We start from the raw sequence: 56,909 nt of genomic DNA on the forward strand, positions 1-56,909 counted from the left end.
GCGTGGTCTCATGGGGGCCGGATCGGCTCGACGTGTTCGTGATCGGCACCGACCGGGCGCTGTATCACAAATGGTGGAACGGCTCGGCCTGGGGTCCGTCGCTCACCGGCTATGAGCGTATGGGCGGTATCTGCCTGGGGCAGCCGGAAGTGGTGGCCTGGGGCCCGAACCGGCTCGACGTGTTCGTGATCGGCACCGACCGGGCGCTGTATCACAAATGGTGGAACGGTTCGGCGTGGGGTCCTTCGCTCACCGGCTATGAACGCCTGGGCGGTGTGTGCATGTCCGCGCCGCGGGTGGTGTCCTGGGGTCCGGACCGGCTCGACGTATTCGTGACCGGCACCGACGGCGCGCTCTATCACAAATGGTGGGACGGCTCGGCCTGGGGTCCGTCGCTCACCGGCTTTGAACGCATGGGCGGCATCTGCGTGGGAGAGCCCGAGGCGGTTGCCTGGGGTCCGAACCGGCTCGATGTGTTCGTGGTCGGCACCGACAGCGCGCTGTACCACAAATGGTGGAACGGCTCGGCTTGGGGTCCGTCGCTCACCGGCTACGAGAATATGGGCGGCGTCTGCACGTCCAGGCCCCGTGTCACGGCGTGGGGCCCGAACCGGCTCGATGTGTTCGTGACGGGCACCGACAGCGCGCTGTATCACAAATGGTGGAACGGCTCGGCCTGGGGTCCGTCGCTCACCGGCTATGAGAACATGGGCGGCGTCGTCTCCGCCTTCCGCACCGATGAAGCCGAACTCCGGCGGCACGCCGCATAACGATACGCGGCGCGCCGTCGACTTTCCGAACAGGGTTCAGCGCTGTAGCCGCGCCAGCAGGCTCGACGTGTCCCAGCGCTTGCCGCCCATCTTCTCGACTTCCGAATAGAACTGATCGACCAGCGCGGTCACCGGCAGGCTGGCGCCGTTGCGGCGCGATTCAGCGAGACAGATCGACAGATCCTTGCGCATCCATTCCACCGCGAAACCGAAATCGAACTTCCCGTCATTCATGGTCTTGTAGCGGTTCTCCATCTGCCAGGATTGCGCGGCGCCCTTCGAGATGGTGTCGATCACGGCCTGGACATCGAGCCCGGCCTTCTTGGCAAAATGAATGCCTTCCGAAAGGCCCTGGACCAGCCCGGCGATGCAGATCTGGTTGACCATCTTGGTCAGTTGTCCCGAGCCGGCGGGCCCGAGCAGCTTGCACATCCGCGCATAGGCCGCGATCACGGGCTCGGCGCCGGCATAGGCGTCGGCGGTACCGCCGCACATCACCGTCAACACGCCGTTTTCCGCGCCGGCCTGGCCGCCGGACACCGGGGCGTCGATGAACTTGAAGCCCGCCTTGGTGGCGGCGGCATCGAGTTCGCGCGCGACTTCAGCTGAAGCGGTGGTGTGATCGACGAAGGTGGCGCCCTTTTTCACGCCCGCGAACGCGCCATCCGCGCCGATCGTGACGGCGCGCAGGTCGTTGTCATTGCCGACGCAGCACATCACGAAATCCTGGCCCTCGGCGGCGGCCTTGGGCGTTGCAGCCGTCTTGCCGCCGAATTTCTCGGCCCATGCCTTGGCCTTGGCCGGCGTCCGGTTGAAGACCGTCACCTCATGGCCGCCCTTGGCCACCAGATGTCCTGCCATGGGGAAACCCATGACGCCGAGACCGAGAAAAGCGACTTTAGCCATGTGAGCAACCTTGGGGTTTTGCCGGCATTGGATGCGCCGGACGGTGTTCTGGAAAGCGGGGGGAGGCCGGTTCGTCCTGGAACAGACCCCCCGGGGATGAGGAAGGCGCACAATAAACCCTGCTGCATGGAGGGCAACTGCCTCCGTTTGGCGCGTCGGCCGGGATTTGTGCTAGGAATGGTGTTCCAAACAATGGCCTTCGAACCAGGGCCGCAAAAAAAGGGAGTGTATCGCATGGGCATGAGCGTGGGCCTGCTTGATCATTTCAACATCCGGACCCGGAAGCTCGACGACACGGTCCGGTTCTACGAGGATATTCTGGGCCTCGAAAAGGGTCCCCGGCCGGACTTTGCCTTCCCCGGAGCCTGGATGTACAGCGAGGGCAAGGCAGTGGTGCATCTGGTCGATATTTCCAGGACCGACGAGGCCCAAAAGCCCGATTCCGGTGTGGTCCATCACGTCGCCTTCGTCAGCCGCGGCTTTTCCGACATGCAGCAGCGGCTGGAAACCAAGGGGTTCAAATACGACTCCCGGCAGGTTCCGGGCGGCGAACTCTGGCAGATCTTCGTCGATGACCCCAACGGCGTCATGATCGAATTGAACTATGAGGCCGCCAAGGAGGAGGGCGTCGCAGCAGCCCCCGCCGAGACCCGGGAAGATATCGGGGCGAGGTAGCCTTTTGAGCCGGACCGCTCTATGGGTCGCATCCAAAGCAAATTAGGAGATGCGCCGTGAGTGTCACGCAGCAAGAGGTTCTCGATGTGCTGGGCAAGGTGAAGTCGCCTGATGGCGTCGCCTTGACCCACGCCAATGTGCTGTCGGCAGTCACCGTGAACGACGGCAAGGTGTTCTTCTCGATCAATGTCGATGCCGCGCAAGCCCGCGCCTGGGAAAGCGTCCGGGCTGCGGCCGAGGCCGCGGTACGCGCCATTCCCGGCGTCACCACCGCCATGATCGCGCTGACCGCCGAACGCAAACCCGGCTCCCCGGCGGCAGCGCCTCCGCCGGCTCCGCATCGCCATTCGCACGGCGTGCAGCCGGTCTCGGCGCATCGCCCGCCGCAGAGCCCCGCCTCGCCGATGTCGAAGCAGTCGGAGATACCGGGCATTGCCGCCGTGATCGCGGTGGCCTCCGGCAAGGGTGGCGTCGGAAAATCCACCACGGCGCTTAATCTGGCTCTGGGCCTGCGCGATCTCGGTTTGCGGGTCGGTCTGCTCGATGCCGATATCTATGGGCCATCGGTGCCGCGGCTGACCGGCATTCACGAGAAGCCGCAGCTGGACGACAACAGGAAGATGATTCCGATTCAGCGTTTCGGCCTCGCCATCATGTCGATCGGTTTTCTGGTCGAGGAGGAAACCGCGATGATCTGGCGCGGGCCGATGGTGATGTCGGCGATCACCCAGATGCTGCGCGACGTCGCCTGGGGAACCCTCGATATTCTCGTGGTCGACATGCCGCCCGGCACCGGCGACGCGCAGCTCACGCTGGCGCAGAATGTGCCGCTGCGCGGCGCGGTCATCATCTCGACGCCGCAGGATCTTTCGCTGATCGATGCGCGGCGGGGGCTGGCGATGTTCAAGAAGGTCAACGTGCCGGTGCTCGGCATCGTCGAGAACATGAGCTATTTCCAGTGTCCGGAATGCGGCACGCGATCCGACATTTTCGGGCACGGCGGCGCACGGCTCGAGGCGGAACGGCTCGGCGTGCCGTTCCTGGGCGAAATCCCGCTGCACATGTCGATTCGCGCCACCTCGGATTCGGGAACTCCTGTCGTGGACAGCGAGCCGGACGGGCCGCATGCGGCGATCTATCGGGCGATCGGGGCCAAGGTCCGCGACCAGCTCCAGGGCGTTATCGCCGCCGCCTGAGCCTGATTTTCACGAAATATGCGACTTTCGTTTATTCAGTGCTGTCATGACGTTGTCGTGTTTTCCGAACGCAATTTTCCGTGTTAAAGCGCCCCCGCCGGAGCGCCTTCGGCGTACGCAGATACCGCGTCGCCGAACATGCCGCTCCAGGAAATCCGGGAAGAAATTGCCCCAACAAGGAGATGCCCTAATGAAGCGTCGTGATTTTTTGAAAGTTTCCGCGGCCGGTGCCGCCGCTGCCGCCGTGGCTTCACCGGCGATCGCGCAATCCTCGCCCGAGATCAAGTGGCGTATGACCTCGAGCTTCCCGAAATCGCTCGATACGATTTACGGCGGCGCGGATCATTTTGTGAAACAGGTTGCGGAAATGACCGACAACAAGTTTCAGATTCAGCTGTTCGCGGCAGGCGAGGTCGTTCCGGGCCTGCAGGCGCTGGACGCGACCTCCAACGGCACCGTCGAGATGAGCCATACGGTCTCGTATTATTACGTCGGCAAGGATCCGACCTTTTCGATCTTCGCCTCCGTGCCGTTCGGCCTCAATGCGCGCCAGCAGAACTCCTGGCTCTCCCAGGGCGGCGGCAACGAGCTCGCCAACGAACTTTTCAAGAAGCATAACGTGATCGGTTTTCCCTGCGGCAATACCGGCACCCAGATGGGTGGCTGGTTCCGCAAAGAGATCAAGACCGTCGCGGATCTCTCCGGCCTGAAGATGCGGATCGGCGGCATCGCCGGTCAAGTGCTGCAGAAGGTCGGCGTGGTGCCGCAGCAGATTGCGGGCGGCGATATCTATCCCGCGCTCGAAAAGGGCACCATCGACGCCGCCGAATGGGTCGGGCCGTATGACGACGAGAAGCTCGGATTTCAGAAGGTCGCGAAGTATTACTACTATCCCGGCTTCTGGGAAGGCGGTCCGACCGTTCACGCCTTCTGCAATCTGGAGAAGTGGAATTCGCTGCCGAAGAGCTATCAGGCCGTGATCGCCAATGCGACCGCGAACGCCAACAGCTGGATGGCGGCGCGTTATGACATGCAGAACCCCGCGGCATTGAAGCGGCTGGTGGCCAGCGGCACCCAGCTTCGACCGTTCACCAACGAGGTGCTGGAAGCCTGCCTGAAGGCCACCAACGAATTGTGGGCCGAACTGTCCGGAAAGAATGCCGATTTCAAGAAGTCGATCGATGCGATGCAGGCTTACCGGTCCGATCAGTATCTGTGGTGGCAGGTCGCCGAGTATACCTATGACAGCTTCATGATCCGCTCGCGCACCCGCGGCTGAGGTCCAGAGGACCAGGAACAAGCCTTAAGTCGTAGAAACCAGCCCGGCCTTCGCAAGAAGGCCGGGCTTTTTTTCATCTGCAAGCCAGTTCGGCATGGAAATCCGGAACCGGATGTTCCATGCTGGTTCCAGCCTCGACAAGAAGGCAACGGACACACAATCAGAGAGGAATTAATCAATGAAGCGACGAGACTTTATCAAGGTCACCGGGGCTGGCGTCGTGGGTGCCGCCGCCATGGCCGCGCCGGCTATTGCGCAATCGACGCCGGAAATCAAATGGCGGATGGCGGCGAGCTGGCCGAAATCGCTCGACACGCTGTTCGGCGGCGCGGAGATGATGTGCAAGATGGTGGCTGAGGCCACCGACAACAAATTCCAGATCCAGCTTTTTGCTGCCGGCGAAATCGTTCCCGGACTGCAAGTGCTCGACGCCGTGCAGAACGGTACCGTCGAATGCGGTCACACCGCGTCGTATTATTACTTCGGCAAGGATCCGACCTTCACCTTCGGCTCGGCGGTGCCTTTCGGTCCCAACCAGCGCATCAATCAGGCCTGGTACATGCAGGGCGGCGGCAAGGAGCTGTTGAACGATTTCTACAAGGGCTTCAACGTCCACTCGCTGCTCGCCGGCAATACCGGCTGCCAGATGGGCGGCTGGTTTCGCAAGGAAATCAAGACCGTCGACGATCTCAAGGGCCTCAAATTCCGCATCGGCGGTTTTGCCGGACGTGTGCTGCAGAAACTGGGCGCAGTGCCGCAGCAGATCGCCGGCGGCGACATCTATCCCGCGCTGGAAAAGGGCACCATCGACGGTGCCGAATGGGTCGGGCCCTATGACGACGAGAAGCTCGGCTTCTACAAGGTCGCGCCGAACTACTACTTCCCCGGCTGGTGGGAAGGTGGTCCGATGCTGCTGGCCTACGTCAATCTCGACAAGTGGAATGCGCTGCCGAAGCATTATCAGAGCGTTCTCGAGCAGGCCGGCCACTATGCCAACAGCTGGATGATGGCGAAGTACGATCAGGGCAATCCGGCGGCGCTGCGCCGCTTGCTCGCGGGCGGTACCAAGCTGCAGCCATTCCCGCCGGCCGTCATGGAAGCCTGCCTCAAGGCTGCGAGGGAATTGCACGCTGAAACGGCCGCGGCCAATCCGAACTTCAAGAAGGTGCTGGAATCGCTGACCGCCTTCACGAGCAACGGCTATCAGTGGTTCCAGGTCGCGGAAATCGGTTACGACAACTTCATGGCGCGTCACTCCAGGGGCTGATCTGCGAGCAGATCGGCCGCTGACCATCAGACGACGAAAAACCCCGGAGCTTTCGCTCCGGGGTTTTTGCTTGCACCGTGGCTACTGCTTCGAGGGTGGGCCGAAGTCCAGCGGAGGGGGTTCGAATTGCGGAACCTCGATCTGGATGGTGTTTGGATCGATCGTCGATGCGACCCCCTTGTAGTGCATCACCATCTGGGGGAACAGAATCACCAGCCCGACCATGATGCACTGAATCACCACGAACGGCACCGCGCCCCAGTAGATCTGGCCCGTGGTGACGGGATCCATGCGCTTGCCGGTGACCCGGTCGATATAGGATTCCTTCGGCGCAACCGAGCGCAGGTAGAACAGCGCAAACCCGAACGGCGGATGCATGAACGAGGTCTGCATGTTGACGCCGAGGATCACGCCGAACCAGATCAGGTCGATTCCGAGTTTTTCGGCGGCCGGCCCCAGCAGCGGGATGATGATGAAAGCCAGTTCGAAGAAATCCAGGAAGAACGCCAGAACGAACACCAGCGCATTGACGAAGACGAGAAAGCCGACCTGCCCGCCGGGCAGCGAGGTCAGCAGGTGCTCTACCCAGACATGGCCGCTCACGCCGTAGAAAGTCAGCGAGAAAACGCGGGCCCCGATCAGGATGAAGATGACGAAAGCCGACAGTTTGGCGGTCGATTCGGTCGCCTGCCGGATCAGGTCCCAGCTCAGCCGGCGCTTGGCGGCGCCGAGCAGCAGTGCGCCGGCGGCGCCCATGGCGCCGCCCTCGGTCGGCGTCGCGATGCCGATGAAGATAGTGCCGAGCACCAGGAAGATCAGGAACAGCGGCGGCACCATCACGAAAGTGGTCTGCTGTGCCATGGCCGACAGGAAACGGTATCCCGTCAACTTGTCGAGGGTCCAGTTCACGATCGCCACAAAAAACGCGAACAGGATGCCGAAGAACATGCTGAGCACGACGAAGTCCGCGCCGGTCGTCTTCGAGCCCTGCATCGCCAGCCAGGCGAAGGCGACGCTGGCGACGGTGAGCATCCCCAGCGAGACCAGCCCGCGGCTGCCGTCCTTCTCGCGAAAGCCGATCGCTTCCGCCGGTAAGCCCGGCGCCGCCTTGGGAAAGATCATCGAGACGAGAAACGCGTAAAGCGCGTAGAGGCCGGCCAGCACCAGCCCCGGAATGAACGCGCCCTCGTACATGTCGCCGACCGACTTGCCGAGTTGGTCGGCCATCACGATCAGCACCAGCGAGGGCGGAATGATCTGCGCCAGCGTGCCTGACGCCGCAATCACGCCGGATGCCACGCGCCGGTCATAGCCGTACCGCAGCATGATCGGCAGCGAGATCAGGCCCATCGAGATCACGGAAGCCGCGACGACGCCGGTGGTCGCCGCGAGCAGGGCGCCCACGAAGATGACTGCATAGGCGAGGCCGCCGCGGATGGTGCCGAACAACTGTCCGATGGTGTCGAGCAGGTCCTCGGCCATGCCGGATCGCTCGAGTATCAGTCCCATGAAGGTAAAGAAGGGAATCGCCAGCAGCGTGTCGTTGCTCATCACGCCATATACGCGTTCGGGCAGCGCCTGCAGGAAGTCCGGCCGGAACTCGCCGAGTTCGATGCCGACGAAAGCGAAGATCAGGCCCACCGCGCCGAGAGAGAAAGCCGCCGGATAACCCAGCAGCAGGAACACGACCAATGACACGAACATGATCGGCGCCATATTGGCGATAACAAAAGCTGACATCTAGATTCCCCTGCGACCCTGTTCTGCGGTCAGCGTTTTTCGATCGCTTCGATGAGATGCTCGACCTCGGCCTCGAGGGCGTGCACCTGGGTTGCATGCGGATCCGGGATCAAACCGCGCATCACGGCTATTCGCTTGATCAGTTCGGATATGCCCTGCACCAGCAGCAGGGTGAATCCGACGATGATCAGCGACTTGGCGGGCCATTGCGGCAATCCGCCTGCGTTGCTCGATTGCTCGTTGACCTCGACCGAGCGCATGAAGAACGGGCCGCCCGTAATGATCATGACGATGCACAGCGGAATCAGAAAGAAAGCATGACCGACGACGTCGACCCAGTCCCGCAGCTTTTTCTTCATCATGTTGCTGATGATGTCGATCCGGATGTGCTCGTTATCGAGCAGTGTCCACGGCGCGCAGAACAGGAACACGATGCTGAACAGCAGCCACTGAAGCTCGAGCCAGGAATTCGACGAGACGTCGAAGGTTTTTCGGATGATCGCGTTGACGGTGGCGACGACCACCGCCACCAGGATCAGCCATGCCAGGCGCTTGCCCACCCATTTGGTGAACGCATCGATTCCCCGGCTAAATTTCAAGAGCGATTGCAACGAAATCCCCTCCCAGTTGCGCCTCTGCCCGTCTTTCCCGCGCCCGTCAGACGCGGCGGCTTATCCTGCCCGGCCAGCATGAAGCGATCATACCATTCCAGCGCGCGGAGCCGCCGTCAATTGAAGTTTGTTGATATTGAAGGGGAATATTCGCCCGCGGTACCACCGTGCCCAGGCCGCAGGCAGCGCCGCCGGTAGTTTTCGTTTTGCCCTCCGGGGGACCGCTACTGGGGCTTTCCAAACGTTTTGAAATCCGGTGGTGGCAATTCATCCATTTCCGGAATTACGATCCTGACCTTGCTGATGTCCTCGGCGCTGATCGGCTTGTCGAGGAGTGCCGTCACGGTCCACGGGAATGCGATCACCAGCACAACCATGATGATCTGTAATCCGATCCAGGGCACGGCGCCCCAGTAGATATCCGAGCTCTTGACCGACCTGGGCGCCACCCCGCGCAGGTAGAACAGCGCGAAGCCGAACGGCGGATGCAGGAACGAGGTCTGCATGTTGACGCAGAGCATGACGCCGAACCAGATCAGCGCCGCGTCCGCCCCGACCACCGGCGTCAGAACCTTCTGCGCGATCGGCGCCACCATCGGCAGGATGATGAAGGCGATCTCGAAGAAATCGAGGAAGAACGCCAGGAAAAAGATGAAGAGGTTGATGAAGCTCAGGAAGCCCCAGACACCGCCGGGCAGCGAGGTCAGCATGTGTTCGAGCCACACCCCGCCCGAAACACCGAGGAATACGATCGAGAAACAGGTCGAGCCGATCAGGATGAACACCACCATGGTGGTCAGGCGCATGGTGCTTTCGTAGCCCTGCTTGATCAGGCTGCGCAGTTCCGGGATGCGCACGGCCTCGAGGCAAACCCAGACCACGGCGAAATAGGCGAAGACGAAGGTGAGCTTGAACAGCAGGCCCTGCGTCAGGAAAACTCCGATGATGGCGCCGATGCCCAATGCGATGACGCCGGCAATCAGGATTTTCTGGCCGGTGCTGCTGAACTCCTTGCTGTGGATTGCCGCGAGCACGATGGCGCCGATCGCACCCATGGCGCCGGCTTCGGTCGGGGTGGCGAGGCCGAGCATCATGGTGCCGAGCACCACGAAGATCAGCACGGCCGACGGGATGATGCCCATCAGGCATTTGCGCCATAGCGGCCAGCCCCGCAACGTCAGTTGGTCGCGCGGCACCGGCGGCACGTGGTCGGGCTTGATGAGGCCGAGGAAGAAGGTGTAGCCGGCGAACAGCGCGATCTGCAGAATCGACGGGCCCCATGCACCGAGATACATGTCGCCGACCGACTTGCCGAGCTGGTCGGCGAGCACGATCAGCACCAGCGACGGCGGCACCAGCTGGGTGATGGTGCCGGAAGCGGCGAGCACGCCGGTAATGTAGCGGATGTTGTACTTGTAACGGATCATCACCGGCATCGAGATCAGCGCCATCGCGATCACCTGCGCCGCCACCGTTCCGGTAATGGCGCCGAGGATGAAACCGACGATGATGACGGAATAGCCGAGGCCGCCACGGATCGGACCGAACAGCTGGCCCATCGAATCCAGCATGTCTTCGGCGAGGCCGCAGCGCTCCAGGATCGCGCCCATGAAGGTAAAGAACGGGATCGCGAGCAACAGTTCGTTGGACAGCACGCTACCGAAGATCCGGCCCGGAATGGCCTGCAGGAAAACGAAATCGAAGAAGCCGAGATAGATCGAGAGGAAGCCGAACAGGAATCCGACCGCGGCCAGCGTGAATGCCACCGGGAAGCCGATCAGCATCGCCAGAATCAGGCCGCCGAACATCAGCGGCGGCATCATTTCCAGCGTGATCATTGCATCGGTCTCTCGTATTTGGCGTCGATGGTCACGAGGTTCTGCAGCGCGGCGATGCGCTTGATGACCTCGGATACGCCCTGCAGCGCCAGCATCACGAAGCCCGCCGGAACGACGATTTTAATCGGCCAGCGCAAGAGGCCACCGGCATTGCTCGACGCCTCGCTGACGGAGTAAGCCTGCATGAAGAACGGCCAGGACAGCCAGGACAGCAACAGGCAGGCCGGGATCAGGAACACCAGCGTGCCGATCAGATCGAGCCAGAGCTGGCCGCGCTCGGAGAGCATCAGATAGAGGATTTCGACCCGCACATGTTCATTGCGCTTGAAGGTGTAGGAAGCGCCGAACATCACCAGGATCGCGAACATGTACCATTGCAGTTCGAGCCAGCCATTGGAGCTGTAGCCGAAGGCGTAGCGGATCATCGCATTGCCGGCGCTGACCACGCAGGCCGCCAGGACCAGCAGGTTGCAGACGTTGCCGATTTTTTCGTTGAGCAGGTCGATCCCGCGGCTCAGCGCCAGTAGCGGACGCATCATGTTCGTCCGGGCTTTCGCCGGTCGAGCGGATCCGGCGCTTCAGCGCTCTTCTTTTCGCCGCCGTGTGTCGCGCGCAGGGCGCCACGGCTTGTTGTTTGCTGCGACCGCAATGTCATCCCCCAACCAGCGCTCTTGCCGTCTTGACTGCGCCCTTGAGAGCGCAGCGGCCCTTTCGGCCATGCAAGCATAAAGCCGCCGCACCATTTCAGCGCGGCGCGGCAGCGTCAATTGGAAAATGGAAACCTTGCGACGGGCACGTGATCGCATGAGCCCATAATGTAACAGCGCGGTAACAGGCTGCTCTTCAGCCGCCGGTGACGCTCATATGCCGGCTGACGCTCGGGCGGTTGTGCCGGCGATCGATAATGAAGTCGTGGCCCTTGGGTTTCAGGCCGATGGCGCGGTCGATCGCGGCGGAGAGCAGGTCGTTGTCGGCGGAAGCCCGCAGCGGTTTGCGCAAATCGGAGGCATCCTCGTGGCCGAGGCAGGTATGCAGCGTTCCGGTACAGGTGATGCGCACCCGGTTGCATGCTTCGCAGAAGTTGTGGGTCATCGGCGTGATGAAGCCGAGCTTGCCGCCGGTTTCGGCGACACTGACGTAACGGGCAGGGCCGCCGGTGTCATCAGGCAGATCGGTCAGCGTGAATTGCTGGGCCAGGCGCGTGCGCAACAGCGACAGCGGTACATACTGATCGATGCGGCCTTCGCCGATGTCGCCCATCGGCATCACCTCGATCAGCGTCAGCGCCATGCCCTTGCCGTGCGCCCATTGCATCAGGTCAGGGATTTCCTCCTCGTTCAGGTTCTTCAGCGCCACCGCGTTGATCTTGACGGCGAGGCCCGCCGCGCGCGCGGCCTCGATGCCGGCCAGCACCTTGTCGAGATCGCCCCAGCGGGTGATCGCCTTGAATTTCGCGGGATCAAGGGTGTCCAGCGAGACGTTGATGCGGCGTACCCCGCAGTCGCGCAATTCGTTAGCAAAGCGCGCCAGCTGCGAGCCATTGGTGGTCAGCGTCAACTCGCCGAGCGCGCCAGAGTCGAGGTGGCGCGACAGCGACCGCACCAGCGACATCACGTTGCGCCGGACCAGCGGCTCGCCGCCGGTCAGCCGCAGTTTCTTCACGCCCTTGGCGATGAAGGCCGTGCACAGCCGGTCGAGCTCTTCCAGCGAGAGCAGATCGGCCTTGGGCAGGAATGTCATGTCTTCCGACATGCAATAAAAGCAGCGCAGATCGCAGCGATCGGTAACCGATACCCGCAAATAGCTGATGGTCCGGCCGAACGGGTCGGTCATCGCACGCGATAGTGATGCGGAAGAGCTCGGTGACGACATTCAGATGCGCCTTTTCGGTAGCAGCCGCGGAGAGGGCGCTACCCTCGCAATCTAGGCAGGTTGCGGCAGCAGTACAATCCGCACCTGTTCAGGTGCAGCCCACGCGCTTCAGCGGGGGGCTGGCGGGGGCGGGGGCGGGAACGGCGATGCCGCGGGCGCGGCCGCTGCCGGCTTCGGCTGTTTCGGCTTGGGCGGCCGCTTGCGAACCGGCTTGGGCGGCGGCCCCGCGGGCTGCAGTTCCGCGACGACCGGATTCGGATCGATCGTGGTCGAGGCCGGTGTCGAGAAATCGCCGGGGAGATTGATGACCTGCACCGGGACGGTGGCCGGCAGGAACTTGTTCAGCGTGTAGGTGACGGTGAAACCGCCATCGACCGCGGGAACCGCGACGGAGCAGGGCGTTTTGCAGCCCGGTCCCACCGACGTCTTGGCGTCGGCGCCTGACGGAATCGAATCGAGCTGGACCTGCACGGTGGGCGGCGCCGACTTGAAGGCGTCCATGGAAAACGAGGAGGGCAACGAGGAACACCCGGCCAGGCTGGCCCCGGCAACCGCAATTACGACAACACGACGCATATCGGCCACTCTATTGCGGCTGACCGCCACAATCCCCGCGCCGACCTTAGGAGCGTCAGGATATCGGCGCAACCATGCCGGGCGGAATCGTTAAGAAATGGTTAATTCTTATATTTAACAATACTATCAGTATCTTATGGTAAGTTCCGGGGCGCCGCCAGGCGTTCGACGGCGTCCGGCAAATGGCGCATGTGGCTGATCAACAGGTCCGGTTTGAGATCGGCGATCGGCACCTCGGTGAAGCCGAATTCAACGCCGATCACCGGAATCCCGGCGCGGCGGGCAACCCCGATATCCGGACCGGCATCCCCCACCATGATCGCCCCGGCGATGAGCCCGCCGGCGCGCGCCACTGTCTCGCGCAGGATCACGGGATCGGGTTTTGCAACCCCGAACGTGTCGGCGCCGCAGATCGCGGCAAACCGCGAACTCAGGCCGAGCTGGTCGAGCAGCAGCTTCGACAGCCCCTCCAGCTTGTTGGTGCAGACCGCGAAATGAAATCCGCGCGCGGACAATTCGTCGAGCGCGCTCTCGAGGCCCTCGAACGGCCGCGAGGCGTCGGCGATATGGGCGGCGTAGTAATCGATGAAATCCCGAAACATGCGGTCGATGTCCTGAACGGACATGATGCGGCCGTCCACCTCCAGGCCGCGTTCGATCATCCTGCGGGCACCCGCGCCGATCAGGTTGCGCGCGGCATGCAGCGGCACCGGCGGAACGCCCTCGCGGTCGAGCACGAAATTGAGCGCGTTGATCAGGTCGGGCGCGGTATCCACCAGCGTGCCGTCGAGATCGAATACAACAATGCGGGGAGCGGTCATGCGAAAATCGCTATCGGTCCGGGGGCGATCGTGCAAGCCCCTCGGCGGTAAAGGCGCCGGAGCCCCCATATCGCCCTGTTCCTTGCGGAAAAACGACGCTAAAGATGCCCCGCAACACCGGTTCCCGAGGGCATTGCGCGTGAATATGGACGATTTGAAGCGGCAGGCGGCGGCGCGTGCGCTCGAGCATGTGCGGGACGGCATGAAGCTCGGCCTCGGCACCGGTTCGACCGCCCGGCATTTTGTCGACCTGCTCGGCGAAAAGGTCCGCGCCGGATTGAAGGTGGTGGGCGTGCCGACCTCGGAGGCGACCCGCGTCCAGGCCGAGCAATGCGGCGTGCCCCTGACCACGCTCGACGACGTCGACCGGCTCGACCTCACCGTCGACGGCGCCGACGAGATCGATGCCGCGCTCAACCTGATCAAGGGCGGCGGCGGCGCGCTGCTGCGCGAAAAGATCGTGGCCACCGCGTCCGATCGCATGATCGTGATCGCCGACGACACCAAATGGGTCGATGTTCTCGGCCGTTTTCCGCTCCCCGTCGAGGTCATTCCGTTCGGCCTGGCCGCGACGCAGCGCGCCATGGCCGGGGCATTTGCGCAAACGGGCAATTCCGGGCACATGGTGCTGCGAAAGGGCAAGGACGGCCACGTTTTTGTCACCGATGGCGGCCACTGCATTGTCGATGCCCATCTGGGGCAAATCACCGATGCGCCGCTTCTGGCGGGGTTGCTGACCGCCATACCCGGTGTTGTCGAGCACGGGCTGTTCATCGGCCTTGCCAACCTTGCCGTTCTGGCGGGCGCCCAGGGAATTCGCGTAATTGAACGGCGCTGACGCCGCAATCTCAGGAGAGTTGGAATGAAACTTGTTTCGAAGATTTTGTCGGGCGCGAGCCTGGCCTTGAGCCTCGCTCTCGGACTGGCGGTATCAAGCGTTCCGGCCGTAGCGCAGCAGAAGCAGCCGGCGCCGGCTGCGTCGGCCGTGCCGCTCAAGCAGGGCTCGCCGGCCGCGTTGGCCGCCGCCAAGGAAATCCTGGCGCTGAAGAACGCCGGCGCGATGTACGCCAGCGCCGTTCCCAATCTCGTCGAGCAGACCAAGAACGTGCTGCTGCAAAACAACCTGAACTACCAGAAAGACCTCAACGAGGTCGCCGTGATCGTCGCCCAGAAGCTCGCCGGCCGCGAGAAGGAAATCGGCGACGGCATGGCCAACATCTACACCAACGAGTTTTCCGAGCAGGAATTGAAGGATCTCGTCACCTTCTACAAGTCGCCGCTCGGCCAGAAGCTGTTGGCGGCCGAGCCCCGCGCCATTCAGTTCAGCATGTCCTACATGAACGGCTGGGCGCAGAATTTCTCGGAAGTCGTCAACGGCGAATTCCGCACCGAGATGCGCAAGCGCGGCAAGCAGATCTGAATCTTCCCTTCTCCCCTTGTGGGAGAAGGTGGCGGCCGCAGGCCGCCGGATGAGGGGTTCTCTCCGCGGACAATCGGTTCGCTGAAGCAACCCCTCACCCAAGTGAGTTTGTTGCTGACGCCGGCGATGCCCTCTCCCACAAGGGGAGAGGGCGATGCGACTGGCGCCGAAATCGAGGTTGCCATGGCTGAGTTCGACGTCGATCTGTTCGTGATCGGAGGAGGGTCCGGCGGGGTGCGCGCCGCCCGGATCGCCGCCGGCCATGGCGCCAAAGTGATGATCGCCGAAGAATACCGCATGGGCGGCACCTGCGTGATTCGCGGCTGCGTGCCGAAAAAACTTCTGGTCTACGCCTCGCACATCCAGCACGAGATCGAGGACGCCGCCGGCTTCGGCTGGACCATCCCCTCCGCGACCTTCGACTGGCCGACCTTGATCGCCAACAAGGACCGCGAGATCGCCCGGCTGGAAGCGGCCTACACCACCAACGTCGAAAAATCCGGCGCCCGCGTGGTCAAGGCCCGGGCGGTATTCGAGGGCCCGAATACGCTGCGGCTCTCGACCGGCGAGACCGTCACGGCGAAATACGTGCTGATCGCCACCGGCGGCGCGCCCAATCACGGCGCCGGGATTCCCGGCATCGAGCACGTGATCTCGTCCAACGAAGTGTTTCATCTGCCGCAATTGCCGAAGCGCATCGTGATCCAGGGCGGCGGCTACATCGCGCTGGAATTCGCCTGCATCTTCGCCGGTTTTGGTTCCGACGTGACGCTGATCTATCGCGGCGACAACATCTTGCGCGGTTTCGATGAGGATGTCCGTACCCATGTCCGCGCCGAGATGGAGAAAAACGGCATCGCCATTCTCACCGGCTGCACCGTTGCCAGGGTCGACAAGCACGGCAGCGAATTCACCACCCATCTGTCCAACGGTTCCAGCATCGCCTCCGACCAGGTGATGTTCGCGATCGGCCGGCATCCCGCCGTCGCCAATCTCGGGCTGGAAACCACCGGCGTCGCCATCAATCCCAAAAACGGCGGCATCGCCGTCGACAGTTTTTCCAAAACCTCGGTGCCGTCGATCTACGCCATCGGCGACGTCACCCATCGCACCAACCTCACGCCGGTTGCGATCCGCGAGGGCCACGCCTTCGCCGACGCGGTGTTCGGCCAGCGCACCGTCGAGGTCGATCACAGCAATATTCCGACCGCGGTGTTTTCCCAGCCCGAGGTCGGCACCGTCGGCCTCACCGAAACCGAGGCCCGCGCCAAATTCAGCCATGTCGATATCTACAAGACCAGTTTCCGCCCGATGAAGGCGACGATGTCCGGCCGCGACACCCGCGTACTGATGAAGCTGGTGGTCGACGGCACGACGGATCGCGTCGTCGGCTGCCACATCGTCGGCGACGGCGCCGCCGAAATGGTCCAGGTGCTCGGCATCGCCGTGAGGATGAAGGCCACCAAGGCCGATTTCGACGCCACCATGGCGCTGCATCCGACCGCAGCGGAAGAACTGGTGACGATGCGGACGGTGAGCGCGAGGTATGTGCGGGAAGCGGCGGAGTAGGGGAGGGAAGAGAATTAATCCGTCACACCGCGGTACATCTGCAATGAACCGATCCCGTCGCTAACAACCTCCGCCCTACGCCACTTCACCCTTTCTCCCGCCGCCAATGCCATGCGGCTTGTTCAGAAAATAATCCCGGTTACCCAGCGCCGCTTCCGCGTACTGGTCGATCGAGACGATGATCGCCTGCACATGGTGGTAGCACCAGCCCTCGCGGCAGGCCCGGTGCCGGACCTCCGCCAGAGCCTTGATCCAGGGCGGGTTATCCGTGTTGTGGTCGTACCACTTGAGTGGTTCTGGCATCGGCGCGGCCTCTCTTGATCAGGTCTTCCAACTCCGCCCGCTTGCGCGAGAGCAGGAGCTGCGCGGTCGCGCTGTCCAGGCCGGACTGATTGAGCTTGGCGGATCGCCGAGCCCAGCTCGACGAGCTGCCCGCGCAGGGTCTGGATCTTCCACTGCAGGGGATCATCGCGCACGGCGGCCGAGCGCGCCTTTCAGGGGCTTTCGGCTGACGGCGCGGGTGTCCAACCTCAGCCGCTCATCGACGTCCATCAGCCGCTCCTCGCCGCCGAGCCGGTTCCGCTCGGCGATCAGGCCGAGCATGACCACGCGCATCGCCATCAGCTGCATCGAGGCCTCGGAACAGTCCTCGTCCGCGTTGACCTGTTGGCGGATGGTGGCCTCGGCGCTCAGCATTTCCTGGCGTAAGAACCTGATTTTTCTGCGGATTTCGTTAAGCTTGTTGTTCATTGGGGGGGCCTCGTGGGGTTGACCTCCATAGAGAACAAAATAAGAACAAACTTCAAGTTAAGATTTGCAGCCGGCCCAAAAATCTTTTGAGCATCTTTGGAGTTCCCGATGACCCGTCTACCCGACCAGATCGACGCCCCGATGACGCCCCGTCAGCTGGCGACCCTGCGCACCCTCAGCGCGGAGGCTTACCAGCCGAAACTGTTCGAGAAGAACCTGACCGCGCAGGAAGCCGAGCGGCGGATCCTGGCGCTGAAGGCGGAAATCGAGCTGGCGAATTCGTTCTAACATTGGCAGCCTTTGAACAGGGCCAATAACGCAACAGCGCCACCAGGCCCAATATTGCCTGGTGACGCTGCGCCAAATCCGGATAGTGCAATCCCCCGGTACATATCGGTCTGTGCAGGAGAGAAAAGGTTCAACGGGTGACGGACGGGCAGGACGAGGTCATGCCTGGATCCATTCCGCCGCACCGCGCCACAGCGTGTCGCGGTGTTCGGGGCGGAAGAAACCGAAATGACCGATTTTGCCGACGCCGGCATCGGCGGGCGTGACGGTGAGAATTTCCGGCTCGATCGCGGAAAACCCCGAACACAGCAGTCCGACCGCCGGCCGCGTTGCCCAGGGATCGTCGGCAAGGCACAGCGCGCGCAGCGCGCCCTTGTAGTTCTCGAAATTCGACAGGCCCGGCAGCTTGGGATCGGTGAACAGATAGCGCTCGCTCATGACCCAGCCGACCCATTGCTCGAACACGCCCTTCGGCAGGTCCTGGCCGAGGCCGCTCCAGCCCGGCGCATAACCGAGCAGTTTTGTCAGCGGCAGGCCGACGAAATTCAGCATGGCGTAGACGCGATAGCGCTCGGGCGAGGCCATCAGTTTCCAGTAGCCGGCCTGTGCCGCGATGAAGAGGGCGCGGGATATCTCGCTGTTGTTGGGGAGCAGTCCCAGCGCCTGGCCGCCGAAGGAATGGCCGACATAATTCAGCGGCAGGGTCTTGTAGCGCTCGCGCATCCAGGCCACCGCGGCGGCGGCGTCGAGCGCGGCCCAGTCCGACATCGTGGCCTTGAAGCCGACCAGCGGCTTCAGCTGGTTGTAGCCGACCATCGCCTTCTGCCTGGAATCGCCGGTGCCGCGATAGTCATAGGTCAGCACCGCGCAGCCGCGCCGCGCCAGATAGCCGGCGAACCCCTTGTAGATCCGGCGCGGCGTCGCCGTGGCCGAATTGATCAGGACGGCATGGCGCTTCGCCCCCCGCGGCAGGAACAGCGTGGCCCCCAGCTGATACCCGTCGGTCGCCGGGAAGGTGATGTCGTCGATGAAAACGTCGTCCAGCGCAGCCTCGGCCAACCCGTGTTTCCTCTTCCGCTTTCGCAAGTTCCGACACCAAATGCGAATTCAGCTTTTGCCGCAAGGGGTTGTATCGACAGGTTGAATTCCAGCCGCATGATCCGGAAAAGTGGTCCCGGTTTTCCGAAAAGATCATGCGCAAACAAAAGGATAGAGCTCGATGACTTTCCGTGAAAGTCACCGAGCTCTAGCGGTTCTTCATCAGCCTGTGTATAACCCGGCCCTTCGCTGCCTGCCATAAGTAGCGGTTTTTGTTCAGGAGTTAACGCCATGTCCGAGCGGTGGACACCCGATAGCTGGCGCGCCAAGCCAAGCCTGCAGATCCCCGAATATCCCGATGCCAAGGCATTGGCCGATGTCGAGGCGCAGCTGGCGACGTTTCCGCCGCTGGTGTTTGCCGGCGAGGCCCGCAACCTGAAAAAGCAGCTGGCGCGCGTCGCCAAAGGCGAGGCCTTCCTGCTGCAGGGCGGCGACTGTGCCGAAAGTTTTGCCGAGCACGGCGCCAACAACATCCGCGATTTCTTCCGCGTGCTGCTGCAGATGGCCGTGGTCCTGACCTATGCCGGCGCGGTGCCGGTGGTGAAGGTCGGCCGCATCGCCGGACAGTTCGCCAAACCGCGCTCCTCGCCGATGGAGAAAATCGGCGACGTCTCGCTGCCGAGCTACCGCGGCGACATCGTCAACGACATCGCGTTCACGCCGGAGGCGCGCGTCCCCGATCCGCAGCGCCAGCTGATGGCGTACCGGCAATCGGCGGCGACGCTGAACCTGCTGCGCGCCTTCGCCACCGGCGGCTTTGCCAATCTCGGTAGCGTGCATCAGTGGATGCTCGGCTTCCTGAAGGATTCGCCGCAGTCGCGCCGTTACAAGGAGCTGGCCGACCGCATCTCCGACGCGCTGAATTTCATGCGCGCCTGCGGGCTCGATTTGGAAAGCCACCCGGAGCTGCGCGCCACCGATTTCTACACCAGCCACGAGGCGCTGCTGCTCGGCTACGAGCAGGCGTTCACGCGGGTCGATTCCATGACCGGCGACTGGTACGCCACCTCGGGCCACATGATCTGGATCGGCGACCGCACCCGCCAGCTCGATCACGGCCATGTCGAATATTTCCGCGGCATCAAGAATCCGATCGGCCTGAAGTGCGGCCCGTCGCTGAAGCCGGATGAACTGCTGAAGCTGATCGACGTCCTCAATCCGGACAACGAGCCCGGGCGCCTGACCCTGATCAACCGCTTCGGCTCCGACAAGATCGCCGATCACCTGCCGGCGCTGATCCGCGCGGTGCAGCGCGAGGGCCGCTCCGTGGTGTGGTCGTGCGATCCGATGCATGGCAACACCATCGCCTCCAACTCCGGTTACAAGACCCGTCCGTTCGACCGCATCCTGTCCGAGGTAAAATCGTTCTTCACGATCCACGCGGCGGAGGGCACCCACGCCGGCGGCGTGCATCTGGAAATGACCGGGCAGGACGTCACCGAATGCGTCGGCGGCGCGCGCGCCATCAGCCATGAGGATCTCTCGGACCGCTATCACACGGTGTGCGATCCCCGGCTCAATGCCGAGCAGTCGATCGACATGGCGTTCCTGATCGCCGAACTGCTCAAGCAGGAGCGCGCCAGCAAGGCGCAGCCGATGCCGGCCGCAGCGGGGCTGTAGCATTGCTGCGGTTCTGGCGGGCCACCATCAATACGCGCAACGGCCTCGCCTTTGCCATCCGCTCCGAAGCGGCGATCCGCGAGGAACTGGTGGCGCTGGCGCTGGCGTTGCCGCTGGCGTGGCTGATCGGCGTCACCACCATGCGCAGCGTCGAGATGGTCGCCGCCGTCGTCATGGTGCTGGTGGTGGAACTGCTCAACACCGCGATCGAAAAACTCGCCGACCGGCTCACCACCGACCACGATCCGCAGATCGGCCGGGTCAAGGACATGGGCTCCGCGGCGGTCGGCGTCGCACTGGTCATGGCCGGGCTGTTCTGGCTGTTCGCCATCGCTGAGCGCATAGGCGTGATTTGAATTGAGACAGCCGGTCGCCAGTCCCGGCTTGTTTGGCTGCCTTGTCGATGCGAAACTGTGGCATTGAAGGCAAATTTGAAGGCAGCCATTTGGACTTCGTGGACGCGATCCTGTTTCAGTGCCGCAGCAATCCCGCATTGCCCGCGCTGTGTGCTCCCGGCACATCATTGAACGTCGTCAGCTATGGAAGGCTGGAGCGTTTCATCTACAACGTCGCGGCGAACGCCAAGCAACGTGGACTGAGCCGCGGCGCGACCGTAGCGCTGTATTGCGACGATCCGATTCTGCATTCCGCTTTGATCCTTGGTTTAACTTTCGCCGGCATGGCGACTTTGTCGGTTCGCAGCGCGCAGATTCCCGCCGGAGTAAGCGTGACGGCTGCCATTTCCGACCGCGCTATCGCGTTTCCGGGCGTAGCTACAGTGCTGGTAGCGGATCAAAGCTGGCTCGCGGGTGACGCGGTATCGACAATACGCCCTGAGGTCGCCTCCGACACGCCCCGACGGCTCATTCTCACTTCCGGTACGACAGGGAATGCGAAGTGCGTCGCCCTGACGAATCGCATGATCCTGGACCGCGTGGCGCTCCACAATTTTGCCTTCGGCAACGCGATGCCGATTTGCGAGCGCATCTTCTGCGATCTCGGCGTCAGCACCTCGCTCGGCTTTCTTTTTTTGATCCATTCGTTGCTGCGAGGCGGAACGCTCGTCTGGAGAGGAGCGGACGCTTCGCAGACCATGCAGGCTTTTGGTCTGTATGGTGTCCAGGCGATGATCGCTTCGCCGTCAGGACTCGCGGAATTTTTGCATTACTACGAGCAATCCCCGAAATTCGGCTCCACTTTCCGAATCGTCGTGAGTGCGGGGAGTCTGCTCTCGCCTCATCTGGCCAAGTCCGTGAGGGCGAGGCTATGTCCCAACCTCATGTCGCTTTATGGTTCGACCGAAACCAGCATGGTTGCGATAGCGCCTGCGCACATGCTGCAAAATCAGTCCAAGGCCGTCGGATACGTTTTGCCTGGGGCCACCGTTCAGATAGTCACCGCGTCGGAAGCCGTGCTGCCCGCTGGGCAGGAAGGTCGCATCCGCATTCGAACCGATTGCATGGCGTCGAACTACGTCGGGATGAACGATGGACAATCCTTCAGGGACGGCTGGTTTTACCCTGGCGACACCGGGGTTTTGACCTCCGAGGGCCTGCTGCTGATCGGCGGCCGGGAGACATCGGTGATCAATCTCGGTGGCGACAAAATCAATCCGGAAACCCTGGAAGCGGCACTGCAAGCCTGCCCCGGGGTTGCCGAAGCGGGGGTCTTCAGCGAACTGGATGAAATGGGCATCGAGCAACTGCGCATCGCGGTCGTTGCCGATGCATCGGTGAGCGATCAAGCCCTGCGCGAGTGCTGTGGGCGCTGGATACCCCCGGAGCAGGTCCCCGCGCGAATTCTGCGGGCGCCAAAACTGCCTCGCAACGCCATGGGAAAGCTCGATCGGCAGACACTGGCAAACGGTAGTTTTTGGGAGCAACACACTTCGTGAGTGTAGCATTTTTGGTACAGCAGTACCGGGCGTCTGACGCTATACTGCGCACACCTTTTTTGGGGAATGAAAATGCGCAAGATCGCCACGGGCTTGTTGTCGTCGGTGTCGTGGCTGTCGTTGGCTCTGACTGCCGGCGCGGCCGATCTTGTGACCAAGGCACCCGCCTTGGCCCCTCAGCCGATCTCGATCTGGTCCGGTCCCTATATCGGCCTCGACGTCGGCGGGTACTTTCACAAGGCTTCGTCGAGAGAGGAAGTGCCCGGCTTCGTGGGCTTCGACGGATCTCTGTCCGACACCTCCGCTTTCGTGAGCGCTCACGCGGGCTATAATTGGCAAGCCGGCCAGGCGGTCTTTGGCGTGGAAGCTGACATCAGCTCGCCGAGCCGTCGTGCGTCGGCCATTTACGGTCCTGCTTTCGCTCCCACCGCGGAAACGTTCACCACCGAAATTCGCTGGCTTTCGACGTTCCGGGGCCGCGTGGGCGTCACCTTTTCCAACCTCCTTCTGTATGTGACCGGAGGACTGGCGGTCGCCGACATTTCCAATACGCGCAGCGACCCGGTGATCCTGGGCGTGCTGGCCAAGGACCAGGGCGTTCGAACCGCGGGAGTGGTCGGCGGCGGCGTTGAGTACAAGTTCAACCGCCAGTGGTCCGCCCGCGTCGAGGGCCTGTGGATGAAGTTCCCGGACGGCACGGTGAATACCAATGATGCCTTCGGGATCCCGGGTCTCAACTATCGCACGCGCTTCACCAATGAAGTGGCGATGGTTCGCGGCGGCGTCAGCCTGAGCTGGTAAGTCATTTAGCTGACTAGCCCATTCAGAAGTGGCTCGGCGAGACGCTTCAGTATGCCCGCAGCGCCCACTTTCGGCTTCGAAAGCTCCGATAGCCGGCTGCCTGACGCCTCAAAGTCGCCGGCGTCGTTGTTTTTCCAGACGAAACCATGCAATTGCAGTTTGACCGTACGCAGTGCACCATCGCTCCATGACTGAACCTGCTATTCAATTCAAGATCACCCTGGCGCAGCTGAATCCAACGGTAGGCGACGTCGCCGGCAACGCCGTCAAGGCGCGCGCCGCCCGCGCGCAGGCCAGGGCCGACGGCGGCGATCTGCTGGTGCTGCCGGAATTGTTCATCACCGGCTATCCGCCGGAAGATCTGGTGCTGAAGCCGGCGTTCCAGGCGGCCTGCCGCGCGGCGGTCGAGGAACTGGCGCGCGAGACCGCCGACGGCGGTCCGGCGGTGCTGATCGGCACGCCCTGGGTCGAGGACGGCAAGCTCTACAATGCCTGCGCATTGCTGGATGGCGGGCGCATCGCTGCTCTCAGGTTCAAGGCCAATCTGCCGAATTACGGCGTGTTCGACGAGAAGCGCCTGTTCGCGCGCGGCCCAGCCGCGGGCCCGGTGACGATCCGCGGCATCCGGGTCGGCGTTCCCATTTGCGAGGACATCTGGCTCGAGGAGTCCGAGGACTACGAGAACGTGGTCGAATGCCTCGCCGAGACCGGCGCGGAAATCCTGGTGGTGCCGAACGGCTCGCCCTATGCCCGCGACAAGAATGATTTGCGGCTGTCGATCGCGGTCGCCCGCGTCACCGAAAGCGGGCTGCCGCTGGTCTATCTCAACCAGATCGGCGGCCAGGACGAGCTGGTATTCGACGGCGCCTCGTTCGCGCTGAATGCCGATCTCTCGGTCGCGGCGCAATTGCCGGCGTTCGTGGAGAACATCACGACCTTGCTTTGGCGCAAGACCGACGCCGGCTGGCGCTGCACAGGGCCTGTGGCGCCGATCGTCGACGGCGACAAGGGCGACTATGCCGCCTGCGTGCTCGGCCTGCGCGACTATGTCGGCAAGAACGGATTTCCCGGCGTGCTGCTCGGCGTTTCCGGCGGCATCGATTCGGCGCTGTGCGCCGCGATCGCGGTCGATGCGCTCGGTGCCGGGCGCGTGCGCGGCATCATGCTGCCGTTTCGTTTCACCGCACAGGTCTCGCTCGACGACGCGGCGAAACTCGCCGATGCCCTCGGCTTCCGTTACGAGGTGCTGCCGATCGCCGACGCCGTGAACGGCTTTGAAAAGATCCTGTCCGGCACGTTTGCCGGCCTGCCGCGCGATATCACCGAAGAGAATTTGCAGGCGCGCACCCGCGGCACGCTGCTGATGGCGATCTCCAACAAGACCGGCGCCATGGTGGTCACCACCGGCAACAAGTCGGAAATGTCGGTCGGCTACGCCACGCTCTACGGCGACATGAATGGCGGCTTCAATCCGATCAAGGACATCTACAAGACCGAGGTGTTCCGGCTCTCGTCTCTGCGCAATGTATGGAAGCCGGATGGCGCGCTCGGGCCGTCAGGCGAAGTGATACCGGTCAACATCATCACGCGGCCGCCGACGGCGGAGCTGCGCGACAACCAGACCGACCAGGATTCGCTGCCGCCCTACGACATGCTCGACGGCATTCTGGAACGGCTGGTCGAGCGCGAGCAGCCGCTGGTCGACATCATCGCCGCCGGGTTTGATCCCGCTGTCGTGACGCGGATCGACCGGCTGCTCAACATCGCCGAATACAAACGGCGGCAGGCCGCGCCGGGCGTCAAGGTGACGCAGAAGAACTTTGGCCGCGATCGCCGCTACCCCATCACCAACAAATTCCGCGACACCGGAAAGTCGCTGCCGGCACCCGACGAGACCCTGGTGTCGCGCGCAACCCGCGGATCGGCCGAAGCGTTCGAGGGGTAGCGCACAACTCCCTCATGGTGAGGAGCGCGTTCGGCAGCGCCCTTGCGCTGCCGGGCGCGCGTCTCGAACCATCTGGCACATCGCCTGCTGCCATCCTTCGAGACGCCGCGCGAAGCGCGCGCGGCTCCTCAGGATGAGGTCGGAATTCGTGAGGAGCATCGCCAACGGGTCGCGCGAATGCGCGCCCGACGGCGAGGATAAGCCGTTCAAATGCAAGTCGCCTCAGCGTGCCGGCGGTGGATTGGTCGGGATGAAGGTCGGACCGACCGAGCGGATCGGCTTGTCCTTGGCAGCACCCGCTGCATCTGCTGGCGGCGGCGCCGGTTCGGGAGCCGGGGCTGCCGGCGCAGTGGCCGTCGTCGCGCCCTTCTTGGCAGGGACTGCCTTCGGTGCGGGTGGCCGCGCCATCTTCTTCGCGCTCTCTTCGGTGACGATGATGTCACCCTGTTCGGCGGTGGCCTTGTCGTCGATGGTTTTCAGCGCGTCGGACCAGGTCTGTCCGACCGCCTTGCAGCCGCAGGCCGCATTGAATTCGGTGCGGAACTTGAACGCATTGGGCAGGGTGGAATAGGGCTGGCCGGTGATCGAGACCGCCTGGTTGATGTCCTCGCCGGGGTTGCGGTAGGCGAACAGGGTGGCTTCCGTCGCCGGGCAAAGCGCCTTGCAGCTCCGCTCGTCGTCCGGAAACCGGGCCGGGACGGTGGCGAACGAAACCGGGAAATAGGCGCCGTCGCAGGTACGGACGCAGACCGTCCGGTAGGTTCCGGATTGCGGACCGAGGTCGCCGCCGGGCGCGTTGTTGTTGTTTCCGAACAGATTGTCCAGAAAACCGCCGGGCCCGCCGCCGCGCGCGGCATTGGCGTATTGCGGTCCGCAATTGTTCTGGGCCAGCGCTGCCAGCACCGAGCGGCGCTGGTTTTCGCGTTCGGCGCCACCGAAGCCGCCGCCGCGCAACCGCTCGAGGCTGGTGGTGATCTGATCGAGATTGCCGCGCATCTGCTGGATCTGGTTGTTGACCGGACCGCATTGCGCCGACTGGCCCGAGAACAGCGAGAAGAAACCGGAGCTGTCGCAGCCCATCCGCTTGGCCTGCGAGGTGACGCGATCGAGTTCGCCCTGCTGCTTGGAAGCGGCTTCCTGATAGCGGCGGATTTGCTCTTCCTTGGCCGGATCCCCACCGCCGCCACCGCGGTCGATGGTCGCCAGTTGCGATTCCAGCCTGGGGCATACCGGGTTGACCGCCACGCCGCCCTGCGGGGGCGGCGGCCCCGGATTCATCTGTGCAAAGGCGCCAGTGCTCAGGACCACCGCGCCAAGCAGCGCGGCGCAGGCCAAGGTCCAGCGCAAGATCCAGCGGGAGGAGGGGGTATTCAACGTGTCAGCCATATCCAGCCATGATAGCAGGCCAAAAAACCTGGCCGATGCGGCCCCACATACCTGCTTCTCGGGGCAGCGTCACGTCGTTTCCGGGGCGCCGGTGTGGCGGAGGTGCCTGCAAGCCTCGACAGAACGGCGTCAGCGCTGGCAGGTGATAGCGACGTATTCGTTGCAGCCGGCATGGTTGCAATTGTCGCCGGCGGCTTTCGGAATCGAGCCTGTCACTTCATCGGGATCAACCCGCCGGTACGACACCGCCTGGGCGAAATCCCGCGACTGGCAGTAGGAGCGGGCGGCGTGGGCGCCGCATTTTTCGCCCCTGGCGAGGCACTGGTCGACGCCGTAGCCGTCGGCCTGGTTGGCGATGATGAAAACCCGGCTGTCGGCCCATGCGGCGGTCGCGGCGAGCAGGGACATACAGGTCAAAATAGCTGTCGGAAATCGCATGCTGCACCAGGGAAATGAGAGGGAGCGCCCGTAATTGTCCGGACTGGAATAAACCCAAAAGGTTAAGAATGATTAACCATGGCGGTCGGGCCGTTTGGCGGCCGAATCGGACCTTTGCAAGGCCCTTGGCAAGTGCTTGGTAAGCCCTTGACGCCGTCCCCCGGGCTGCCCCATGGTAGTTTCATGAACGGCCACCTCGCCATCTGCAGCATTTGCCGCGAGATTATGAGCTAGCGATTCGCTGGCTGAGGCCGTCTTTTCTCACACGAGATCACTGGACGCCCGGCCGCAACGGACGGGATATCCATGCAATTGCGACTCTACGATACCTTGACCAAGGAGAAGCGGCCGTTCACGCCGCTCGATCCCTCCAACGTGCGCATGTATGTCTGCGGGCCGACGGTCTACGACTTCGCCCATATCGGCAATGCGCGCCCGGTCATCGTGTTCGATGTGCTGTTCCGGCTGCTGCGGCATCTCTACGGCGAGGCGCACGTCACCTATGTTCGCAACATCACCGACGTCGACGACAAGATCAACGACCGCGCGGCGCGGGATTTTCCCGGCCTGCCGCTGAACGAGGCGATCCGAAAGGTCACGGAGCTGACCGAAAAGCAGTTTCACGACGACGTCGATGCGCTGGGTGCGCTGCGCCCGACGGTGGAGCCGCGCGCCACCGAGCACATCGCCGAGATGCGCACCATCATCGAGAAACTGGTGCAGGGCGGTTTTGCCTACGTCGCTGAAGACCATGTGCTGTTCTCGCCGCAGGCGATGAATGCCGCGAACTCGGTATTGCCGCGCTACGGCGCGCTCGCCAACCGCTCGCTGGACGAGATGATCGCCGGCGCCCGCGTCGATGTCGCGCCCTACAAGCGCGACTCTACCGACTTCGTGCTGTGGAAACCCGCCAAGCCCGGCGAGCCGTCATGGCCGTCGCCGTCTGGCATTTCCGTGCCGGGCCGGCCGGGCTGGCACATCGAGTGCTCGGCGATGGCGTGGAAGCATCTCGGCGAGCAGTTCGACATCCATGGCGGCGGCATCGATCTGGTGTTCCCGCATCACGAGAACGAACTGGCGCAAAGCGCCTGCGCGTTTCACAGCGATCGCATGGCCAATGTCTGGATGCACAACGGCTTCCTGCAGGTCGAGAGCGAGAAGATGTCGAAGAGTCTCGGCAACTTCATCACCATCCGGGAATCCCTGGCGGATTGGCCGGGCGAGGTGCTGCGCCTCAACATGCTGAAGACGCATTACCGTTCGCCGATCGACTGGACCTCGAAGGCCCTCGAAGAGAGCGCGAAGACGCTGGATGACTGGTACGAGATTGCCGCCGATGCCAGGGCCGACCGGCCGTCCGATGCCGTGATCGATGCGCTTTCCGATGACCTGAACACGCCGCAGATGATCGCGGCACTGCACGGCCTGCGCAATGTCGCGGCCTCCGGAAGCGAACGCGATCGCGGCGAGTTCGCCGCCACGCTGCGGCTGCTCGGCTTCCTGTCCGAGAGTGCTGCGGAATGGAAGGGCCGGAAGCAGCAGGCGAGCGGCGTCGACGCCAGGCAAATTGATGATCTGATTTCGAACCGCACCGCCGCCCGCGCCCGCAAGGACTTCAAGGAGTCCGATCGGATCCGCGACGAACTGGCGGCCATGGGCGTCGTGATCAAGGATTCCAGGGAAGGCACCACATGGGAGATCGCCCGATGAGCAAGCCCGACACGCCGTTTCCGAAGCACTGGCTCTATTATATCGCGCTGAAGATTTTGCTGATTGCCGGCGCGGTGGCGCTGGTCCTGAAGCTCTACGGGATGTGGTGAATATCACGATGGGACAGGCACTGCCCAAACCCGCGTTGCGGCCGTTTCTCAGCCAGGACACACCTGTGCTGGCGGCGATCTTCGTCGCCGCCATCGAGGAATTGACCGGCGACGATTACAGCGAGGCGCAGCAGCAGGCGTGGGCCAGCGCCGCCGACGACGAAGAGCAATTCGGCAAGCGGCTGGCCGGTGAACTCACGCTGATCGCCACGATCCAGAATTCGCCGGTCGGATTTGCCTCGCTGAAGGGCGCCGATCATATCGACATGCTGTTCGTTCATCCCGGTGCGGTCGGGCAGGGCGTCGCCAAAATGCTGTGCGAGGCGCTGGAAAAAATCGCCGGCGGCCGCGGCGCGAAAAGCCTGACGGTCGACGCCAGCGACAACGCGTCGGAATTTTTCCTCAAACGCGGTTACATCGGCAAGCAGCGCAACACCGTGACCGTCAACGGCGAGTGGCTGGCCAACACCACGATGCAGAAGACGCTTGGCGAGGGCGCTGCATCAGGAGTGCCCACATGAGCCGCGAACGCCTCTATCTGTTCGACACCACGCTGCGCGACGGCGCGCAGACCAACGGCGTCGATTTCACGCTGCATGACAAGCAGCTGATCGCCGGCATGCTCGACGAGCTCGGCATCGACTATGTCGAGGGCGGCTATCCCGGCGCCAATCCGACCGACACCGAATTCTTCGCCGAGAAGCCGAAGCTCGAACATGCGAGCTTCACCGCGTTCGGCATGACGCGGCGTCCCGGCCGCTCGGCCTCGAACGATCCAGGTTTGGCGGGGCTGCTGGAAGCCAAGGCGGATGCGATCTGCTTCGTCGCGAAAGCGTCGGCCTACCAGGTGCGGGTGGCGCTGGAGACCACCAACGAGGAAAATCTCGCCTCGATCCGCGACAGCGTGAAGGCGGCAAAATCCGCCGGCCGCGAGGTCATGCTCGACTGCGAGCATTTTTTCGACGGCTACAAGGAGAACGCCGAGTTCGCGCTGGCCTGCGCCAAGGCCGCTTACGATTCCGGCGCGCGCTGGGTGGTGCTGTGCGACACCAATGGCGGCACCATGCCGCATGAGGTCGAAACCATCGTGACCGAAGTGATAAAACAGATACCCGGCGATCACCTCGGCATTCACGCCCACAACGACACCGAGCAGGCGGTGGCGAATTCGCTGGCCGCGGTGCGCGCGGGCGTACGGCAGATCCAGGGCACGCTGAACGGCCTCGGCGAGCGCTGCGGCAACGCCAATCTGTGCTCGCTGATCCCGACGCTGCGGCTGAAATCCGAATTTGCCGACGCCTTCGAGATCGGCGTTTCCGCCGACAGGATGGCGACCCTGATGAAGGTGTCGCGGACGCTCGACGACATGCTCAACCGCGCGCCGAACCGCCACGCGCCGTATGTCGGCGAAAGCGCCTTCGTGACCAAGACCGGCATCCATGCTTCCGCAGTGCTGAAGGATCCGCACACCTACGAGCATGTGTTGCCTGAACTGGTCGGCAATCACCGCAAGGTGCTGGTGTCCGATCAGGCCGGCCGTTCCAACGTCATCGCCGAGCTCGATCGCGCCGGCATCGCCTACGAGAAGAGCGATCCGAAACTGGCGCGGCTGGTCGAGGAGTTGAAGGAGCGCGAAGCCGCCGGCTATGCCTACGAGTCCGCCAACGCCTCGTTCGACCTGCTGGCGCGGCGCACGCTCGGCAAGGTGGCGGAATATTTCCGGGTCGAGCAGTTCGACGTCAATGTCGAGCAGCGCTACAACGCCAACGGCCAGCGCGTCACGGTGGCGCTGGCGGTGGTCAAGGTCGACGTCGCCGGCGAACACCTGATCTCGGCCGCCGAAGGCAATGGCCCGGTCAACGCGCTCGACGTCGCGCTGCGCAAGGACCTCGGCAAATACCAGAAATACATCGAGGGCCTGAAGCTGATCGACTACCGCGTCCGTATCCTCAATGGCGGCACCGAAGCGGTGACGCGGGTGCTGATCGAGAGCGAGGACGAGGCGGGCGAGCGCTGGACCACGATCGGTGTATCGTCCAACATCATCGACGCCTCGTTCCAGGCGCTGATGGATTCGGTGGTCTACAAGCTGGTGAAATCAGGCGCGCCGGTGTGACCGTCATTGCGAGCCAACGGGTCGGCGCGAAGCGCCGCCCGATGTGCGAAGCAATCCATCTTACGGCTTGGGCGGTAAGAAAGAATGGATTGCTTCGTCGCAAGGGCTCCTCGCAATGACGGCTGAGAGATTGGAGGGGCGTCCATGATCGATCACATTTCCGTCGGCGTCAGCGACCTCGACCGATCCGCGCGATTCTATGAAGCCTTACTGAAGCCGCTCGGCCTGTCGCGGCTGGTGACACGGCCCGCGACCATCGGTTTCGGCAAGACCTATCCTGAGTTCTGGATCAATCTGCGCGCCGGGATGAAGCCGGTTGAGCCTGGCAGTGGGACCCATATCTGCTTGCGCGCGAAATCAATTCGTCAAGTCGATGTATTTCACGCCGTGGCCCTCAATGCCGGCGGCCGTTCCGACGGCGCGCCGGGGCTGCGGCCGCACGATCGCGTGAGATATTACGCGGCGTTCGTTATCGATCCCGACGGCAATCGAATCGAGGCGGTGACGTTTCCCAAAGACGATGCTGGATAGGCTCTAGAGTTTGGTTGCCAGTTCGGGCGTCATTCCCTCGGCGCCTTCAGGCGCGCGCGCGGCGGCGGCGCGCAGCCGCGGCAGGATGTCCTCGACCCGTTCGGCTTTCAGAATATCGACCTGCAAACTGGGCCGGATGAATTCGGTTTCGCGCATATGCGCGAGCAGGGCCAGCAGCGGTTCCCAGAAGCCGTCGATATTGGCGAGCAGCACTGGCTTGGTGTGGCGGCCGAGCTGTTGCCAGGTCAGTTGCTCCACCAGCTCCTCCAGCGTGCCGATGCCGCCGGGCAGCGCCACGAAGGCGTCGGAGTGCTCGAACATCAGCCGCTTGCGTTCGTGCATGTCGGGCGTGACGATCAGTTCCTGTACGCGCTTGAGCGCGTTTTCGCGGGCCGTCAGGAACTCGGGAATGATGCCGGTCACCGCGCCGCCGTGATCGAGCACGGACTTCGCCACAGCGCCCATCAGCCCGATCGAGCCACCGCCATAAACGAGGCGGATCCCGTCCTCGGCGAGGGTCTTTCCAAAGGCGATGGCGGCTTCGACGAAGCGGGGGTTTGTGCCGGGGCCGGAGCCGCAATAGACACAAACGGTTTTGATCGTGGTCATATTGGCCATGTGGCACTGCAACGTAGGGGCGTCAACCCTGGCGGATTCACAAAGGCGATTGAATCGTCCGGTAAATGGGGGAAATCGCCAAAGATTTGCTGCCCTTGAGGGTGCACGCGGCGCGCAAACTCTCTATATGACGCAGCATGTCAACGAACCGAAAATCAGGCCTGACAGCGGGTCGGCGCAGCATTTTGCCTCAGGTCTTGCTTGATGGCCCACGCTGATTCGCGCCACGGCGCCGCCGAAGCGCCGGCTTCTCCCGACAAGTCCGTCGAACAGGCTTCCCTGATGGGGACGCTGGCGCATCTGTGGCCGTATATCTGGCCCGGCGACCGCGCCGACCTGAAGACCCGCGTGGTCTGGTCGATGGTGCTGCTGCTTGCAGCGAAGCTCGCAACGCTGACGGTGCCGTTCACCTTCAAATGGGCGATCGATGCGCTGACCGGCGCCGATACCGCGCCGGTGCAGGCGTCGAACTGGACGCTGTGGCTGATCGCTTCGCCCCTGATCATGACGGCAAGCTATGGCGGCTTGCGCGTGCTGATGGCAGTGCTGACCCAGTGGCGCGACGGAATTTTCGCGCGGGTGGCGATGCATGCGGTGCGCAAGCTCGCCTATCTCACCTTCGTCCACATGCACGAACTGTCGCTGCGTTTTCACCTGGAGCGCAAGACGGGCGGGCTGACGCGGGTGCTGGAGCGCGGCCGCTCCGGCATCGAAGTCATCGTGCGGATGGTGATCCTGCAACTGGTGCCGACCATCGTCGAGGTTTCGCTGCTGATGGCGGTGCTGCTGTGGCAGTTCGACTGGCGTTACGTGCTGGTCACGCTGATCATGGTCGTGATCTACATGTATTACACCTACGTCGCGACCGAATGGCGGATCGAGATCCGCCGCAAGATGAACGAGTCCGACACCGAGGCCAACACCAAGGCGATCGACTCGCTCCTGAACTACGAGACGGTGAAGTATTTCAGCGCCGAGCAGCGCGAGGCCAGCCGCTACGACCGTTCGATGGAAGGCTACGAGCGCAACAGCGTGAAGACCTATACCTCGCTGGCGGTTCTCAATACCGGGCAGGCGATCATCTTCACCGCCGGCCTCACCGCGACCATGCTGATGTGCGCGATCGGGGTGCGCAACGGCACCAACACGGTCGGCGATTTCGTCATGGTCAACGCCATGATGATCCAGCTGTACCAGCCGCTGAATTTCATGGGCATGGTCTACCGCGAGATCAAGCAGGCGGTGATCGACATCGAGAAGATGTTCGGCGTGCTGTCGCGCAATCCCGAGATCAAGGATGTTCCCGGCGCAAAGCCGCTGATCGTGACGTCGGGCAATGTGCGTTTCGACGACGTGAGGTTTTCCTACGATCCCGACCGCCAGATTCTCAAGGGTCTCAGCTTCGAGGTGCCGGCCGGCAAGACGGTGGCGATCGTCGGCCCTTCCGGCGCCGGCAAATCGACCATCTCGCGGCTGTTGTTCCGGCTCTACGACGTCTCCGGCGGCAAGATCCTGATCGACGGTCAGGATATCAAGCAGGTTACGCAGTCGACGCTGCGGGCCTCGATCGGCATGGTGCCGCAGGACACCGTGCTGTTCAACGACACCATCCGCTACAACATTCGCTACGGCCGCTGGGACGCCAGCGATGCCGAGGTGGAGGAGGCGGCGCGGCTGGCGCAGATCGACGGTTTCATCAAGATGTCGCCGAAGGGGTATGAGACCCAGGTCGGCGAGCGCGGCCTGAAACTGTCGGGCGGCGAGAAGCAGCGCGTCGCGATCGCGCGCACGGTGCTGAAGGCGCCGCCGATCCTGGTGCTCGACGAGGCCACCTCGGCGCTCGACAGCCATACCGAGCAGGAAATCCAGGATGCGCTGGAGCGGGTGTCGCGCAACCGCACCTCGCTGGTGATCGCACACCGGCTGTCCACCATCGTGGGCGCCGACGAAATCATCGTGCTGGATCAGGGCCGCATCGCCGAACGCGGCACGCACACGCAGCTTTTGGCATCGGGCGGACTTTATGCCAGTATGTGGAACAGGCAGCGCGAAGCCCAGGAGGCGCGGGAACGCCTGGCCCAGATTGCCGACGAGAACGAAGCGCCGAACCGTACCCCGCCGCCGGTCGACGACGCGCTGGTAACGCCGGCGAAGCCTGAATTGACCGAAATCTGATCCCATCTTCCGCCAGAGAAGAGGGGCAACCGACAGTGAACCCATCGATGTCCATCGCCAACTCGATCCGCGCTCAAATTCCGCCCATCCATCCCGAGGGCTATCCCTTTATCGGCGGCTTTGCGCTGGCGAGCCTGTTCCTGTTCTGGCTGTGGACCCCGCTGGGCTGGATCGGCACGCTGCTGACGGTCTGGTGTGCGCTGTTCTTCCGCGATCCGGTGCGGGTGACGCCGGTGCGTGAGGGCATCGTGGTGTCGCCGGCGGACGGACGCGTCTCCCTGATCTCAATGGTGTTGCCGCCGGCCGAACTCGGGCTCGGCGACAAGCCGCTGCTGCGCATCTCGGTCTTCATGAGCGTGTTCAACTGCCACGTGAACCGCAGCCCGGTGACCGGGCGGATCGACCGGATCGCGTACCGGCCGGGCGCCTTCATCAACGCCGAGCTCGACAAGGCGAGCGAGGACAATGAGCGCAATTCGCTCGTGATCTCGATGCCGGACGGCGGCCGCATCGGCGTGGTCCAGATCGCGGGCCTGGTGGCGCGGCGAATTGTCTCGTTTGTCCGCGAAGGGCAGTCGCTCGGCGCCGGCGAGCGGTTCGGGTTGATCCGTTTCGGCTCGCGTCTCGACGTCTTCCTGCCGGAGGGCAGCAAAGCGCTGGTTTCCGTGGGCCAGACGGCGGTGGCGGGGGAAACCGTGCTGGCCGATCTCAGGCTCGGCGACGGTGGCCGGACCTGGCGCGCCGATTAACCATCTCGGCCCCGCGGCTGGCCTGGCTGGCCGCCACGGCGCCGCCACAATGGCGCGGCGGCCGGCGAGTTGCTATATCTCGACGATGCAGACACCCATCGATCCCAAATCCCCGGAAATGCGCCGCCGCCGGTTTCGCCCGATCCCGGTGCGGTTGCTGGTGCCTAACGTCATCACGCTGCTCGCGATCTGCGCGGGTCTGACCGCGATCCGCCTCTCCACCGAAGGGCGGATGGAGCTGGCCGTGGCGTTGATCGTGTTCGCCGCCGTGCTCGATGGCGTGGATGGCCGTGTCGCCCGCATGATCAAGGGCCAGTCGAAATTCGGCGCCGAGCTCGACAGTCTCGCCGACTTCGTCAATTTCGGCGTCGCTCCGGGCCTGATCCTGTATTCCTGGACGCTGCACGATCTGAACAATGCCGGCTGGATCGCCGCCATGGTATTCGCGATCTCCGGCGGCCTGCGGCTGGCGCGCTTCAACGCCACCATGGACGATCCGAACAAGCCGGCCTTTGCGGCGAATTTCTTCACCGGCGTTCCGGCACCCGCCGGCGCGATCCTGGTGCTGCTTCCGATCTATCTTTCATTCCTCGGCGTTCCGGTGCCGCCGGTGATGCTGACCACCGCCTACACGCTGCTGATCGCCTTCCTGATGGTGTCGCGGCTGCCGGTGTTTTCCGGCAAGACCGTGCGCCTGCGGGTGCCGCCGGCGATGGTGCTGCCGGTTTTCGTCTCGGTGATCTTCTTCGTGGCGCTGCTGATCGGTTACCCCTGGCACATTCTGTCGGTGGGGTCTGTGCTCTACCTCGCCAGCCTGCCCTGGGGCTGGAAGGCCTATCGCGGCCATGAGCGTGCCGCCGCGGCGTTGGCGGCAGCTCCGCCGGCCGATGCCGCCCCGTCCGATCCCGCCGCGCCGCCGTTCGTTCCGGTCGCCGAGCCGGCGACCGATGACCGTCCTGCCCGCTTGAACTGATCGGCCGGTCGGCCGACTTCTCCTCCAGATATCTGCCATGAGCCGCCGCCGAGTTGGGTTCGGTCCCAATCTCGGCTATAGGCAGATCAATGGGCGGCTTCACGAACGGCGGCCCTTCAAAATTGGGAGAGAAACGCCCGTGACGAAATCCGCATCCGCGCCGCTGCCCGCATCCGTCCTCGAAGCCCTGGCACGCTACGACACCCCGACCATCTGCAATGCGATGGAAATCGTCGCGCCCGAACGCCGCCTGATCGGTTACACCACCAAGCCGCTGGTCTGCCCGTTCCCCGATCTGCCGCCGATGGTCGGTTATGCGCGCACGGTGACGATCCGCTCGGTCGTGAAGTCCGGCCTGCCGGCCGATGAGGCGTCGAAACGGCGCATCGACTATTACGAATATGTCGGCACCGGCCATGGCCCGCGCATCACCGTGATCCAGGACATCGACGGCCCCGACGTCGGCTACGGCGCATTCTGGGGCGAGGTGCAGAGCAACGTGCACAAGGCGCTCGGCTGCCTCGGCGTCATCACCGACGGCTCGATCCGCGACATCCCGCAATGGGCGCCCGGCTTCCAGGCGCTGGCAGGCTCGATCGGCCCGTCGCACGCCTGGGTTCACGCCGAAAGCTTTGGCGGCGAAGTCCGCGTCGCCGGCATGACGGTGCGTTCCGACGATCTCATTCACGCCGACAGCCACGGCGCGATCGTGATCCCGCACGATATCGCAGCCTCGGTGCCGGATGCCTGCGAACTCTGCGCCCGCCGCGAAACCCCGATTCTCGAGATCGCGCGCAGCAAGGAATTTACGCTCGAAAAGCTCAAAGAGGCGCTGAAGCGCTCCGCTGAAATTCACTGACGGAGCGCGGCGTTGTCGGCATGAAGATGGACGGCAAGACGGTTCTGATCACCGGCTCGACCGACGGCGTCGGCCGCTATGTCGCCGCCAGACTCGCGGCATCCGGCGCCAAGGTCCTGATCCATGGCCGCGACAGTGCGCGGGCCGAAACCCTGATCGAGGAGATCAAGCGGGCAGGTGGCGTTGAGCCCATCTTCTATCAAGCCGATCTTTCCTCGCTTGCCGAGGTGCGGAGGCTTGCCCAAGCCGTGCTTGCCGACCACACGCGGCTGGATGTTTTCGTCAGCAATGCCGGGATCGGATCGCAGAATGAAGGCCCGGCGCGGCAAACCAGCCGGGATGGCCACGAACTGCGCTTCGCCGTCAATTATCTCTCCGGCTTTCTGCTCGCGCATCTGTTGCTGCCCCTGTTGCAGGCAAGCGCGCCGTCGCGGATCGTCAATGTCGCGTCGCTCGGCCAGCACCCGATCGATTTCGACGACGTGATGATCACCAGGGGTTACAGCGGCGGCCGCGCCTATGCCCAGAGCAAGCTCGCGCAGATCATGTTCACGATCGATCTGGCGAGGGAACTCGCGGGATCGGGCGTAACCGTGAATTCGCTGCATCCGGCGACCTACATGAACACCACCATGGTGCGCGCCGGCGGTGTGACGCCGATCTCCACCGTGGAGCAGGGTGGCGAAGCGATCCTGCATCTGGTGTCGGGCGATGATGTCGCTGACAAGAGCGGGTTGTTCTTCAACGGCATGAATGAGGCGCAACCCCATCCGCAAGCCTGTGACGAGGCCGCTCGCCAACGGTTGCGCGCGCTGAGCTTCGAACTGACGGACTTGGCCGCCGGCTGACGGCGTCGGAAGAGAGCGCAGGTGCTCCGGCCCGCCGGGTTTATGGTTAGCAAAACCTTTAGATGGCGCCGCACCGGTCTATTACGGCCTCGCGGGCGCTTAACCTTTACGCGTCTTTAATGGCCGCGCCTTAGGGTGCCTGTTGCGCGGCTCCGGATGAGCGGCGTCACCGCCCAGAACGGCCGGTCGAGTGCGTTTGCGTCGGAGTAAATGATGGATATCGCCACCCTGCTTGGCCTGATCGCCGGCGCGATCGTACTGTGTACGCTGATCCTGATGGGCGGCGACTTCCGGATGTTCTACGACATCCATGCCGTCATCATCATCTTCGGCGGCTCGTTCGCGGCGACGCTGATCCGCTTCCCGCTGTCGGCGATGCTCCATGGCTTGCCGCTCGGCGCCAAATTCGCTTTCACCCTGAGCAGCCTCTCGGCCCGCGACCTGGTCGACGAACTGGCCCGCATCGCGGAGATCGCGCGCAAGCAGGGTCCGGTCGGTCTTGAAAAGGTCGAAACCTCCGAGCCGTTCCTCGCCAAGGGAATTCGCTACGTCGCCGACGGCTACGATCTGGAATTCATCCGCGACAATCTGGAACGCGACCGCGACAATTTCCTGCTGCATTTGAACGAAGGTTCGAAGATCTATCGCGCCATCGGCGACTGCGCGCCGGCCTTCGGCATGATCGGCACGCTGCTCGGCATGGTGCAGATGTTCTCGAACATGTCGGATCCCTCGAAGCTCGGTCCCTTCATGGCGGTGGCCTTGCTGGCGACGCTTTACGGCGCGCTGGTGGCGAACCTGATCTGTCTTCCGATCGCCGACAAGCTGCACGGCAAGCTGATCGACGAGGAAACCAACCGCACGCTGATCATCGACGGCATCCTGATGATCCGCGATTCCAAGAGCCCGACGCTGGTGCGCGAAATGCTGTTGGCCTATCTGCCCGAAAAGCATCGTCACGAAGAAGGCGAACTGGTTCCCGCTTGATCAACGGCGACAAACAGGCGCGGACATAGAGCATGGCCAAGAAAAAACGTGAAGAAGCACATGGCGGTCACGGCTGGTTCGTGACCTTTGCCGATCTGATGGCCTTGCTGCTGGCATTTTTCGTCATGCTGGTCGCGTTCTCCAACCAGGACCAGAACAAGCTGAAGATCGTCGCCGGCTCGATGCGCGAGGCGTTCGGCGTGCAGACCGAGGCGCGCTATTCCGGAATCATCGAATCCGATGGGCTGCCGACCAGGGCAAAGCTGAAGAACGCCGCGCACATTCCCCCCGAGGAAGCCTCCAATACGCCGACGCCGGATGAGAAGGAAAACAGCCTCGCGCAGGGCGCCCGACTGAAAATCGACCGCGAATTCGCGCTGGCCTCGGCGTCGCTGCGCCAGGCGTTGCAGGACATGCCGGAGCTGACCGAGATTTCCAAACACATCATGTTTGAGGAAACCAAGGCGGGCCTCAACCTGGAAATCGTCGACCAGGACGGCCGCTCGATGTTCGCCGACGGTTCCAAGGCGCCATACGACCGCACCCGCCGGCTGATCCAGAAGCTTGCCGGTCCGCTCAAGGCGACGCCGCTTCGCATTCAGATTATCGGGCACACCGCGGCAGGCTTCGTGCCGTCGCGAAACGAGTATGGGGCGTTCGATTTGTCGGCGGACCGCGCCAACGCCGTGCGCCAGATCCTCGAATGGGAGGGCGTGCCGTCCTCCCACATCTTTGCCGTCTCGGGAAAGGCAGACAGCCAGCCGCTGTTCCCCGACGATCCGACGCTGTCGGCCAACCGCCGCGTGACCATCACGTTGATGCGTGAGGACCCGCCGCTGCCCCCCGGCCTGAAGCCGTAGCCGACCGCACTACTATAATACCTCATTTTGTCGTGGGGAACTCGCTTTTGCGGGCGAGTTTCGCATGCCAGCGATGCTAGGGTGGATCGGTTGACAAGCCTCCCAGGAAGGCGTCGATAGCCGGCCCGGGTCACATCAACCGACAAAGCGTTTTCAGGCATCATGACTCTCAGCGTACCAACAACCGAAGCCCATGAGGCGGCGCCGGCGACCGCCGGCTTTTGGGCCCTGACGCTGGGAAGTATCGGCGTGGTGTTCGGCGACATCGGCACTTCGCCGCTGTATGCGTTTCGCGAGGCTGTCCACGCGGCGGCGCATGGCGGGCCGGTCACGCGCGACATCGTGCTCGGCGTTCTCAGCATGATCCTGTGGTCGCTGTTTATCGTCGTCACCGTAAAATACGTGCTGCTGTTGCTGCGCGCCGACAATAATGGCGAAGGCGGCACGCTGTCGCTGATGGCGCTCGGTCAGCGAGCGATGGGCCGCCGAAGCTGGGTCTTGCTGGCGCTGGGCGTGATCGGCGCTTCGATGTTCATCGCCGATTCCATGATCACCCCGGCGATTTCGGTCTTGTCGGCGGTCGAAGGTCTCAAGCTGGCGGCGCCGGCGCTCGAACCCTACGTCGTGCCGCTGACGATTTTCATTCTCGTCGGGCTGTTCTCGGTGCAAAGCACCGGCACCGCCCGCGTAGCGGCGGCGTTCGGGCCGGTCATGATGCTCTGGTTCGTCACGCTGGCGATATTGGGCCTGCTGCATATCAGCGATGATCCCTCGGTGCTGGCGGCGATCAATCCCTACTACGCGATCCAGTTCCTGTTCAGCCACGGAACCATTGGCCTCGTGACGCTGGGGCTGGTTTTTCTCGCGGTGACCGGCGGCGAGGCGCTGTATGCGGATCTCGGGCACTTCGGACGCAAGCCGATTCAGGCCGGGTGGTTCTACTTCGTGCTGCCGGCGCTGCTGATCAACTATTTCGGTCAGGGCGCCCTGGTGCTCGCCCATCCCGCCGCGATCGAGAGCTCGTTCTACCGGATGGTACCGGAAATCATGTTGATACCGCTGGTCCTGCTGGCGACAGCGGCGACGGTGATTGCGAGCCAGGCGGTGATTACCGGAGCCTTTTCGCTGGTCCGCCAGGCGGTGCAGCTCGGCCTGCTGCCCCGCTTCGAGGTCCGATACACCTCGGAGAGCCATGCCGGGCAGATCTATCTGCCGCGCGTCAACCGGCTGTTGCTGATCGGCGTATTGATGCTGGTGCTGTTGTTCCGCAGCTCGAGTAACCTCGCCTCGGCCTATGGCATCGCCGTCTCCACCACCATGGTGGTGGATGGCATCATGGGTTTCGTCGTGATCTGGAAGTTGTGGAACTGGAAAGCGGCCACGGCGGCTGCGGTGATCGTGCCACTGATCGTCGTCGACATGACGTTCTTCACCGCCAACCTCCTGAAGCTGCTCGAAGGCGCCTGGGTGCCGCTGCTGTTCGGCCTCTTGATGGCCGGCATGGTCTGGACCTGGCGCCGCGGCGCCGCGATCCTGATCCTGAAGACGCGGCGCATCGAGGTGCCGCTCAATGATTTGATCAAGAGCCTGGAAAAGCGTCCACCCCACATCGTCAAGGGCACCGCGGTGTTTCTCACCAGCGACCCCAGTTTCGTGCCGACGGCGCTGTTGCACAATCTCAAGCACAACAAGGTGCTGCACGAGCACAATGTGATCCTGACCATCGAGACCGCGCAGACGCCGCGCGTCGACGTCGCCGAACGCGTCCGGATGGAAAAGATCAGCGACAAATTCTCCACCGTCCGGCTGCGCTTCGGTTTCATGGAATCTCCCAATGTCCCGAAGGCGCTGGTGATCGCGCGCAAGCTCGGCTGGCAGTTCGATATCATGGCGACGTCGTTCTTCGTGTCGCGGCGCTCGCTGAAGCCGTCCCCGAATTCCGGGATGCCGCAGTGGCAGGATCATTTGTTTATCGGGCTGAGCAAGTCGGCCAACGACGCCACCGATTATTTCCAGATCCCGACCGGGCGCGTGGTCGAGGTCGGAACGCAGGTGATTATCTAGAGCCATCATCCTGGTTCAGGCCACCTCAAATGGGGGCCTCAGGCGCTTGATTTTCCCGGCGCCAAAGGCGACTTTGGCGCCGAAGCGAATGCAATACGCGCAGTCAAGCTGCGCTGGGGTCGTTGGGAGGTTGTCAGTGGCGGGTCATCAGGTGCACGATTTGACGCCGGAGGAGGTATCGAGGGGCATGGCGGAGGGCCGCTATCTGCTGGTGGATGTCCGCGAGGCCAATGAGGTTGCCGTGGAAGCCTACCCCGGTGGCATCGTCGTCCCGCTTTCGACCTTCGATGCGAAGGATATTCCGGATCCCAAGGGCAAAGAGGTGGTTTTCGCCTGCCGCTCCGGCAAGCGATCGGTGACGTCCTCGCTGGCGGCGCAGGCCGCGGGCTTTGCCTATGACAAGCATCTTGCCGGAGGAATAATCGGCTGGAAGGCCGCGGGATTGCCGACCAAGAGCGGCGGCTGACATCAGCCATGATTTCGATGAACAAGGTTTTTGCGAATCTTCCCGTCACGGTGTTCGAGGCGATGTCGCAAGCCGCCCGCGACAACAACGCCATCAATCTCGGTCAGGGCTTTCCCGACCATCCCGGACCGGAGGATCTCAGGCGGGCCGCGGCGGACGCGGTCATGAACGGCTACAACCAGTATCCGTCGATGATGGGCCTGCCGGAGCTGCGGCAGGCGATCGCGGCCCATTACGGGCGCTGGCACGGCCTCGAGCTCGATCCGATGACCGAAGTGATGGTCACCTCGGGCGGTACCGAGGCGCTGACAGCGTCCATTCTGGCCGTGGTCGAGCCCGGCGACGAGGTGGTGTGCTTCCAGCCGGTCTACGACTCCTATTTGCCGATCATCCGCCAGGCCGGCGGCATCCCGCGGCTGGTGCGGCTGGAGCCGCCACATTGGCGGCTGACCGAGGAGGCGCTGCAGGGCGTCTTCAACCACAAGACCAAGGCGGTGCTGTTCAACAATCCGCTCAATCCCGCGGCGGTGGTCTATCCGCGCGAGGATCTCGAATTGCTGGCGCGGTACTGCCAGCAGTTCGACACGGTCGCGATCTGCGACGAGGTCTGGGAGCATGTGATCTTCGACGGCCGCGAACATATCCCGCTGATCACCATTCCGGGCATGCGCGAGCGCACCATCAAGGTCGGCTCCGCCGGCAAGATTTTTTCGCTGACCGGCTGGAAGATCGGTTTCGTCTGCGCCGCGCCGCCGTTGTTGCGTGTCGCCGCCAAGGTGCACCAGTTTCTCACCTTCACCACCGCGCCCAATCTGCAGGTCGCGGTCGCCTACGGCCTCGGCAAGCCGGCGGATTACTTTCTCGACATGCGCAAGGAACTGGCGCGCAGCCGCGACCGGCTGACGAAAGGCCTGGAGAGCATCGGCTTCCCGGTGCTGAAATCGCAGGGCACCTATTTTCTCACGGTCGATCTTTCACCGCTGGGGCTCAACGAGACCGACGAGGCGTTCTGCAAGCGTATCGTCACCGACTACAAGGTGGCCGCGATTCCGGTGTCGGCCTTCTATGAAGAGAATCCGGTGACGTCGGTGGTGCGGTTTTGCTTCTCCAAGAACGATGCCACGCTCGATACCGCGCTGGAACGGCTGTCGGACGCGGTGCATCGCCGTTAAGGGGAAGTTCCGGATGCGCCTCCGCAACCGTTTTCAGGTCCCGTTCGCCGCAGCGATCGCCGCGCTGGCGTTGTGCTCGCTGCCTGCGCAAGCGCAGCAGCGCACCGTCAATTTCTACAACTGGTCGAACTACATGGCGCCGGGGGTGCTGGAGGATTTTACAAGAGAAACCGGCATCAAGGTCGTCTACGATACGTTCGACGCCAACGAGACCCTGGAGACCCGGTTGCTCGCCGGAAAATCCGGTTACGACGTGGTCGTTCCCACCGGCTATTTCCTGCAGCGCCAGATCACCGCGAAGGTTTTCACCAGGCTCGACAAGTCGAAGCTGCCGAACCTCGCTTATGCCTGGCCTGTCGTGACCAACCGGCTCGCCACCTACGATCCCGACAACAGTTACGGCGCCAATTACATGTGGGGCACCACCGGCATCGGCTACAACGTCAAGATGGCGCAAAAGCTGCTCGGGCCCGATGCGAAGATCGACAGCTGGGACATCGTCTTCAAGCCGGAGAATCTTGCAAAATTCAAGGATTGCGGCATCCACATGCTGGATTCCGCCGACGATATCCTGCCGGCGGCGCTGGGCTATCTCGGGCTCGATCCCAACTCGACCAGGCAGGCCGATCTCGACAAGGCCGCGGATCTCGTCAGCAGGATCAGGCCCTATGTTCGAAAATTTCACTCATCGGAATATCTCGGCGCCATGGCCTCCGGCGAAATCTGCTTCGTGGTCGGCTGGTCCGGCGACATCATGCAGGCGCGCAGCCGCGCGGCCGAGGCCAAGAACGGTATCGAGATCGGCTATGCGATTCCGAAGGAGGGCGCGCAGATGTTCTTCGACAATCTGGCGATTCCGGCCGATGCGAAGAACGTCGCCGAGGCCTATGAGCTGATCAACTATCTCTACCGGCCCGAAGTCGCGGCCAGGAATTCCGATTTCCTGTCCTACGCCAACGGCAATCTGGCGAGCCAGAAGCTGATCGATCCGAAGATCCTGAATGACAAGAACATCTATCCGGATGAGGCGACCATCAAGAAACTGTTCGTGATCACCGCGCGCGATCCCGCGACCCAGCGCGTCATCAACCGGCTGTGGACCAGGGTGAAGACGGGGAGGTAGCGAATGATCATGATTGAACATCCGCGTATCTCGCGGTCATCAGACGTGCTCGCAGGCAAGCCGGTCATTCGCGGAACAAGACTCTCGGTCGAGTTCGTCATTGGGTTGCTGGCAGATGGTTGGACTGAAGCCGATATCCTGACCAATTATCCGGATGTTTCGCACGATGACGTCATCGCCTGTCTCGCTTATGCGCGTGACAAGCTGAGTGCTGAGTAAATTCCGTAGCCCGGATGGAGCCAACGGGCCGGCGCGAAGCGCTGGAGCGGTGGCGTAATCCGGGGCCGGTGTTGCGTTACGCTCAAGTCCCGGATTACGCCCAGCGGGCTGCGCTTCGCGCCGACCGCTGCGCTCCATGCGGGCTACGGCGACAGCGCTACCGCCACCTGCGATGCAGCCACAGCCACTGCTCGGGATGTTCGCGGATCCAGCCCTCGACTACCGAGGTGACCGCCTGCATCGTGCCCTGGATGTCGACTTTTCCGTCCGCGTCGCGCACCGGCTTTACTTCCTCGGACAGTTCGGCGCGGAAGCGGTTGCCGGGGAGGCGGATGATGCGGGTGCCGTGGATCGGGCAGTCGACCTGGCGCAGCAACCGCGCCAGCATCGGGTTGGCTTTTGTCTTGCGGCCGAAGAAAGTCACCTCGACGCCGTTGGTGAGATACTGGTCGACCAGCATGGCGACGTGCTGGCCCTTTTGCAGCGCTTCCGCGAGTTTTAGCGGCGCCTCGCGGCCCGCCGGGATCAGCGTGCCCATTTTTACCGCGCGGATTTTCTCGATGGCGCGGTCGGCGGACTGGCTGTTCGGGCGCCGGAACAGGATGGCGGCATCCAGCCCGTGCGCCACCGCGGCCAGTGCCGGCAATTCCCAATTGCCGAGATGGCTTGCGAAGATCAGCGCCGGCTTGCCGTCATTCTTGAGCTGGGCGAACAATTCGTGGGTTCGCTGCGGGATTTCGACGCGGCTTTTCTCCGGGCAATTGATGTCATAATCCCAGATGTGGTCGAGATGGGCGAATTCGGCGCCGATGCGGCCGAGATTGTCCCAGACGCCGGTCAGGATTTTCTCGATCTCGTCCGGGGATTTTTCGGGGAAGGCGGCCTTGAGATTTTCGCGGCCGATCCGGTCTTCGCGCAGCTTTGGGCCGATAAATCGCAACGCGCGGCCGAACCGGTTCGCGGTCTTGAACGGGTCGAAGAAGCGGGTGGTGCGCAACATCCCGATCGTCAACGCGCCGACGGCGGCGTCGCCGAGCGCCTTGGCCGCGTTACGGAGTCGAAGCTTGGTGCGAAGGACCAGATGGCTCATCGGAACTGGCTGGCCGGCCGCTAGATCGGTTCACGCGTCAGGATAAGCGAAGCATTCTGGCCGCCGAATCCGAACGAGTTCGACATCACGGCAGTGACGCGCGCGTCGCGGGCGACGTTCGGAACCACGTCGAAGGGAATCGCGGGATCCGGAATTTCATAGTTGATCGTCGGCGGAATCCGCTGATGTTCGAGCGTCAGCAGCGAAATGATCGCTTCGACGGCGCCAGCGGCCGAGATGGTATGGCCGATCATCGATTTGTTCGACGACACCGGAATCTGCTTGGCGCGTTCGCCGAACACGGCCGAGATCCCGACATATTCCATCTTGTCGTTTTCCGGCGTCGCGGTGCCATGCGCGTTGATGTGGTCGATCTGCTCGGTCGTCATGCCGGCATCCGCCAACGACTTTCGGACACAGCCGATGATCGGTTTGCCGTCCGGGCTGGAGCGAGTGCGGTGAAACGAGTCGGTCAATTCACCACAGCCGGCAACGACGCCGAGAATTGGCGCGCCGCGGGCGACGGCGGCCTCGTAGCTTTCGAGCACCAGCGTGCCGGCGCCTTCCGCTATGACGAAACCGTCGCGGTTCTTCGAAAACGGCTTGGAGGCGGCCTGTGGCGGATCGTTCTGGGTCGATAATGCCGACAACAGCGAAAACCTGATCAGGTTTTCCTGATTGACCGAGCCATCGGTCGCCACCACCAGTGCGGCGTCGGTTTCGCCGCGGCGAATGGCTTCGACGCCGAGCTGAATCGCGGTGGCGCCCGACGCGCAGGCGGTCGAAAGCGAAATCGGCGATCCCTTGGTGCCGAATTTCTCGGCCAGATGTCCCGCGACCGAGCCGAACATGAAGCGGTGATGATACGGCGCGAATTTCCCGCCGCCGCTGATCTTCAGGACATCGTTGACGTCGAAGTCCGGCTTGCCGACGGCGCGTCCGACTTCGATCCGTTGCGACCATTCAACCTCGACCGGTGCCACCGCGAGGAACAGCGGACCCGGAAAATCGCCCTTGCGGCCGATGCCGGACTGCGCGAGCGCTTCCTCGGTAGCGAGGTCGGCGAGCCGTTCGGTCAGGCCGGTCGACGAGGATGGCTCGACGGTGACAAAATCGACCGTTCCCGCCATCGTCGACTTCAGGCCGTCGATCGGAAAGCGCGTCACGGTCCGGATGCCGGATTCGCCCGCGGTCAGTTTCTTCCAGTTGTCGGTCTTGCCGGCGCCGAGCGACGTGACGATGCCCATGCCGGTAACGACGACGATCGGTCTGCCGAATTTGTCGCGTGGTGCTGTCATGATGTCCCCGTCGATCCCACGCCGTCTCTACTTGATGGCCTCGACCAGGGCCATGCCTTCGCCCTGCCAGTGACCGGCTCCCATGACCACAATCTGGGTCGGCGGCTTCGTCATTTCAACCTCGAGCCCGGTCGGATCGTTCGGCGGAAACAGCGCTCCGCGCGACAGCGACAACGCCGCCAGCGCGAGGCCCAGTGGAAACTGGGTCTCCATCGTGTGGCCGAACGAGGTTCCGGTGGCGCGAACCGCGCAGCCGGGGTGCCCGCCTAGAAATGCTTTTTCTTCTGACGTGACCGGTTCGACCCCGGTCGCGCCTGTGATCAAGGCGCCATTGTCTTTTGGCATCCCGAGTTTCGACCACAGCGTTTCCAGGGATTTCGTCACCGCGCCCGGCTGCTTGCGTTGCGCCAGGTCCGTGACCACGTTGCTCAGCCTGGCGTAAGGCTTGGCGCCGCGGGCCTCGGCGTGCTCCCTGGATTCGATGACCAGGAAAACGCCCGCCGAGCCCAGGGCAAAGCCGCTATGCTTGTTGCGCGCCCAAACCGGGTCGAACGTGTCCTTGAGATTGAAGTCGTCGAATTCGTAGAGGATCAGCAGATCCGTCCGCTCGCCATTATGGGCGGCACCGACCAGGGTGATGTCGCTTTGGCCGGACTGTATTCGCGCCAGCGCAATCCGCGCCGCGTCGATGCTCGCCGCTTCCTCGCCCATGAACGTGCGCGAGGTGCCGGAAACCCCGTGAACGATGGCGATGTTGCCGGCGAGCAGATTTGAGAGCTGCGTCAGGAAAAGCGTCGGGCGCAAATCATTCATCAGCCTTTCATTGAGAAAGGCGGGACTGGCATTGCTTTTTATGTAGGCATTCAGAATGGCGAGGTCGACCGGCACGTCGCGCTCGCCGCCGCCGGCCGCGACGATCATGTCCATCCGGCCGAGGATTTCCTGGTTGCCCTTGACGCCGGCGGAATCCAGCGCCAGCCCGGCGGCATAGGTGCCGATGCGCTGCCAGGCTTCCATCTGGCGCTGATCGCCCTTTTTCGGGATCTGCGCGTCGAAGCTGACCGGCGCCAGCGGGTGGACGACGTAGGGGGCGAAGCGCTTTTCATCGACGTTGATGCGGCGTGCATTGAGGGCATCCCAATGCGCGTCCAGCCCTTCGCCGAGCGACGAGATGATACCGATACCGGTGATCCAGGCTTCCTTCGGCTTGTTCATGGCGTCATGGCCTGCATCGGAAAGCCGATCTCGTTGGCCACCGCGTCCATATGGACGCGCAGGGACGGATCGGGGAAGGGGATCTGGCGGAAGGTGAGGGTGGCGCTGCACTTCAGTTCGGTGCCGACCCGCGCCTTGGCCGACGTGACGGCAAAGCCCGAGCCTTCGTGCTCGATCTTCGCTTCGATCGTCAACAGCTGGCCGGGACTGACGAAACCCCGCATCTTGGCTTCCTTCACCATCGCCAGGAACGGCATGCGCTCGAACTTCGTCACGCCGAGCAACAGCCAGCCGGAGCTCTGCGCCATCGCCTCCGTCAGCAACACGCCGGGCATGATCGGGAAGCCCGGGAAGTGTCCCTCGAAGATGGTGTGCGCTTGCGGAACCTGGGCCTCGACGATGATCGTCCTGGCCTCGAGGTCGAGTTCGACGATGCGGTCGATCAGCCTGAAATAATCAAGTTGCATGGCGGGCGATTAAGCGCCCGCGCTCTTGGCCGCGACCAGTTCGTCGATGCGGGCGGCGAGGTTCTTCAGGACGAAATACTGCTCGGTGGTCGCCTTGCCGTCGTTGACCTCCTGGGTCCATTTCTCCAGCGGCATCTTGATCCCGAACGCCTTGTCGATGGCAAACGCGATGTCGAGAAAATCGAGGCTGTCGATGCCCAGATCGTCGATGGCGTGGCTCTCCGGCGTGATCGTGTCGCGCGGGATGTCGCAGGTTTCAGCGATAATCGTGGCGATCTGATCGAATGTAGAAGACATCATTAAGCCTTTGATATATTGGAGATAAATCCGATAGCGGTACGGGATTGGGGCGCGGCGCTCCGGATTGCCTCATCCCCCAGCCGGAGTTGAGTGCCCGTATATCGGAGCGAGGCCCTGAGTTCAATGGAGGCGGGCCGGGAGGGGACCGGATTCGCGGGCCAAACGCCCGGATTTGCCTGAAAATCCATAGCGTTCTTCGGATCCGGAAAACGCGTCTGAAGCCCCGGCTCAGCTTCAACCGGAACCGACGTCGCTAGCTGCGCGGCGTCGAAATCTGGGCGCAGTCGCGCCGTCCCATCAGCACGCAATCCTGGGTCTTGCGCAGATCGGCAATGCTCACCGCCAGCCATATGCCGATCGCCGTCAGCGCGATGGTGAAGGCGAGGGCCGCGACGTTCGCCAGCATGCGATGCCGGAATTCGTCGGGTTCCTCGGGGGCTCGCTCGAAGCGCGAGAGATCCCGAGTCAGATGTTGAGTCAGATCCTGGGGCTGCTGCCGGGCCTGGTTGTCCGGCTCTCCCCGCTGGCCCGGCGGGTGCGCCAAAGTGCGCGGCCGGAATTTGAGCACGCGATGCTCGTCATCCGATGTCATGGGCTGCTGGGTTTTCACTGCTGCCAGCTCCGGGAAAGGCTGACCCCATTTAGCACGCCCGCGATGCGTCTCACAGAAAATGTTGGCGGAAGATTTCACATGGCACGGCTGCTGCAATCGACCGGCGGAACCCACAGCAGTCGTCGTGGAATGCCGGAGGACTGTCAGGGCGGCGGCACATCCTGCGGCGCACCAGAGGAAGATTTTTGCGCTGATACGTCCTTGCCGCCGAGCGTGCGATGCAGCCAGCGTTCGAGCGGGCGGCCCAGCAGGAGAAGCACCGATGCAATGGCGAGACCGGCGATGACGATCCGCCATTGCCCGACGCCGCAGGCGATGCCGGCACAGGCGGTGAGCCAGGTGCAGGCGGCACTGGTGAGCCCATGAACCCGGAAACGATGCTCGCCGCGCACGATGACGCCCGCGCCGAGAAAGCCGATACCGGTGAGAATGCCCTGGATCACCCGGCTGGTGGCGTCTGAAATTCCGGAGATGTCGCCGGCGGGCAGCGCCAGCATCACCACCATCGCCGTGGCAAGGCCGACCAGGCCAAGCGTCTTCAGGCCGATCGGTTTGCCGTGCAGATCGCGGTCAAGCCCGATCAGCCCGCCGGCCAGCGTGGCGACGCCCAAACGCAACATGATCTCGGGCCAGTCGAGCAAGGTGATGTTCTCCTCCGCATCATGCTCCAGTAAGAAGCATTATTTCGGCAGCCGTCCCATCAGATAGAACTCGTCGTTCGGGCGCATCGCGGTGACGTTCGCCATCCGGTTCGACAGCGCAAAGAACGCGGAGATCGCGGCGATATCCCAGATGTCGTCGTTGCTGAAGCCATGGCCCGCGACTGCGGCAAAATCCGCTTCCGAAACCTTGTGCGCCTCCGCACTCACCTTCATCGCGAAGTCCAGCATGGCGCGCTGGCGCGGTGTGATATCGGCCTTGCGGTAGTTGACCGCGATCTGGTCGGCGATTTGCGGGTTTTTGGCGCGGATCCGCAGGATCGCGCCATGCGCGATTACACAATACTGGCACTGGTTGGCGCTCGACGTCGCCACCACGATCATCTCGCGCTCGGCCTTGGAGAGGCCGCTGTCCTTCTCCATCAGGGCGTCGTGATAGGCAAAGAACGCCCGGAATTCATCGGGACGGTACGCCAGCGTCAGGAACACGTTCGGCACGAAGCCGGACTTCTCCTGCACGCCAAGCAGGCGCGTGCGGATATCGTCGGGCAGGGCGTCGATGGCGGGGGTCGGGAAGCGTTTTGGTGCGGGCTGGGTCATGGGAAAATTCCGGCTCACCGCGAGATGCGGGCGACGGGGACCATAATGCATGGTCGCGTCAGCGCAAGGTAGTTCGCACGAAGCTTGCCCGCCATCCGACGCGTACCAGTACGTTTGAGAATTGGATCAACACTCCATCAACGTCATTGCGAGCGAAGCGAAGCAATCCAGCTTTCTTCGTGCTCCCGGCATGGATTGCTTCGTCGCATCCGCCTTCGCCCGAAGGCGGGCTTCGGCGGACAAGAGCGCTCCTCGCAATGACGTTGATGGAATTGCGGTGACAGCGGAATTACGGTGACAGTGCACTTAATCCTGTTCTGCGATAGCGCTCGTCAGTGGCTTTCCCTACGACCGGCTTCGAGTATTGATTGAGTGCACTGTCACCGTAATACCGTAATACTCTGTCACCTTAATACTCATGGGTTTCGCAAGGGCTCAACCCATTCTGCAGGCTTCGCGCGCAAGCAAAATTTTCCGGGTCGGCCGCGGCAAAACAACCCGACGGGCAAATCACTTCTGGTTATCAGAATTCGTGTCAAGCCCCTCCGGGAAAAATATTTCTGTTTTACAGAAGTGAAAATCAGCTTATATCAATAACCATCCCGTCCCACTCAGAGGGGCGTTGCGCAACGTACCGGCGCGGGGCGGGGATGCGGTGGACGGGGATGGCGTGCTGACGAGGGCGCCTGAAGCGGACGGCGAAATCGTGGGGTCCTGACACCCTCATGCTGGTATCAAGTTCGCGCCGAGAAGCGCGGGCGACGGTGGCAAAAGTGCATAGCTCACCGGGGAGACCTCGTATAAGCCGTAAACTGCCGCGCAGGGAAAGTCGGATTGCCTCCGCTGGACCTGTATGCTCGTGTGCTCATCTACCCACTCCATTGCACACGAGACCGCGGGTGCAGCGTGCATCCGGCTTTCCCTGCGCCCTCGGATCGGAGAGGGCGTGAAGTTACCGGCAAACCTCGGGCGAACCGCGCCGCGAGATTACGAAGCTGCGTCTGGAGCAGGTCGCCGCAGCCGCGTCAGCGCAGCGGCTTCTTCAACAGCGAGAAGCGGTCGGGATCGAGTCCCATCGACGGCTGCAGCAGCGGCGCTTCCATCGTGCGCGGCTCCAGCGAGCGGGCGGCGGGACGTTCGTTGATGCCGGGGTCGTTGGGAACGTCGCGATGCGAGGTGGCGCCGCGCCAGCGTTCCAGCACCGCACCGACGAAGTGCATGTCGTGGCCGGCGGCGACCGAGGGCACCGTCGAGATGGTGGCTTCGCTGCGCGGCAATTGGTGGATCGGCACTTCCTTGAAGCGCAGACGCGTCGGCAAAGCGACGCCTTCGCCGAACGCCAGCACCTCGCGGGTGCCGAGCGAGGGCACGAACGACAACAGGTTGGCGGCGGCGTCCGAGACCGCCGAGCGCAGCAGCGCCTGGTCGCGGTCGTTGGCCAGCCGCATCGCGAACAGCGTGTTGCACTGGGAAATGATGGTGGCGTCGAGTTCGGCGGGACGTTGCGTCACGAGGCCGAGATAGACGCCGTATTTGCGGCCTTCCTTGGCGATGCGGCTGACCGCCTTGCGGGTCGGGCCGAAACCGATGTTGCGGTCGGCGGAGGCGTATCGGTGCGCCTCCTCGCACACGAACAGCAGCGGCGAGACGCCGTCGCTCCACAGCCCGAAATCGAACGCCATCCGGCACAGCACCGACACCACGCTATCGACCACTTCGGCCGGAAAACCGGCGAGCTGCATGATGGTCATCGGCCGGCCATTGGCCGGCAGCCGGAACAGGTGGCTGATCACTTCCGCCATGGTGTCGCCGCCGACATTGGCGTTGTCGAACATGAAGGCGTAGCGCGGATCGTTGCGCACGGTCTCGACCCGCGAAATCAGCTTGTGATAGATGATGCGCGACGAGCGGTTTTCCAGCTTGCCCATGCGCTCGTCGATCAGCGAGATCAGGTCGACCAGCCGGTAGGGCACCGGGGTATCGACGGTGTAGCCGATCGTCTTGGGATCGATCCGCTTCAGCCCGACCCGGTCGGCGTTCTGGTACTGGGTATAGATGCCCTTCGCCATCGGAATGACCTCGGCGAGGATGTCGAGTTCCTCGGGCACGCCGGGACGGCCGGCAAACAGCACGTCGACGATCTCTTCGAAGTTGAACAGCCAGAACGGCAGCTTCAGATTGCGCGGATTGAGCACCAGCGCGCGGTCGCCGAAGCAGCGGCCATATTCATTGTGAACGTCGAGCAGGAAGACCCGCAGGTTGGGCCGCGATTTCAGAATTTCGTTCAGCAGCAGCGATACGCCGCTGGATTTGCCGACGCCGGTGGAGCCGAGCACGGCGAAGTGCTTGGAGAGCATTTCCTCGACATCGACATAGGCGATGACGGAGGCATCCTGCTGCAGGGTGCCGACATTGATCTGATCCGACCCGGTCGGGGCATAGACCGTGCGGAGCTCCTGGTTGGTGATCAGGTCGACGGCATCCCCGATGGTCGGATAGTTGGTGACGCCGCGCTGGAACTTGGGCCGCTCCGGACCGCCGAGGATCTCGCCGAGCAGGTCGACCCCGGCGCTGGCGATGTAGGCGTCGGAGGAGGGCAGGTCCTCGCAGGTCACGTCCGTGATCATGGCGACGATGGTGGAATTGGCGCAGCGGATGCTGACGAAGCGGCCGACGGTCGCCCGCACCGCCGAGAGGCCGAGTTGGCTCGCCGCCAGCAGGCCGACCCGGGCGAGGGATCCGCGCACCGAAATCACACGTCCGAAGGATGTCACAGTGCTTGAACCTGGCATGTCATGAATTTGGACCAGGGTTCACTATGGAGGCCGGGGCTGGAGAAACGGTTAAACGCTGACAATTCGAGGTTCGCTAAATCCGCGGCATCTTGGTCAGAGTCCCGCCCTGTTGAGCCGCGCCGCGAGCCCGCAGCGGTGGATTTGGCGCGAAAATCGCGGTTTTTGCGGTGCGTCCATGGGTTCCGGCGGCGCTTGCCCGTTAACCTCTCCTTTACCAAGGCCGGAAGAGGCCACCCCGCCGACGGTCGCCACCGGCGCGGGCGGGTGGTCCTGGCGTGCCGCGACTGCAGGCCCGGTCGCCAAGGTCAGGCGTGATTGACACAGGCGACGGCAACGCTACCCTACATCCAACTTCCAGGAAGTGATTTCCGCCGCGGGGAAATCCGCTTTTCCGGACTAACAAGAAACAAGGCAGGGTGGAACGCGATGAACCGCGGCACCGGGATTTGAGCGAGTTCGCGCGGCCTTCCGCGCTGGCACCCTTCCGTATCCGAAATTACCGTTTCCAGTGGCCCGCCGACCTGCTCACCTCCTGGGCGTTCGAGATGGAGACGCTGATTCTCGGCTGGTATGTGCTGGTCGAGACCGGCTCGGTATTGCTGCTGACGGTGTTCGCGTCGCTCAGTTTTGTCGGCACCTTGATTGCCCCGGTGTTCGGCGTGGTTGGCGACCGCATCGGTCACCGCGACCTGCTCGCGATGATGCGGGCGTTTTATGCGGCGCAGGCCGCCATCCTGATGACGCTGGCGCTGACCGGCCATTTGAATCCGGTCTATGTCCTCATCATCGTGGCTGTCATGGGCCTGGTGCGGCCGTCGGACCTCGGCGTGCGCGGCGCGCTGGTCGCCACCATCATGCCGCACGATCAGCTGATCGGCGCGATCAGCATTTCCAGGACCACGATGGACACCGCGAAATTCGCCGGTGCGCTGAGCGGCGCCGGCCTGTTCGCAGCGCTCGGTATGGGGCCGGCCTATATCGCGATCGTCGGCCTTTATCTCGTCTCCACGCTGCTCGGCCTGCGCGTCGTGGCGCCCTCGAAGCCGCATCCGGCCGGCGAACCGATCGACGGCGCGCCGCTGCGTTCGACGCTGCGCGACCTGAAGGAGGGCGTCGCCTATGTCTGGACCACGCCGCGGATGCGGGCGGCGATCTGGGTCGCCTTCCTCGTCAACCTCACCGCCTATCCATTGTCCAACGGCTTGCTGCCCTATGTCGCGCGCGACATCTACGGCACCGACCAGACCGGGCTTGGCTATCTGGCGGCCAGCTTTGCGCTCGGCTCGCTGGTCGGCTCCATTGCGCTCAGCCTGATCGGCGGCATCCGGGTGGCGCGGCTGATGATCGGCTCCACCATGGCGTGGTTCGCGACCCTGCTGGTGTTTGCGCAAATGCAGAGCATGCCGGCCGCGATCGTTTGCCTGATGCTGGCGGGCTTCATGCAGAGTCTTGCGATGATTTCGGTCGCCGTCATCCTGATGCGCGCGGCGAGCGAGCATCTTCGCGGCCGCGTGATGGGCGTACGCATGCTCGCGATCTACAGCCTGCCGCTCGGCCTCCTGGCCGCCGGCAGCCTGATCGGCGAGATCGGATTTGCCGCGACCGCCTCGCTCTACGCCGCCGCGGGGCTGGCGTTGATGCTGGCGATCGTGCTGCACTGGCGCGCGGATCTGTGGAACGTGAATGCGCCGGCGAATGCAAGGTAGGCGGCGAACCGGAGGCTGACTGAGATGACCATGCGCCTGCGCATCTTGCTCGGCGACCATCCCGGCACGTTAGCGCTGAAGGATGGATCGCTCAAATCGGATCTCGTCAGCTTCGATTTCGCGCAATACTCGCCGACCAACAAGGGCTTCAAGCCGATGGTGCGCGAGCAGGCTTTCGACGTCGCGGAAATGGCGATCGTCACCTATCTGATGGCGAGGAGTTTCGGCAAGCCGATGGTGCTGCTGCCGCATGTGGTGGTGGCGCGGCATCAATACGCGCACGCGGTCTACCGCGCCGATCTCGGCAATCTGAAACCGCGCGATCTCGAGGGCAGGCGGGTCGGCATCCGCTCCTTCACCACCACGACCGGCGCGTGGCTACGCGGCATTCTCGCCAATGAGCACGGCGTCAATCTCGACGCGGTTCGCTGGGTGACGTTCGAAGACGCGCATGTCGCGGAGTATGTGGACAGGACGGAGCGCGCGCCCGCGGGCAAGCAGATTGTCCAGATGCTGCTCGACGGCGAACTCGATGCGGTGCTCGGCGAGAAGGTGGAGAGACCGGGTCTGAAGCCGTTGTTTCCGGACGTCGCGGCGGAAGAAGAATCCTGGTTCGCCAAATACGGCGTGCTGCCGATCAACCACATGGTGGTGGTCAGCCAGCAGCTTGCCGATCGTCATCCTGACGAGGTGCGGGAAGTGTTCCGCCTGCTGCGCGAGAGCGCTGCGCGTGCACCGGCAGCCGCGGTGCCGCAGTTCAGCGCTGACGAGATGCGCCGCTCGCTGGAGAAGATCATTGGCTATGCCGCGCAGCAGCAGCTAATCCCCCGAGCCTTCGCGGTAGAGGAGTTGTTCGACGATCTGACGGAGGGGCTTGGCACCGTCGGATGAATTGCCCGATCCGCGCCACAGATCGCGGCAGCGAGCGCCCGATCGTGCAAGAGCGGTTCGTGAAATAAGTCAAACTGCAGCGGGACTAGATCACGCGAGTCAAGGTTTCAGGAGGCGATCGGGAAAGTTGCCATCATTTCCGATGCCGAACGTGATGAGAGGGGCCGGACGCATCTATGCATGGGATTGCACGGCGCCGTCGGAACTCGCCGCAAAGCGCAGATTTCGCCTCAAAGCTCTGGTCCAGCGCGCGATGACGGCGGAGAGGCGCACATTTCACTCGGCGGCTTTCGACCTTCGCCAGCCTTCAGGTCGGACGACGAAGTAAAACGTGCAAAGGGCGTTCACGTTGGATCATGGAAGGTGCACCGGACGCCGACCGAGCCGTCCTCATCTCGCCGCCGCTCCGCGCGTGAGACATAGACGGTCCGGTAGGGATCTGCGAAAGCCTCGCGCATTCTGAGCATCCGCCCGTTGTCCGCGAGTGTCATCCAATGCCCGGGCCTAACAGGGCCGTCGGCAGCCAACGCAAGGCAATACCTGAAGTCCACGAAACGTCCTTCTATTCGTCGAGTGAAGTATTTTGTCTAAATTTACAACGACTTTGCAACGACACGGCGCCAGCCGAATCAACGACAGACTGGACGCGGCAAAAGCTTGAAGATCTCTCTTGCCAGAGATTTCGCGATGCAACATGAGTGATGCAATCGGCGGCTTCGCGTAACGATCGCGCAAAAGTTCATCCGCGCCTGGCGCGGACCGACGGTCGGGTTAGCCGTAACCTGCTGCCTTGGGTTCGCGGGAGAAATTAAGATCCGCGGGCGCCAAGGAAGTTCAGCATCGAGCGTCGCCGCCGTACGCTCCATATACATTCACAAAATTATATATTAGAATTCGATTGAAGCCGGGCTAAACCGACTCAACAAAAGGGAGAA

Annotated in this window: 55 protein-coding genes; 32 read left to right on the plus strand and 23 right to left on the minus strand. The window is 63.1% G+C overall.

Going from position 1 to position 56,909, the window contains the following annotated elements; translation table 11 throughout:
• Positions 1 to 770: hypothetical protein (locus Q7T45_RS11715; protein ID WP_304870858.1), on the plus strand; the 770-nt coding region annotated here is incomplete at its 5' end.
• 36 nt (positions 771 to 806) lie between these two features.
• Here the strand turns inward: Q7T45_RS11715 and Q7T45_RS11720 are convergent.
• Positions 807 to 1,676: an NAD(P)-dependent oxidoreductase gene (locus Q7T45_RS11720; protein WP_304741943.1), complete on the minus strand. Its 870-nt coding sequence runs from the start codon at positions 1,674 to 1,676 to the stop codon at positions 807 to 809.
• A gap of 234 nt (positions 1,677 to 1,910) precedes the next feature.
• Here Q7T45_RS11720 and Q7T45_RS11725 point away from each other — a divergent pair, with 234 nt between their 5' ends.
• The 4 genes from Q7T45_RS11725 to Q7T45_RS11740 all read left to right on the plus strand — a co-directional run bounded on the left by Q7T45_RS11725 (position 1,911) and on the right by Q7T45_RS11740 (position 6,093).
• On the plus strand, positions 1,911 to 2,351 hold the full coding sequence (locus tag Q7T45_RS11725; protein ID WP_304870859.1) for a VOC family protein: 441 nt from the start codon (positions 1,911 to 1,913) through the stop codon (positions 2,349 to 2,351).
• A gap of 56 nt (positions 2,352 to 2,407) precedes the next feature.
• Positions 2,408 to 3,547: an Mrp/NBP35 family ATP-binding protein gene (locus tag Q7T45_RS11730; protein WP_304870861.1), complete on the plus strand. Its 1,140-nt coding sequence runs from the start codon at positions 2,408 to 2,410 to the stop codon at positions 3,545 to 3,547.
• 190 nt (positions 3,548 to 3,737) lie between these two features.
• Positions 3,738 to 4,826: a TRAP transporter substrate-binding protein gene (locus tag Q7T45_RS11735; RefSeq protein ID WP_304870863.1), complete on the plus strand. Its 1,089-nt coding sequence runs from the start codon at positions 3,738 to 3,740 to the stop codon at positions 4,824 to 4,826.
• Positions 4,827 to 5,004: 178 nt separating this feature from the next.
• Positions 5,005 to 6,093: a TRAP transporter substrate-binding protein gene (locus Q7T45_RS11740; RefSeq protein ID WP_304870864.1), complete on the plus strand. Its 1,089-nt coding sequence runs from the start codon at positions 5,005 to 5,007 to the stop codon at positions 6,091 to 6,093.
• 81 nt (positions 6,094 to 6,174) lie between these two features.
• Here the strand turns inward: Q7T45_RS11740 and Q7T45_RS11745 are convergent, their stop codons facing one another.
• From Q7T45_RS11745 to Q7T45_RS11775, 7 genes are all read right to left on the minus strand, one after another.
• Positions 6,175 to 7,833, minus strand: a complete 1,659-nt coding sequence (locus Q7T45_RS11745; RefSeq protein ID WP_304870865.1) for a TRAP transporter large permease subunit — start codon at positions 7,831 to 7,833, stop codon at positions 6,175 to 6,177.
• A 29-nt stretch (positions 7,834 to 7,862) separates the two neighbouring features.
• On the minus strand, positions 7,863 to 8,444 hold the full coding sequence (locus tag Q7T45_RS11750; protein ID WP_304870866.1) for a TRAP transporter small permease subunit: 582 nt from the start codon (positions 8,442 to 8,444) through the stop codon (positions 7,863 to 7,865).
• A gap of 224 nt (positions 8,445 to 8,668) precedes the next feature.
• Positions 8,669 to 10,282, minus strand: coding sequence for a TRAP transporter large permease subunit (locus tag Q7T45_RS11755; protein WP_304870868.1), 1,614 nt, complete (start codon positions 10,280 to 10,282; stop codon positions 8,669 to 8,671).
• Complete coding sequence (locus tag Q7T45_RS11760) at positions 10,279 to 10,818, minus strand: TRAP transporter small permease subunit (protein ID WP_304870947.1); 540 nt, start codon at positions 10,816 to 10,818, stop codon at positions 10,279 to 10,281. The genes Q7T45_RS11755 and Q7T45_RS11760 overlap by 4 nt, the downstream gene beginning before the upstream one ends.
• 307 nt (positions 10,819 to 11,125) lie before the next feature.
• A complete protein-coding gene (gene moaA / locus Q7T45_RS11765) occupies positions 11,126 to 12,154 on the minus strand; it encodes a GTP 3',8-cyclase MoaA (RefSeq protein ID WP_304870870.1) in 1,029 nt (342 codons plus the stop codon).
• A 108-nt stretch (positions 12,155 to 12,262) separates the two neighbouring features.
• Positions 12,263 to 12,730: a hypothetical protein gene (locus tag Q7T45_RS11770; RefSeq protein ID WP_304870871.1), complete on the minus strand. Its 468-nt coding sequence runs from the start codon at positions 12,728 to 12,730 to the stop codon at positions 12,263 to 12,265.
• Positions 12,731 to 12,864: 134 nt separating this feature from the next.
• The gene (locus Q7T45_RS11775; protein ID WP_304870872.1) at positions 12,865 to 13,551 is read right to left on the minus strand and encodes an HAD hydrolase-like protein; all 687 of its coding nucleotides are present in this window, start codon (positions 13,549 to 13,551) and stop codon (positions 12,865 to 12,867) included.
• Positions 13,552 to 13,690: 139 nt separating this feature from the next.
• Between Q7T45_RS11775 and rpiA the strand changes: the two genes are divergently transcribed.
• The 3 genes from rpiA to gor all read left to right on the plus strand — a co-directional run bounded on the left by rpiA (position 13,691) and on the right by gor (position 16,540).
• Entirely contained in the window at positions 13,691 to 14,389 is a 699-nt protein-coding gene (rpiA, locus tag Q7T45_RS11780; protein WP_304870874.1) for a ribose-5-phosphate isomerase RpiA, read from the plus strand.
• Positions 14,390 to 14,413: 24 nt separating this feature from the next.
• Complete coding sequence (locus tag Q7T45_RS11785) at positions 14,414 to 14,971, plus strand: DUF2059 domain-containing protein (RefSeq protein ID WP_304870876.1); 558 nt, start codon at positions 14,414 to 14,416, stop codon at positions 14,969 to 14,971.
• A 183-nt stretch (positions 14,972 to 15,154) separates the two neighbouring features.
• A complete protein-coding gene (gene gor, locus Q7T45_RS11790) occupies positions 15,155 to 16,540 on the plus strand; it encodes a glutathione-disulfide reductase (RefSeq protein WP_304870878.1) in 1,386 nt (461 codons plus the stop codon).
• A gap of 75 nt (positions 16,541 to 16,615) precedes the next feature.
• On the opposite strand, the gene Q7T45_RS11795 is transcribed toward gor, so the two are convergent.
• On the minus strand, positions 16,616 to 16,843 hold the full coding sequence (locus Q7T45_RS11795) for a hypothetical protein (protein WP_304870879.1): 228 nt from the start codon (positions 16,841 to 16,843) through the stop codon (positions 16,616 to 16,618).
• Between the two features lie 162 nt (positions 16,844 to 17,005).
• On the minus strand, positions 17,006 to 17,290 hold the full coding sequence (locus Q7T45_RS11800) for a hypothetical protein (RefSeq protein ID WP_304870881.1): 285 nt from the start codon (positions 17,288 to 17,290) through the stop codon (positions 17,006 to 17,008).
• Positions 17,291 to 17,398: 108 nt separating this feature from the next.
• On the opposite strand from Q7T45_RS11800, the gene Q7T45_RS11805 reads away from it, so the two are divergent.
• Positions 17,399 to 17,578: a DUF3072 domain-containing protein gene (locus Q7T45_RS11805; RefSeq protein WP_304740485.1), complete on the plus strand. Its 180-nt coding sequence runs from the start codon at positions 17,399 to 17,401 to the stop codon at positions 17,576 to 17,578.
• Positions 17,579 to 17,737: 159 nt separating this feature from the next.
• Here Q7T45_RS11805 and Q7T45_RS11810 read toward each other — a convergent pair whose 3' ends face one another.
• A complete protein-coding gene (locus Q7T45_RS11810) occupies positions 17,738 to 18,637 on the minus strand; it encodes an alpha/beta fold hydrolase (protein WP_304870883.1) in 900 nt (299 codons plus the stop codon).
• 270 nt (positions 18,638 to 18,907) lie between these two features.
• On the opposite strand from Q7T45_RS11810, the gene Q7T45_RS11815 reads away from it, so the two are divergent.
• From Q7T45_RS11815 to Q7T45_RS11835, 5 genes are all read left to right on the plus strand, one after another.
• Positions 18,908 to 20,296, plus strand: coding sequence for a class II 3-deoxy-7-phosphoheptulonate synthase (locus Q7T45_RS11815; RefSeq protein ID WP_304870885.1), 1,389 nt, complete (start codon positions 18,908 to 18,910; stop codon positions 20,294 to 20,296).
• A 2-nt stretch (positions 20,297 to 20,298) separates the two neighbouring features.
• Positions 20,299 to 20,652 (plus strand): diacylglycerol kinase, encoded by a 354-nt coding sequence (locus tag Q7T45_RS11820; protein ID WP_304870887.1) that lies wholly within the window; start codon positions 20,299 to 20,301, stop codon positions 20,650 to 20,652.
• Positions 20,653 to 20,699: 47 nt separating this feature from the next.
• Positions 20,700 to 22,190, plus strand: coding sequence for a class I adenylate-forming enzyme family protein (locus tag Q7T45_RS11825; RefSeq protein ID WP_304870889.1), 1,491 nt, complete (start codon positions 20,700 to 20,702; stop codon positions 22,188 to 22,190).
• Positions 22,191 to 22,262: 72 nt separating this feature from the next.
• Positions 22,263 to 22,991 (plus strand): outer membrane protein, encoded by a 729-nt coding sequence (locus Q7T45_RS11830; RefSeq protein ID WP_304870891.1) that lies wholly within the window; start codon positions 22,263 to 22,265, stop codon positions 22,989 to 22,991.
• A gap of 187 nt (positions 22,992 to 23,178) precedes the next feature.
• Positions 23,179 to 24,936: an NAD+ synthase gene (locus Q7T45_RS11835; RefSeq protein ID WP_304870892.1), complete on the plus strand. Its 1,758-nt coding sequence runs from the start codon at positions 23,179 to 23,181 to the stop codon at positions 24,934 to 24,936.
• A gap of 222 nt (positions 24,937 to 25,158) precedes the next feature.
• On the opposite strand, the gene Q7T45_RS11840 is transcribed toward Q7T45_RS11835, so the two are convergent.
• Entirely contained in the window at positions 25,159 to 26,322 is a 1,164-nt protein-coding gene (locus Q7T45_RS11840; protein ID WP_304870893.1) for a DUF2865 domain-containing protein, read from the minus strand.
• Between the two features lie 129 nt (positions 26,323 to 26,451).
• Positions 26,452 to 26,760, minus strand: a complete 309-nt coding sequence (locus tag Q7T45_RS11845; protein ID WP_304870894.1) for a hypothetical protein — start codon at positions 26,758 to 26,760, stop codon at positions 26,452 to 26,454.
• Positions 26,761 to 27,066: 306 nt separating this feature from the next.
• Here Q7T45_RS11845 and cysS point away from each other — a divergent pair, with 306 nt between their 5' ends.
• The 4 genes from cysS (at position 27,067) to Q7T45_RS11865 (ending at position 31,227) form a co-directional block, all read left to right on the plus strand.
• Positions 27,067 to 28,470 (plus strand): cysteine--tRNA ligase, encoded by a 1,404-nt coding sequence (gene cysS, locus Q7T45_RS11850; RefSeq protein ID WP_304870896.1) that lies wholly within the window; start codon positions 27,067 to 27,069, stop codon positions 28,468 to 28,470.
• Positions 28,471 to 28,588: 118 nt separating this feature from the next.
• A complete protein-coding gene (locus Q7T45_RS11855) occupies positions 28,589 to 29,101 on the plus strand; it encodes a GNAT family N-acetyltransferase (RefSeq protein WP_304870898.1) in 513 nt (170 codons plus the stop codon).
• Positions 29,098 to 30,696: a citramalate synthase gene (gene cimA, locus Q7T45_RS11860; protein WP_304870900.1), complete on the plus strand. Its 1,599-nt coding sequence runs from the start codon at positions 29,098 to 29,100 to the stop codon at positions 30,694 to 30,696. Before Q7T45_RS11855 ends, cimA begins: the two co-directional genes overlap by 4 nt.
• 144 nt (positions 30,697 to 30,840) lie before the next feature.
• Positions 30,841 to 31,227 (plus strand): VOC family protein, encoded by a 387-nt coding sequence (locus Q7T45_RS11865; RefSeq protein ID WP_304870902.1) that lies wholly within the window; start codon positions 30,841 to 30,843, stop codon positions 31,225 to 31,227.
• A 3-nt stretch (positions 31,228 to 31,230) separates the two neighbouring features.
• Here Q7T45_RS11865 and Q7T45_RS11870 read toward each other — a convergent pair whose 3' ends face one another.
• Complete coding sequence (locus Q7T45_RS11870) at positions 31,231 to 31,836, minus strand: TIGR00730 family Rossman fold protein (protein ID WP_304870949.1); 606 nt, start codon at positions 31,834 to 31,836, stop codon at positions 31,231 to 31,233.
• 213 nt (positions 31,837 to 32,049) lie between these two features.
• Between Q7T45_RS11870 and Q7T45_RS11875 the strand changes: the two genes are divergently transcribed.
• The 12 genes from Q7T45_RS11875 to Q7T45_RS11930 all read left to right on the plus strand — a co-directional run bounded on the left by Q7T45_RS11875 (position 32,050) and on the right by Q7T45_RS11930 (position 44,340).
• Complete coding sequence (locus tag Q7T45_RS11875) at positions 32,050 to 34,020, plus strand: ABC transporter ATP-binding protein/permease (RefSeq protein WP_304870903.1); 1,971 nt, start codon at positions 32,050 to 32,052, stop codon at positions 34,018 to 34,020.
• A 35-nt stretch (positions 34,021 to 34,055) separates the two neighbouring features.
• Positions 34,056 to 34,769: a phosphatidylserine decarboxylase gene (locus tag Q7T45_RS11880; RefSeq protein ID WP_304870904.1), complete on the plus strand. Its 714-nt coding sequence runs from the start codon at positions 34,056 to 34,058 to the stop codon at positions 34,767 to 34,769.
• A gap of 85 nt (positions 34,770 to 34,854) precedes the next feature.
• On the plus strand, positions 34,855 to 35,742 hold the full coding sequence (pssA, locus tag Q7T45_RS11885) for a CDP-diacylglycerol--serine O-phosphatidyltransferase (protein WP_304870950.1): 888 nt from the start codon (positions 34,855 to 34,857) through the stop codon (positions 35,740 to 35,742).
• A gap of 139 nt (positions 35,743 to 35,881) precedes the next feature.
• Positions 35,882 to 36,601, plus strand: a complete 720-nt coding sequence (locus Q7T45_RS11890; RefSeq protein ID WP_304870905.1) for an RraA family protein — start codon at positions 35,882 to 35,884, stop codon at positions 36,599 to 36,601.
• Between the two features lie 20 nt (positions 36,602 to 36,621).
• Positions 36,622 to 37,449, plus strand: a complete 828-nt coding sequence (locus Q7T45_RS11895; protein WP_304870906.1) for an SDR family NAD(P)-dependent oxidoreductase — start codon at positions 36,622 to 36,624, stop codon at positions 37,447 to 37,449.
• A gap of 213 nt (positions 37,450 to 37,662) precedes the next feature.
• Positions 37,663 to 38,436 carry a motility protein A gene (locus tag Q7T45_RS11900; protein WP_304738516.1) on the plus strand — a complete coding sequence of 258 codons (774 nt, stop codon included), beginning with the start codon at positions 37,663 to 37,665 and terminating at the stop codon, positions 38,434 to 38,436.
• 32 nt (positions 38,437 to 38,468) lie between these two features.
• On the plus strand, positions 38,469 to 39,296 hold the full coding sequence (locus Q7T45_RS11905) for a flagellar motor protein MotB (protein WP_304870907.1): 828 nt from the start codon (positions 38,469 to 38,471) through the stop codon (positions 39,294 to 39,296).
• 162 nt (positions 39,297 to 39,458) lie between these two features.
• Positions 39,459 to 41,360, plus strand: coding sequence for a potassium transporter Kup (locus tag Q7T45_RS11910; RefSeq protein WP_304870909.1), 1,902 nt, complete (start codon positions 39,459 to 39,461; stop codon positions 41,358 to 41,360).
• 88 nt (positions 41,361 to 41,448) lie between these two features.
• Positions 41,449 to 41,826, plus strand: coding sequence for a rhodanese-like domain-containing protein (locus tag Q7T45_RS11915; RefSeq protein ID WP_370691258.1), 378 nt, complete (start codon positions 41,449 to 41,451; stop codon positions 41,824 to 41,826).
• A gap of 8 nt (positions 41,827 to 41,834) precedes the next feature.
• Entirely contained in the window at positions 41,835 to 42,998 is a 1,164-nt protein-coding gene (locus Q7T45_RS11920; protein WP_304870911.1) for an aminotransferase, read from the plus strand.
• A gap of 13 nt (positions 42,999 to 43,011) precedes the next feature.
• Positions 43,012 to 44,121, plus strand: a complete 1,110-nt coding sequence (locus Q7T45_RS11925) for a polyamine ABC transporter substrate-binding protein (RefSeq protein ID WP_304870912.1) — start codon at positions 43,012 to 43,014, stop codon at positions 44,119 to 44,121.
• 3 nt (positions 44,122 to 44,124) lie between these two features.
• Positions 44,125 to 44,340 (plus strand): DUF433 domain-containing protein, encoded by a 216-nt coding sequence (locus tag Q7T45_RS11930; RefSeq protein WP_304870914.1) that lies wholly within the window; start codon positions 44,125 to 44,127, stop codon positions 44,338 to 44,340.
• Between the two features lie 157 nt (positions 44,341 to 44,497).
• Here the strand turns inward: Q7T45_RS11930 and Q7T45_RS11935 are convergent, their stop codons facing one another.
• The 9 genes from Q7T45_RS11935 to Q7T45_RS11975 all read right to left on the minus strand — a co-directional run bounded on the left by Q7T45_RS11935 (position 44,498) and on the right by Q7T45_RS11975 (position 53,374).
• A complete protein-coding gene (locus Q7T45_RS11935; RefSeq protein ID WP_304870916.1) occupies positions 44,498 to 45,430 on the minus strand; it encodes a lipid A biosynthesis lauroyl acyltransferase in 933 nt (310 codons plus the stop codon).
• Between the two features lie 20 nt (positions 45,431 to 45,450).
• On the minus strand, positions 45,451 to 46,728 hold the full coding sequence (locus tag Q7T45_RS11940; RefSeq protein ID WP_304870918.1) for a beta-ketoacyl-ACP synthase: 1,278 nt from the start codon (positions 46,726 to 46,728) through the stop codon (positions 45,451 to 45,453).
• Positions 46,729 to 46,755: 27 nt separating this feature from the next.
• Positions 46,756 to 47,943 (minus strand): beta-ketoacyl-ACP synthase, encoded by a 1,188-nt coding sequence (locus tag Q7T45_RS11945; RefSeq protein ID WP_304870919.1) that lies wholly within the window; start codon positions 47,941 to 47,943, stop codon positions 46,756 to 46,758.
• The gene (locus tag Q7T45_RS11950) at positions 47,940 to 48,410 is read right to left on the minus strand and encodes a 3-hydroxyacyl-ACP dehydratase FabZ family protein (RefSeq protein WP_304870920.1); all 471 of its coding nucleotides are present in this window, start codon (positions 48,408 to 48,410) and stop codon (positions 47,940 to 47,942) included. The genes Q7T45_RS11945 and Q7T45_RS11950 overlap by 4 nt, the downstream gene beginning before the upstream one ends.
• 9 nt (positions 48,411 to 48,419) lie before the next feature.
• Positions 48,420 to 48,707 (minus strand): acyl carrier protein, encoded by a 288-nt coding sequence (locus Q7T45_RS11955; RefSeq protein WP_304738538.1) that lies wholly within the window; start codon positions 48,705 to 48,707, stop codon positions 48,420 to 48,422.
• A 256-nt stretch (positions 48,708 to 48,963) separates the two neighbouring features.
• Positions 48,964 to 49,320, minus strand: a complete 357-nt coding sequence (locus Q7T45_RS11960) for a hypothetical protein (protein ID WP_304870954.1) — start codon at positions 49,318 to 49,320, stop codon at positions 48,964 to 48,966.
• Positions 49,321 to 49,466: 146 nt separating this feature from the next.
• Entirely contained in the window at positions 49,467 to 49,964 is a 498-nt protein-coding gene (locus tag Q7T45_RS11965) for an MgtC/SapB family protein (RefSeq protein ID WP_304870922.1), read from the minus strand.
• Between the two features lie 39 nt (positions 49,965 to 50,003).
• Positions 50,004 to 50,582, minus strand: coding sequence for a peroxidase-related enzyme (locus Q7T45_RS11970; RefSeq protein ID WP_304870924.1), 579 nt, complete (start codon positions 50,580 to 50,582; stop codon positions 50,004 to 50,006).
• A gap of 1,025 nt (positions 50,583 to 51,607) precedes the next feature.
• A complete protein-coding gene (locus tag Q7T45_RS11975; protein ID WP_304870925.1) occupies positions 51,608 to 53,374 on the minus strand; it encodes an ATP-binding protein in 1,767 nt (588 codons plus the stop codon).
• Between the two features lie 449 nt (positions 53,375 to 53,823).
• Here Q7T45_RS11975 and Q7T45_RS11980 point away from each other — a divergent pair, with 449 nt between their 5' ends.
• Entirely contained in the window at positions 53,824 to 55,083 is a 1,260-nt protein-coding gene (locus tag Q7T45_RS11980) for an MFS transporter (protein ID WP_304870956.1), read from the plus strand.
• Positions 55,084 to 55,113: 30 nt separating this feature from the next.
• Positions 55,114 to 55,974, plus strand: coding sequence for an ABC transporter substrate-binding protein (locus tag Q7T45_RS11985; RefSeq protein ID WP_304870927.1), 861 nt, complete (start codon positions 55,114 to 55,116; stop codon positions 55,972 to 55,974).
• Positions 55,975 to 56,909 lie beyond the last annotated feature (935 nt).

The sequence above is a fragment of the Bradyrhizobium sp. genome, from assembly GCF_030646015.1.
In the GTDB taxonomy this organism is placed as follows: domain Bacteria; phylum Pseudomonadota; class Alphaproteobacteria; order Rhizobiales; family Xanthobacteraceae; genus Bradyrhizobium.

Bases quoted from the DNA above. Each gene is read 5' to 3' on its own strand.
- Q7T45_RS11720 (WP_304741943.1), bottom strand. From the start codon at position 1,676: ATGGCTAAAGTCGCTTTTCTCGGTCTCGGCGTCATGGGTTTCCCCATG.
- Q7T45_RS11725 (WP_304870859.1), top strand. From the start codon at position 1,911: ATGGGCATGAGCGTGGGCCTGCTTGATCATTTCAACATCCGGACCCGG.
- Q7T45_RS11735 (WP_304870863.1), top strand. From the start codon at position 3,738: ATGAAGCGTCGTGATTTTTTGAAAGTTTCCGCGGCCGGTGCCGCCGCT.
- Q7T45_RS11740 (WP_304870864.1), top strand. From the start codon at position 5,005: ATGAAGCGACGAGACTTTATCAAGGTCACCGGGGCTGGCGTCGTGGGT.
- Q7T45_RS11745 (WP_304870865.1), bottom strand. From the start codon at position 7,833: ATGTCAGCTTTTGTTATCGCCAATATGGCGCCGATCATGTTCGTGTCA.
- Q7T45_RS11755 (WP_304870868.1), bottom strand. From the start codon at position 10,282: ATGATCACGCTGGAAATGATGCCGCCGCTGATGTTCGGCGGCCTGATT.
- Q7T45_RS11760 (WP_304870947.1), bottom strand. From the start codon at position 10,818: ATGCGTCCGCTACTGGCGCTGAGCCGCGGGATCGACCTGCTCAACGAA.
- moaA (WP_304870870.1), bottom strand. From the start codon at position 12,154: ATGTCGTCACCGAGCTCTTCCGCATCACTATCGCGTGCGATGACCGAC.
- Q7T45_RS11770 (WP_304870871.1), bottom strand. From the start codon at position 12,730: ATGCGTCGTGTTGTCGTAATTGCGGTTGCCGGGGCCAGCCTGGCCGGG.
- Q7T45_RS11775 (WP_304870872.1), bottom strand. From the start codon at position 13,551: ATGACCGCTCCCCGCATTGTTGTATTCGATCTCGACGGCACGCTGGTG.
- Q7T45_RS11785 (WP_304870876.1), top strand. From the start codon at position 14,414: ATGAAACTTGTTTCGAAGATTTTGTCGGGCGCGAGCCTGGCCTTGAGC.
- gor (WP_304870878.1), top strand. From the start codon at position 15,155: ATGGCTGAGTTCGACGTCGATCTGTTCGTGATCGGAGGAGGGTCCGGC.
- Q7T45_RS11795 (WP_304870879.1), bottom strand. From the start codon at position 16,843: ATGCCAGAACCACTCAAGTGGTACGACCACAACACGGATAACCCGCCC.
- Q7T45_RS11800 (WP_304870881.1), bottom strand. From the start codon at position 17,290: ATGAACAACAAGCTTAACGAAATCCGCAGAAAAATCAGGTTCTTACGC.
- Q7T45_RS11805 (WP_304740485.1), top strand. From the start codon at position 17,399: ATGACCCGTCTACCCGACCAGATCGACGCCCCGATGACGCCCCGTCAG.
- Q7T45_RS11815 (WP_304870885.1), top strand. From the start codon at position 18,908: ATGTCCGAGCGGTGGACACCCGATAGCTGGCGCGCCAAGCCAAGCCTG.
- Q7T45_RS11825 (WP_304870889.1), top strand. From the start codon at position 20,700: ATGCGAAACTGTGGCATTGAAGGCAAATTTGAAGGCAGCCATTTGGAC.
- Q7T45_RS11830 (WP_304870891.1), top strand. From the start codon at position 22,263: ATGCGCAAGATCGCCACGGGCTTGTTGTCGTCGGTGTCGTGGCTGTCG.
- Q7T45_RS11835 (WP_304870892.1), top strand. From the start codon at position 23,179: ATGACTGAACCTGCTATTCAATTCAAGATCACCCTGGCGCAGCTGAAT.
- Q7T45_RS11840 (WP_304870893.1), bottom strand. From the start codon at position 26,322: ATGGCTGACACGTTGAATACCCCCTCCTCCCGCTGGATCTTGCGCTGG.
- Q7T45_RS11845 (WP_304870894.1), bottom strand. From the start codon at position 26,760: ATGCGATTTCCGACAGCTATTTTGACCTGTATGTCCCTGCTCGCCGCG.
- cysS (WP_304870896.1), top strand. From the start codon at position 27,067: ATGCAATTGCGACTCTACGATACCTTGACCAAGGAGAAGCGGCCGTTC.
- Q7T45_RS11855 (WP_304870898.1), top strand. From the start codon at position 28,589: ATGGGACAGGCACTGCCCAAACCCGCGTTGCGGCCGTTTCTCAGCCAG.
- cimA (WP_304870900.1), top strand. From the start codon at position 29,098: ATGAGCCGCGAACGCCTCTATCTGTTCGACACCACGCTGCGCGACGGC.
- Q7T45_RS11865 (WP_304870902.1), top strand. From the start codon at position 30,841: ATGATCGATCACATTTCCGTCGGCGTCAGCGACCTCGACCGATCCGCG.
- Q7T45_RS11870 (WP_304870949.1), bottom strand. From the start codon at position 31,836: ATGACCACGATCAAAACCGTTTGTGTCTATTGCGGCTCCGGCCCCGGC.
- Q7T45_RS11875 (WP_304870903.1), top strand. From the start codon at position 32,050: ATGGCCCACGCTGATTCGCGCCACGGCGCCGCCGAAGCGCCGGCTTCT.
- pssA (WP_304870950.1), top strand. From the start codon at position 34,855: ATGCAGACACCCATCGATCCCAAATCCCCGGAAATGCGCCGCCGCCGG.
- Q7T45_RS11895 (WP_304870906.1), top strand. From the start codon at position 36,622: ATGAAGATGGACGGCAAGACGGTTCTGATCACCGGCTCGACCGACGGC.
- Q7T45_RS11900 (WP_304738516.1), top strand. From the start codon at position 37,663: ATGGATATCGCCACCCTGCTTGGCCTGATCGCCGGCGCGATCGTACTG.
- Q7T45_RS11905 (WP_304870907.1), top strand. From the start codon at position 38,469: ATGGCCAAGAAAAAACGTGAAGAAGCACATGGCGGTCACGGCTGGTTC.
- Q7T45_RS11910 (WP_304870909.1), top strand. From the start codon at position 39,459: ATGACTCTCAGCGTACCAACAACCGAAGCCCATGAGGCGGCGCCGGCG.
- Q7T45_RS11915 (WP_370691258.1), top strand. From the start codon at position 41,449: ATGCAATACGCGCAGTCAAGCTGCGCTGGGGTCGTTGGGAGGTTGTCA.
- Q7T45_RS11920 (WP_304870911.1), top strand. From the start codon at position 41,835: ATGATTTCGATGAACAAGGTTTTTGCGAATCTTCCCGTCACGGTGTTC.
- Q7T45_RS11925 (WP_304870912.1), top strand. From the start codon at position 43,012: ATGCGCCTCCGCAACCGTTTTCAGGTCCCGTTCGCCGCAGCGATCGCC.
- Q7T45_RS11930 (WP_304870914.1), top strand. From the start codon at position 44,125: ATGATCATGATTGAACATCCGCGTATCTCGCGGTCATCAGACGTGCTC.
- Q7T45_RS11935 (WP_304870916.1), bottom strand. From the start codon at position 45,430: ATGAGCCATCTGGTCCTTCGCACCAAGCTTCGACTCCGTAACGCGGCC.
- Q7T45_RS11940 (WP_304870918.1), bottom strand. From the start codon at position 46,728: ATGACAGCACCACGCGACAAATTCGGCAGACCGATCGTCGTCGTTACC.
- Q7T45_RS11945 (WP_304870919.1), bottom strand. From the start codon at position 47,943: ATGAACAAGCCGAAGGAAGCCTGGATCACCGGTATCGGTATCATCTCG.
- Q7T45_RS11950 (WP_304870920.1), bottom strand. From the start codon at position 48,410: ATGCAACTTGATTATTTCAGGCTGATCGACCGCATCGTCGAACTCGAC.
- Q7T45_RS11955 (WP_304738538.1), bottom strand. From the start codon at position 48,707: ATGTCTTCTACATTCGATCAGATCGCCACGATTATCGCTGAAACCTGC.
- Q7T45_RS11970 (WP_304870924.1), bottom strand. From the start codon at position 50,582: ATGACCCAGCCCGCACCAAAACGCTTCCCGACCCCCGCCATCGACGCC.
- Q7T45_RS11975 (WP_304870925.1), bottom strand. From the start codon at position 53,374: ATGCCAGGTTCAAGCACTGTGACATCCTTCGGACGTGTGATTTCGGTG.
- Q7T45_RS11985 (WP_304870927.1), top strand. From the start codon at position 55,114: ATGCGCCTGCGCATCTTGCTCGGCGACCATCCCGGCACGTTAGCGCTG.